Below are 55,342 nucleotides of genomic sequence, written 5' to 3'. Positions count from 1 at the left end.
GCCAACGTGCCCGCGCGCTTCTCCGTCATCGACGAGCGCGACCAGACCGACATGATGGAGCGCGCCAATCTGAAAGTGCTGCTGGAGGCCGCGCGCGATCCGGAGAGCGTCACCGGCCGCGCCTTGCTGACCGCGATGGCGAGCGCCGCCGATGTCACCTTCAAGGAGGTCGTGCGCGAGGCGTGTTTGAGCCGGGATCATTTCATGGCCTGGACGGATCAGGCCGGCAACGCGGAAGCGGCGGCTGCACAGATGGCGGCGGCACTGGGCGTCGATGCCAGCGACCGCATCGAGGACGTCGAGACGGAGATTCTCGATGGGCCCTATTTGCCGCGTTCGCGTTGGGACGACATCGCCATTGCGTTGGAGGACGGCAGCAAGTCCGACAACGACCAGGCCTCCCGCCTTCGTGAGGCCAAGGTGTTTTCCGGCAGCGCGCAGGTCGATGCTTATCTGTCCGTCTTCCTTACCGACGAAAAGCTGCCCCGCAAGGCGGTGCTGACCAAGAAGTTTGGCGAGCACAATCCGTCCGTCGCCCGCCTGTTCGAGAACGAGGCGCAGCGCATCGGTGGATTGGTCGAGAAGCGCCGCGCCGTGACCATGCGCGACCGCACGGCGGCCCTGCTGCACATCGCGACCGCCGCCGCGGCAAACTATCGCCGCGAAAAGCAGGAGCGCGGGCTGCTCGATTACGATGATCTCATCGACAAGACGCTGGCGATGCTTGACCGCGTCGCCTCGGGCTGGGTGCATTACAAGCTCGACCGCGGCGTCGATCACGTCCTGATCGACGAGGCCCAGGATACCAGCCCGCGGCAATGGGACATCGTCGCGCATATCATCTCGGAATTCACGGCCGGAGAAGGCGCGCGCGAGGGGCTGAACCGCACCGTCTTCGCCGTGGGCGACGAGAAGCAGTCGATCTTCTCGTTCCAAGGCGCAGCTCCGCACGAGTTCGACGCGCGGCGGCGCGAGCTGCACCGCAAGTTCACCGCCGCCGGGCTGAAGTTCGATCCCGTCGCTTTCACCTATTCGTTCCGCTCGGGCGCCACGATCCTTCACGCCGTCGACCACGTCTTCCGCGATCCCGCGATCTACAAGAGCATCCATTCGGTCGAGATCGGCCATCCCCTGCACAATGCACTCGCCGACGCCGGCCCCAGCGTGATCGAGCTGTGGGATCTCTGCGAGGCCGACGACCGGCAGGACATCGAGGGTTGGCGCGCGCCGTTCGACGGCGTCGCCGTCACCAGCCCCGAGGTCAAGCTTGCCCGCCGTATCCAGGCCGAGATCAAGCACCTGGTCGAGAGCGGCACGCTGACCGGACATGAAGGCGAGCGGCGTCCGTTGCGCTATGGCGACATGCTGATCCTGGTCCGCCGACGCGGCAATGCGTTCGACGCCGTGATCCAGGCGCTAAAGCATGCCGGTGTTCCGGTGGCCGGCGCCGACCGGCTCAAGCTCACCGAACATATCGGCATCATCGATCTGATGAACCTTGCGGATGCGCTGCTGCTGCCGCAGGACGATCTCGCGCTGGCGGTGGCGCTGAAGAGCCCGCTGTTCGGGCTCGACGACGACGACCTCTTCACCCTCGCCCATGACCGCAAGGGATCGCTGCGCCGCGCGCTCGGCGAGCACGCCGCTACAGCTGAGAAATTCGCGACTGTGCTGCGGCGCCTGGAAGCCTGCGAGAGCCGCGCGCGCGAGGAGACGCCGTTCGCCTTCTACGCCTGGCTGCTCGGCGGCGACGGCGGCCGTGCGCGCATCCTGCGCCGGCTCGGTCATGAGGCCAACGACGCACTCGACGAATTTCTGGAGCTGGCCCTGAATTACGAGCGCAAGGCGCCGGCCTCGCTGCAGGGCTTCATGGCCTGGCTGCGTTCGGCCGACACCGAAGTGAAGCGCGACATGGAGATCTCCCGCGACGAGGTGCGCGTGATGACCGTGCACGGCGCCAAGGGTCTCGAAGCCTCGGTCGTGTTCATGGTCGACACTACCTCGTCCCCTGCGGACTCACAGCGGGTGCGGCTGATCCACGTGCCGCGCGGCAATGGCGGCGAGGTCGTGGTCTGGGCCGGACGCAAGGCGGATGATCCCAAGCCCGTCGCGGACGCGCGCAAGGCGATGATCGAGGAGACCGAGGACGAATATCGCCGCCTGCTCTATGTCGCGATGACGCGCGCGGCCGACCGGTTGATCGTCGGCGGCTGCATGCCCGGCAACATGAGGACAGTGCGCAAGCTGAGCTGGTACGACCTGATCGACACCGGGCTCAAAGGCTCCGGCCTCGACAAGCAGGTGATCGAGACGCCGCTCGGCAAGGTCACCCGATTCGCCCGGCCGGAGGATGTCGCGACGCTGGGCACGCCGGCGACCGCGGTGGACCAGGCGGTCGAATTGCCGGACTGGCTGCGGACGCCCGCACCGCGCGAGATCGACGATGATCTGGTCCGTCCCTCCGGCCAGCCGCCCGAAGAGGGCCGCAGTGTCCGGTCCGGCGAATCGGTACAGTCCCGCGCGCTGGCGCTGCAGCGCGGCACGCTGGTGCACCGGCTGCTGCAATCCTTGCCCGACATTGCCATCGAGCGCCGCCGCGAGGCCGCGCTGGGCTTCATGGCCCGCAATGCCGCGGGCTGGGCGGAGGCCGATCTTACGGCGCTCGCCGACAAGGTGCTCGCTTTGATCGCCGAGCCGCGATTCGCCCCGGTGTTTGCCGCCGGCAGCCGGGCGGAGGTCGCCATTGTCGGCAAATTGGAGCGGCCGGGCCGCCCGCCGGCGCTGGTGTCGGGACAGATCGACCGGCTGGTCGTTCGCCCGGAGGAGGTCTTGATCGTCGATTTCAAGACCAACCAGGCCGCGCCGAAGAGCGCCACCGATGCGCCCGTCGCCTATGTCCGGCAGCTCGCGCTGTACCGGGCGGTGCTGGCGCGGCTTTATCCCCAAAAGCCCATCAGGGCCGTCCTGCTCTGGACCGAGGCCCTTGAATATATGGAGATTTCTGCCCCCGCGCTGGACGCGGCGCTGGCATCCCTTCATCTCGGCGTGAGCGTCCTTGACCCGGCAAGGGGCCGTTCATAGGTTGACGCCATGATCCCCGGCGCGATTCCAGGTCGCGCCGATTCTCTTTCAACCGAACGAGGTATTCCCATGGCCGTTGGCAAGGTTTCCGACACTGATTTCGAAGCCGAAGTGCTCAAGGCGAACGGCCCTGTCGTCGTCGATTTCTGGGCCGAGTGGTGCGGCCCCTGCCGCATGATCGCGCCCGCCCTCGACGAGATCGCCGGCGCGATGGGCGACAAGGTCAAGATCGTCAAGCTCAACGTCGACGAGAGCCCGAAGACCGCCTCGAAATACGGCGTGATGTCGATCCCGACTCTCATGATCTTCAAGGGCGGCGAGATGGCCTCCCGCCAGGTCGGCGCCGCGCCGAAGGCGAAGCTGCAGCAGTGGATCACCTCCGCAGTCTGATCTGTCTGCCATAAGATTCTTTTCGACAACGGCCGGCGAAATGCCGGCCGTTTGCGTTGGTGGGACGTGTTCAGCGTATGACGAGTCCCGCCCTTGCCAGTCCCTCCCCGAAAGCGCTCTCGAAAACCGACATCTCTCGTCGCAATGGAGGCGCGGTCGGTCGACGAGATCCCGCGCGGCAAGGAATGGCAGTACGAGCCGAAATGGGATGGCTTTCGCTGCCTGCTGTCGCGCGATGGCAGCGATGTCGACCTGCGCTCGAAATCGGGTGAAGACCTGGCGCGCTATTTTCCGGACGTGGTCGCCGCCGCACTGAAGCTGAAAGCGGACCGCTTCACGCTCGACGGCGAGCTCGTCGTGCCGCACAGCAAGGGCTTTTCTTTCGACGCGCTGCTGCAGCGGATTCATCCAGCCGCCAGCCGTGTGAGAAAGCTCTCGCAGGAAACGCCGGCGCTCTATCTCGTCTTCGATCTGCTCGCGACCGCCAGAGACAAGCAGCTTGCCGAAAAGCAGTTGAGCGAACGACGGCCAGCCCTGGAAGCATTTGCGAAGGCCAATCTAAGAGGCAGCCTGTTCTATCTCTCGCCCTCCGCGACGAGCTACGCCGCGGCCAAAAAGTGGCTGGCGCAATCCGGCGGCGGCTCGGACGGTGTCATCGCCAAGCGGATCGACCTGCCCTATCAAGCCGGAAACCGCGACGGCATGCAGAAGATCAAGAAATTCCGCAGCGCAGATTGCGTGGTCGGCGGCTTCCGCTATGCCACCAACAAGATCGCCGGCCGCAAGGTCGTGGGATCGCTGCTGCTAGGTCTCTATGACGCGAAGGGACTATTGCACCATGTCGGCTTCACCTCGGCGATCAAGGCGGACGAGAAGCCCGATCTGACCGACCGGCTCGAGGCGCTGATTGGCGAGCCCGGCTTTACCGGCAACGCGCCGGGCGGACCGAGCCGCTGGTCGACCGAGCGCTCGGCAAAGTGGTGCCCGCTCAAGCCAAAGCTGGTGATCGAAGTCTGCTACGACCATTTCAGCGGCGAGCGCTTCCGCCACGGCACCTCGATCCTGCGCTGGCGTCCCGACAAGGCGCCGCGGCAATGCGGCTTCGATCAGTTGAAGCAGAAGGCTGCGGATCCCATGAAGCTGTTGAAGCCGCTGTAGCCCCTACTCGATCCACCCTGTCGCCAGCGCATTCGCGAGCTCGGGCTGATTGTTTCGGCGGGCGAGCGCGGCCATTGCCTCATGGTCGTAGGCAACATTTCGAAACGTCACCTGCCACGCATCGCCAGCCAGTTCGAGGATCGCATAGCGCGCATGTGGCGTACCGGCTTCGACGACGTGCGGGAACGGATGCTTGTCGCGATAGCCCGGGCTGCCGACGCTGCCGGGATTGACGACCAGGCGGCCGTCGCGCAGAAGCACGGCGCGGGCGAGATGGGTGTGGGCACACAGGATCAGCGATTGCATGATGCCTTGCGCGTACTGCTCGATGCGGTCGAGCGGCGAGAGCGCGACCGTACCGTCGGGATGCACGGTGTCGAGCCAATAGACTTCATCATTGCTGGGCGTCGCGTGGCACAGGAACACCTCGTCACGGTACACGCGCGTCATCGGCTGCGCGCGCAGCCAATCGAGCTGCGCCGCATTGAGCGCTTCGTAGGCGGGACGGTCCCACGAGCCCATCTTCTCCGGCGGACGGTCGAGCAGATAGCGATCGTGATTGCCGAGCACATGCACGGCGTCGAGCGGCATCAGCATCTCGATGGTGCGGCGGGCATCGAGCGGGCCGCTCAGCATGTCGCCGAGATTGACAATGTCGGCGATGCCCTGCGCGCGAATGTCGGCGAGCACGGCTTCGAGCGCGAGGTAGTTTCCGTGCACGTCGGCAATCGCGGCAAAACGCATGGGGATTTCCCGTAGCCCGGATGGAGCGAAGCGTAATCCGGGATGTTCATTGCTTGTGGCACGAATCCCGGATTGCGCTTCGCTCCATCCGGGCTACGCAACATCTATGCAGGCGGCGTGCCGTTGATGGCCAGCACGTGGCCGGCGAGATAAAGCGAGCCGGTGATCAGGATGCGCGGCGGCACTTCATAAGCGAGCTTCGCCAGTGCCCGCAGTGCGGCTTCGACGCCGGAGACGGTCTCGACGCGCATGCCGAGGCCGCGCGCGGCGTCCGCGAGACGATCGACCGGCATCGCATTTTCGGTATCGGGGATCGGCACCGCGATGATGTGACGGGTGAGCCCGGCGAAGTTGGCCAGAAAGCCCTGCGCGTCCTTGTTGGCCATCATGCCCGCGATCACGACCAGCGGCCGCGACACCCGCTCCTCGAGGTCGCCGAGCGCGGCGGCGGCGACGCGGCCGCCCTCGGCATTGTGCCCGCCATCGAGCCAGATCTCCGAGCCCTGCGGACCCCAGGACAGCAGCTCGCCCGAATTGATGCGCTGCATCCGCGCCGGCCATTCGGCACCGACGATGCCGGCCTCGAAGGCGACATGGCTCACCTTGAAGTTCGGGAGCGCGCGCAGCGTCGCGATGGCAAGGCCGGCATTGGCGAATTGGTGGCGGCCGAACAGACGCGGCGCCGGCAGATCCATCAGACCGCGGTCATCGGAATAGACCAGGCGGCCACGCTCGACATTGACGTGCCAGCTCTCGTTCGCAGCGAACAGCGGCGCGCGCATGCGCTTGGCCTGCGCCTCGATCACGGCCATCGCTTCAGCCGACTGCTCGGCGCAGATCACGGGCACGCCGCGCTTGATGATCGCGGCCTTCTCGCTGGCGATCGAGGCCAAGGTATCGCCGAGGAAGTCCATGTGATCCATGCTGATCGGCGTGATCACGCAGGCCGCAGGCTGATCGATGACATTGGTCGAATCCAGCCGGCCGCCGAGGCCGACTTCGAGCAGCACCACGTCGGCCGGGTTCTGCGCGAACAGAAGGAACGCGGCGGCGGTCTTCAGCTCGAACAATGTCGCGGCGTCGCCGGCATTGACGCGCTCGACTTCTTCCAGAGCCGCCCGCAGCTCGTCGTCGCCGACCAGCACACCGCCACCGACGCGGCCGAGGCGAAAGCATTCGTTGATGCGGACCAGATAGGGTGAGGTGTAGGCGTGGACGCGCAGGCCTGCCGCCTCCAGCGTTGCGCGCAGATACGCGAGCGTCGAGCCCTTGCCATTGGTGCCGGCGATGTGGATCACCGGCGGCAGCTTGCGTTCAGGGTGGCCGAGCCGTTCGAGCAGACCGTCCATCCGCTCGAGGCCGAGATCGATGCGCTTCTGATGCAGGGCCGACAGCCGCCCGATCAATTCGCCGAGCGGCGTCTTGGTGCTGTCAGGGGACGCGTTCACGCGTGGGGCGCAGCCGGCGCCGTCTCGGCGGCCGAGACGATCTGCGCCGGGCTCACGACCGGCTGCACGGGCTTCGATGCGCCTTCCTGCGCCGGCGCCTTGGTCAAGAGGCGGCAAAGGCGGGCGAGCGTCGGACGCAGCTCGTGGCGATGCACGACCATGTCGACCATGCCGTGCTCCTTCAGGTACTCGGCGCGCTGGAACCCTTCAGGCAGCTTCTCGCGGATGGTCTGCTCGATCACGCGCGCGCCGGCAAAACCGATCAGCGCGCCGGGCTCGGCGATCTGCACGTCGCCGAGCATCGCGTAGGACGCGGTGACGCCGCCGGTGGTCGGATTGGTCAGCACGACGATGTAGGGCAGCTTTGCCTCGCGCAGCATCTGCACCGCAACGGTGGTGCGCGGCATCTGCATCAGCGACAGGATGCCTTCCTGCATGCGCGCGCCGCCGGAGGCGGCGAACACGATGAACGGCGACTTCTTCTCGACCGCAAGCTCGAGCCCGCGCACGATGGCTTCGCCTGCGGCCATGCCGAGCGAGCCGCCCATGAAGTCGAAATCCTGCACGGCGACGACAACGGCGGCGCCTTCGAGCTTGCCGTAGCCGACCTTGATCGCGTCATTGAGGTTGGTTCGCGCGCGGGCATCCTTGATGCGGTCAACGTATTTCTTCTCGTCGCGGAACTTGAGCGGATCGGGCGTCACGTCGGGCAGCGCCACGTCGAACCAGGTTTCGTTGTCGAAGATCGACTTCAGACGCGCCACCGCGCCCATGCGCATGTGGTAGTTCGAGCCGGGGATGACGAACTGGTTGGCCTCGACGTCCTTGTAGAACACGAGCTGTCCGGAATCCGGGCACTTGATCCACAGATTCTCCGGCGTCTCCCGCCGCAGCATGTTGCGGATTTTCGGCCGGACCACATTGGTAAGCCAGTTCATGGTTTGCTCCGATGTGCGATGCCGCCTGGCGGATCGCCTGAAGGGATATATGGCGGCCGGGTCTCCGCCCGGCAAGCCGTCGTCTCGGGCCTATTCGGCCGCCTGTTGCGCGCCCTTGACGCCCTGGGCCAGGGCTGCCGTCAACTCGGCGACGGCATTGACGGTCTTGGCCGTCGCGCGCCCTTCCGCATCGAGGCTGTTCTTGAGCGCATCGACCAGCGCGGTGCCGACCACCGAACCATCGGCCTTCTCGGCAATGGCGCGCGCCGCCTCGGGCGTGCGGATGCCAAAGCCGACGCAGATCGGCAGCTCGGTGTGCCGCTTGATGCGCGCGACGGCTTCACCGACGACATTCGCGTCCGCCGCCGCGGCACCGGTGATGCCGGCGATCGAGACGTAATAGACAAAGCCTGACGTGTTCGTGAGCACCGCCGGCAGGCGCTTGTCGTCAGTGGTCGGCGTCGCCAGGCGAATGAAGTTCAGGCCAGCCTTCAGCGCGGGAATGCAGAGCTCGTCGTCTTCCTCCGGCGGCAGATCGACGATGATCAGGCCGTCAACGCCGGCCGTCTTGGCATCAGCCAAGAACTTGTCGACGCCGTAGATGTAGATCGGATTGTAATAGCCCATCAGGACCAGCGGCGTGGCGTTGTCGTCCTTGCGGAAATCGCGCACCAGACCGAGCGTCTTCTTCAAGGTCATGCCGACCTTGAGCGCACGAAGGCCTGCCGCCTGAATCGAGGGACCATCCGCCATCGGATCGGTGAAGGGGATGCCGAGCTCGATGACGTCGGCACCCGATTTCGAGAGCGCCTTGACGATCTCGAGCGACGTCACGGGATCGGGATCGCCGGCCATCACATAGGTGACGAAAGCCGCGCGGCCCTGCTTCTTCAGCTCGGCAAAACGGGTGTCGATACGCGTGGTCACTTCTTGCCCCTCAGGATGTCGCCGACCTGCGGGACGTCCTTGTCGCCGCGGCCGGAGAGATTGACGACCATCAGGTGGTCTTTCGGCCGCTTCGGTGCCAGCTCCATCACCTTGGCGATGGCGTGCGCGGGCTCGAGCGCGGGGATGATGCCCTCGAGCTTCGACAGCAGCTGGAACGCGGCGAGCGCCTCGTCATCGGTCGCCGAGAGATAGTTGACGCGGCCGACCTCGTGCAGCCAGGAATGCTCGGGCCCGATGCCGGGATAGTCGAGGCCAGCCGAGATCGAATGGGCGTCCTGGATCTGCCCGTCGGCGTCCATCAGGAGATAAGTGCGGTTGCCGTGGAGCACGCCGGGGCGGCCGCCCGCGATCGAGGCCGCGTGCAGTTGCGTCAGGCCGTGGCCTGCGGCCTCGACGCCAAAGATTTCCACGGAGGGATCATCGAGGAAAGGATGGAACAGGCCCATCGCGTTCGAGCCGCCGCCGATGCAGGCGACCAGCGAATCCGGCAGGCGGCCCTCGACCTCCTGCATCTGCGCCTTGGTCTCGTTGCCGATGATCGACTGGAAGTCGCGCACCAGCATTGGATAGGGATGCGGGCCCGCCACCGTGCCGATGCAATAGAAGGTGTTGTGCACGTTGGTGACCCAATCGCGCAGCGCTTCGTTCATGGCATCCTTGAGCGTGCGCGTGCCCGATTGCACGGGCATCACCTTGGCGCCAAGCATCTCCATGCGGATCACGTTGGGCTGCTGCCGCTCGACGTCGACGGCGCCCATATAGACCACGCATTCCAGGCCAAAGCGCGCGCACAGCGTCGCGGTGGCGACGCCATGCTGGCCGGCGCCGGTCTCGGCGATGATGCGCTTCTTGCCCATGCGGCGCGCCAGCATGATCTGGCCGAGCACGTTGTTCACCTTGTGCGAGCCAGTGTGGTTCAGCTCTTCGCGCTTCAGGTAAATCTTGGCGCCGCCGAGATGCTCGGTGAGGCGTTCGGCGAAATAGAGCGGCGAGGGCCGGCCGACATAATTCTTGAGATAGCCGTTCATCTCGGCCTGGAACGCCGGGTCGGCCTTGGCCGCGGTATAGGCCTTCTCGAGATCGAGGATCAGCGGCATCAGCGTTTCGGCGACGAAGCGTCCGCCGAAAATGCCGAAATGGCCGCGATCGTCGGGACCGCTGCGGTAGGAGTTTGGTTTGGCGATGTTCATCGGACGCTCAACTCTTGAGTGGCGCGCGCGGCGCGAATGAAGGCCTTGATCATTTCCGGGTCTTTGACGCCGGGGGCGCTCTCGACACCAGAGGAGACGTCGACGCCACCCGCGCCGGTAACGCGGAGCGCCTCGGCGAGGTTGTCAGCGTGAAGTCCGCCTGAAACCATATACGGCAGCGCGAGCTCAAGGTTTTGCAGCAGGTGCCAATCGAACGGCTCCCCGAGGCCGCCGGGCCGCGTCGCATCCTTCGGCGCGCGCGCATCGAACAGGATGCGATCGGCGACCGCGGCATAGCCGGGCAGCACGGCAAGATCGGCTGAGGTGGCGACCGGGACCGCCTTCATCACGGGACGGCCGAACCGCTGCTTGATGTCGCGCAGCCTTGCGACGCTCTCCTTGCCGTGGAGCTGGAAGATGTCCGGCGACAGCGCATCCATGATGTTGTCGAACGTGGCGTCATCGGCATCGACGGTGAGCGCCACCTTGAGCGCGCGCCCCTTTACCTGGCGGCCGAGATCGCGGCCCGCTTCCAGCGACAGATGCCGCGGCGACGGCGGGAAGAACACGAACCCCACCATATCCGCACCCGCATCGAGCGCCGTTTGAAGCGTCTCGCGCGTGGACAGGCCGCAGATTTTGACGAGCAGGGACATGGTCTCAAAGCAGATGGAGGCCGCAAGCGACGGCCGGAAAACGGGCTTTTAGGTCGGGGCCGCTTCTACAACGTCGCGCGCTGCTTGTCTCGCTCGACGGGCCCGTAAAGCCCGACCCCGATCGGGGCGGGAAGGCGCCGGGACTCGGGCCTTGCCGCGGCCATTTGGGCTCGCAGATCGGTCAGTTCGGCCCTCACGGCCCGGGCCTCCGCCTCTTGCCGGCGCGCGGCGCGCCGCCAGTGCCGCTGGCCGACCCAGACGGCGGAGCCGCCAGCGAGAACCCCGAAGGCTGCCACCAGGATCAGGAGCAGGAACAGCGGCAGCGTGACCGACAAGGACGGGTCGTTCGCAACGAAGGGATCGAACGAGACTGTGATGAAATGCCGATTGGCAACGGCGAAGGTCACCAGGATCAGGCCCAGCGGAATCACGATCAGCGCGGTCAGGAACTTTCGCATCGCGATCGCTCGTCTTGAATCAAGTTTGCGGCCGCATCACGCGGCCGTTCGGTAAAACCCGGACGACAACTCAATCCGGCGCGCCGGGATCCGGATGGTCGCGGTTCAGCCGCTCGCGCATTTCCTTGCCGGTCTTGAAGAACGGAACGCTCTTCTGGTCGACGGGCACATGGGCGCCGGTGCGTGGATTGCGCCCGGCGCGTGCAGGGCGATGCTTGACCGAGAAGGCACCGAAGCCGCGCAACTCGACGCGATCACCGCGCGCGAGGGCCGCTACGATCTCTTCGAGAATCGCATTCACAATGTTCTCGACATCCCGCTGGTACAGATGCGGGTTGTGCTCGGCGATACGCTGAACAAGTTCGGATTTGATCATCGAGAGATAGGACCCGGGAGCGTGCGGATGACCATTTCCGTGAAAATACCTTGATCTGTCAAGACGCTAAATCAAGGCTGAGCGTCGTGAAAATGCGTGACAAATGCCGGAAAAGCAGGCTGACCCGACGCCCGTCAGACGGGAAAACCCTCAAATGCTCGCCCAGTCGCTTAATTTGAGGCGGCCGGCTGCCACAGGGCCAGCATTCCATCCATTCCGAACCGGTCGACCGCCTGCGCAACGCCGGTTTGTCCGATTTGATGCGCAATCGAGCCCAAACCGAGTGCTTCCAGCGTGACGGCGGCCGCCGTCTTGAGGAACGGCAGATCGCCAAAGCGCGGCTCGAGCTTGTAATCGCGCACGGAGAGCCCCTTCTTGACGCCCTTCTGCTCGACCAGCCAGGTCACCGCGGTCTTCTCGTCGCCGATCTGGTCGATCAGCTTGAGATCGATCGCCTGGCGTCCGGTGAAGACGCGGCCGTCGGCCACTTTCTCGAGCTGCGTGTCATCCATGCCACGCCGATCCTTCACCAATCCCCGGAACCAGGCATAGGAATCCTTCACCAGCGCATCGAGCGCGGCCCTTGCTTCGGGACTGGTCGGCTCGAAACCGTTGGGCGCGGCCTTCAGCGGCGAGGACTTCACTTCCTCGACCTTGACGCCGATGGTCTTCAGCAGCTCGGAGACGTTGGGATATTGGAACAGCACACCGATCGACCCGACCAGCGAGCTCTGCTGGGCAATGATGTGGTCGCTCGCAATCGCCGTGATGTAGCCTCCGGAGGCAGCGAGGCCCTCGACCACCACTACGAGCGGCTTCTTCGCCTTCAACCGGACGAGCGAATCGTAGAGCTGCTCGGAGCCGGCGGTGGTGCCCCCCGGCGAGTTGATGTGAACGATGACCGCGGCGGCCTGCGAATTCTCCAGCCGCTCCAGCGCCTGCGTGCGATCGGAATCGCTGCGGATCAGGCCTTCGATGTGGACCCGTGCGATCGAGCCGGCGGATGCGAAGCTGCCCCGCGCGCCCGGCGTTGCAATCAACGCGAAGCTCGCGATCGCCGCGATCGCGATCAGCGCAGCCATCACGCGCCAGAACGTCAGCTTGCGACGGATCCGGCGGCGATCGACGATGATGTCCGAATCGAGCGACATCGGAATATCTCCAAATGAAAGGTCAGCAGCGTTGTGCGGTCACGGCGTGACCATCGGCTTATCTGGATACATCAATTGCGGCGCAATTTGAAGAAAACAAGGCTGTGAGTGGTAGCTGCGTAGCCCGGATGGAGCGCAAGCGTAATCCGGGGCGGTCACCGCGCCGAAAGACCTTCCCGGATTACGCTTCGCTCCATCCGGGCTACGGGCAACAAGGCCAACAAAAAAGCCCCGGCTCGCGCCGGGGCTTTGATGCAGCAAAATGCTTTCGCTTACTTGCTGTCGCGGTTCTTGAGCGCGGTGCCCAGGATGTCGCCGAGCGTCGCGCCCGAATCGGAGGAGCCGTACTGCGCGATGGCTTCCTTCTCTTCGGCGACTTCGAGCGCCTTGATCGACACCTGGACCTTGCGGGCCTTCTTGTCGAACTGGATCACGCGGGCATCGACCTTCTCGCCGACGGCAAAGCGTTCGGCGCGCTGGTCGTTGCGGTCACGGGCGAGCTCCGAGCGCTTGATGAAGGTCGAGAAGTCGGTACCGGTGATCTTCACTTCGATACCGCTTTCCTTCACTTCGAGCACTTCGCAGGTCACGACCGCGCCCTTCTTGACATCGCCCGGCTCGGCGAAGGGGTCGCCTTCGAGCTGCTTGATGCCGAGCGAGATGCGCTCCTTCTCGACGTCCACATCGAGCACCACGGCCTTCACCATGTCGCCCTTCTTGTAGTTGTCGATCACCTGCTCGCCCGGAAGCTTCCAGTCGAGGTCGGAGAGGTGGACCATGCCGTCGACGTCGCCCTCGAGACCCAGGAACAGACCGAACTCGGTCTTGTTCTTGACCTCGCCCTCGACCACCGAACCGGTCGGGTGACCTTCGACGAAGACCTCCCAGGGGTTGCGCATGGTCTGCTTGAGGCCGAGCGAAATACGGCGCTTGACGGAATCGACTTCCAGCACCTGCACGTCGACTTCCTGCGAGGTCGACACGATCTTGCCGGGATGCATGTTCTTCTTGGTCCACGACATCTCGGAGACGTGGATCAGGCCTTCGATGCCCGGCTCGAGCTCGACGAACGCACCGTAGTCGGTGATGTTGGTGACGCGACCGGTGAAGCGGGCACCCAGCGGGTACTTGGCTTCGATGCCCTGCCACGGATCGTCCAGCAGCTGCTTCATGCCCAACGAGATGCGGTGCGTCTCGTGGTTGATCTTGATGATCTTGACCTTCACGGTCTGACCGATCGAGAGCACCTCGGTCGGGTGGTTGACGCGGCGCCACGCGATGTCGGTGACGTGCAGCAGGCCGTCGATGCCGCCAAGGTCGACGAACGCACCGTAATCGGTGATGTTCTTGACCACGCCGTCGATGACCTGACCCTCTTCGAGGTTCTGCACCAGCTCTTGGCGCTGCTCGGCGCGGGTCTCTTCGAGAACCGTGCGGCGGGACACCACGATGTTGCCGCGGCGGCGGTCCATCTTGAGGATCTGGAACGGCTGCGAGTTGTTCATCAGCGGCGCAACGTCGCGGATCGGACGGATGTCGACCTGCGAGCGCGGCAGGAAGGCCACGGCACCGTCGAGGTCGACGGTGAAGCCGCCCTTGACCTGGTTGAAGATGACGCCGTTGACCTTCTCGTTGTTCTGGAAGGCCTTCTCGAGCTTGCCCCAGCTCTCTTCGCGGCGCGCCTTGTCGCGCGACAACACGGCCTCGCCGAGGGCATTCTCGATACGATCGAGGAACACTTCCACCTCGTCGCCGACCTTGAGGTCGCTATCACGGCCGGGGCCGGAAAATTCGCGCAGGGCGACGCGGCCCTCAGTCTTCAGGCCGACGTCGATGACGGCCATGTCCTTTTCAATTGCAACAACCTTGCCCTTGATGACGGAGCTTTCCTGCAGGTTGCCGCCTGCGAAGGACTCGTCGAGCATCGCGGCGAAATCGTCGCGCGACGGGCTATAGGTATCAGCAGAAGTCGAAGCCATTTGTTCTCCAGTTGCGGATGTCTTGCCGGCCGTTGGGTTCATGGGCGCATCGCACACGCAGTGTCGGAAGGTCCGCAAAACCTTCGAGCGACCGCTCGCCGCTCCGGCTGGCACCGGAACGGCGCAAGCGGGCCGGCTGGGGCCCGCGCGTTCGATACGTGGAAATCTTTCGTCCGGATCCTGGATCGCACCGGTCCCGAAACGAAGGACCTGACGTATCGACCTCAACGAGCGGGAGCGGGCACTTCCTCCAATGACGGCGGCGGCTTAACCCCGCGACCGGCCCGCTCGGACAGCCTCGATAATGTCGATGGCGGCCCGGACGCCGCCTTCTATATCCAGTTGGGAGTTATCTAGCAAGTAAGCATCCGGGGCCGGCTTTAAAGGCGCAATCGGCCGGTTCTTGTCGCGTTCGTCGCGCTGGATGATATCGGCGAGCACGGCCGCCTCGTCCGCCTCCTCGCCCCTCGCCCGGGCCTCCATGGTCCGGCGACGGGCGCGGACCCTGGGGTCGGCGACCACGAAGATCTTCACGTCGGCATCGGGGCAGATCACGGTTCCAATGTCCCGGCCATCAAGCACGGCGCCGGGCGGATCGGCGGCGAATTGGCGCTGGAAATTGAGCAGGACCTCGCGGACGCGCGGGATCGCCGAGACGATGGAGGCGCCCTCGCCGGCCAACTGGGTCTTGAGGGCCGGGTTGCCGAACTTTTCGGGGTCGAGCTCCAGCGCGGCCTGCACCGCGGCCGCCTCATCGCGGAGATCATGACCTGATTGCATCAGGGCATAGGCCACCGCGCGATAGATCACGCCGGTATCGAGATGACGATAGCCGTAATGGTGCGCGAGACGCTTGCCGAGCGTCCCCTTGCCCGAGGCCGCGGGCCCGTCGATGGCGATGATCATATCACTCAAACCTTGGCTGTCAGCGGCCCGCGCGCACGTCGCAATGGCCGCTCTTCGGTAAAAATATTGCGAGACGCGAACTCCGCGGGACTCGCAAAAGTGAGATATTCGCGCATCGCGTCGGACGGCGACGATGTCGTGAACCAGGGCTCGGCGAGCCGCCGCGCGGGATCGCAGACCCAGGCCGGCACCCGGCCGAGACGACGTTGCTTGGCCAGATATTCGGCGATCGCACCGACCAGGGCGTCAAGCCGGTCGTCCTGCGTCAGCATCGGCTCGTCCTTGATCGTCTCGTATTGAGCCTCGCTCGACCCGGCCAGATCGAACGTGTCCACGAATTCGGCCAACGTCGTATCTTGCGGCGCGCCGGCATGGATACGCTCGACGGCTTCAGCGAGGGTATTTGGGCGCATCCGCTCCTCCCCCCTGGTCCATGTTCTTCAGCAAGAAGCGCTGCTTCTCGGAGGATGCCGCGCTTACTGGAAAATATCGACCAAGCAGCGCGATGGCTTCTTCGACGGTCGAGATTCCAACCACTTTCATCAAATTCAAGATGTCCAGCCGCTCCGTGTCCCCGCGAACAGGATCCGTGATGCGGAACGCCTTCAATTTCAACGCCAGAAGATATTCGGCAGAGGGCACCGAAACCTCAAGCCCTGGCGGCGTGCCGTCGCGCGGGAAAGTACCGAATTCGAGATGATCGGCGGCGCGGTCAGCGAGTGGACTGAGATGAAATACGACATGATCGTTGAACCAATCGGCACCCCATCCATTCCTTGTGGCAATGTCAGCGACCGTCTCCTGCAGCCAGCCCGGCAGCGGATGCTCGAGCTTCGAGACGTCGACGTCCTCCGTCGCCAAGCGGAAATTGCTGGCGAGCATGAGAGCGGAGCCGCCATAGACCGCGATCTGGAGCTTGGTTCCGGCTTGGGCCGCAGCCCGGCCTATCGAATCGAAAGCATCCAGCAAGGCGTCGCGGTCGAAGGCTGCGCTCATGGCCGCGGCCTCATGAAAACTCGGCCCCTAAGGAACGCATCATCGGAATGAAGTCCGGGAAACTCGTGGCGATGAAGGCTGTGTCGTCGACGGTCACGGGCTGATCGGAGGCGCAGCCCATCACCAGCGCCGACATCGCGATGCGATGGTCCATGTGGGTGGCGACGGTGCCGCCGCCGGGAACGTGGCCGCGCCCCTCGACGATGAGATCGTCGCCGGAAATGGTGGCCGTTACGCCGTTGACGCGCAGCATGGCGGCGGTGGCCTCCAGCCGGTCGGATTCCTTGACGCGCAGCTCCTGGAGGCCGCGCATGATCGTCGTGCCTTCGGCGAAGGACGCCGCCACGGCCAGCACCAGATATTCGTCGATCATCGATGGCGCGCGTTCGGGCGGCACCTCGACCCCGCGCAGTTTCGAGGCGCGCACGCGCAATTGCGCCATCGGCTCGCCGGCGTCACGTCGGACCTCTCTTTCCTCGATCGAGGCGCCCATTTCGCGCAGCGTCGTGAAAAGGCCGGTGCGCAGCGGGTTGGTCATGACATCGGACAAGACGACATCCGAGCCCTCGACGATCAGCGCTGCGACGACCGGGAAGGCCGCCGAGGACGGATCGGCGGGCACCACGACGGTGGCGCCATGCAGCTCGGGCTGGCCCTTGAGCGTGATGCGGCGGCCGTGCTGGCCTTCCTGCGCCGAGGTGATGTCGGCGCCAAAATGCTTGAGCATCAGCTCGGTGTGGTCGCGGCTGGCCTCGGTCTCGATCACGGTCGTGGTGCCGGGTGCAGCGAGGCCCGCCAGCAGCACCGCGGATTTGATCTGGGCCGAGGCGACCGGGGTCGTGTAGGTGATCGGAAGTGGATCGCGCGCGCCCTGCAGGGTCAGCGGCAGCCGGCCGCCCTCCCCACCGGAAACGACCTTCGCGCCCATCTTTTCCAGGGGATCGAGGATCCGGCGCATCGGCCGGCTACGCAGCGAGGCGTCGCCGTCGAACACCGCCGAGATCGGGCAGCCCGCGACGGCGCCCATCACCAGCCGGCAGCCGGTGCCGGAGTTGCCGAAATCCAGAGGCGCCTTGGGCGAGGCAAAGCCGGCGACGCCGACCCCATTCACCTTCCAGGCGAAATCACCGGTGCGTTCGACCTCGGCGCCCAGCGCCTGCATGGATTTGGCGGTGTTGAGGACGTCCTCGCCCTCGAGCAGGCCCGAAATCCTGGTCTCGCCGACCGCGAGCGCCCCCAGAATGAGGGCCCGGTGGGAGATCGACTTGTCCCCGGGCACCCGTACTTTCCCGGTCAGGGGCCCGCTGGCGCGAGACTGAAGCGGCCTCGGTGGGTCGGAATGAGTCAAGATTGTGTCCTTGGATGAGCCCTGAGGGACTGCGGCGCAGGTACCACATGGTCCGCGCCCCGTCACGGGCATGTCGTTCTCCCGTAATGCGCTATTGACAGCGGGCCGCCAACTAGCCAAGTGAAACACCGCTTTTCAAGACATTCCCAGGATTCCTGCCGTGGCCAAGTCCGAACTCGGAACTAAACGTATTTGCCCGACCACGGGCAAGAAGTTCTATGACCTCAACAAGAATCCGGTGATCTCGCCCTATACCGGCGAAGTCGTGCCGATCGCCCCGGTGGCGCCCGCGCGCGTGCCTCGCGGCGCCGAAGCTCGCCACGCAGCAGCCGCCGACACCACGCCGGAGCCGGCGGAGGTCGAGGAGGTCTCGCTGGAGGAGGCCGATGCCGAGGAGAACACCGGCAAGGTCAAGGCCGTGGTGCCCGAATCGGAGGACGATATCGAGGTCGACGAGACCCTCGATGACGACGATGACGATGATTCGACCTTCATTGCCGACGAAGAAGAAGGCGATGAGGACGTAACCGACATCATTGGTGATGTCGGAGGTGATGAAGAGACTTGAGATCATTCCTGATCTGTGAAAAAGGGTGCACCGCGCGAGTCGCCAGGACTCGCCGGTTGGGGTGATCCACCAGATTTCACCCCGTTAAGGACTAAGGGGCCATAGCTCAGCTGGGAGAGCGCTTGCATGGCATGCAAGAGGTCGGCGGTTCGATCCCGCCTGGCTCCACCACGCTTCGCCCTTCGGGCTACGCGTGGCGCAGCCGCGCGGAGCTCGAAGGGCGAAGCGTGGTGTCCGGCGTAGCCCGAAGGGCGAAGACGGACTGGTCGACGGTTCCTATCCTTGAGCTTCCGCCGTGCGAGCCAACGATGTGGTACGTCTACATCATCCGCAGCATCGAATTCCCCGACCAAGAATACATTGGCGCGACCGAGGATTTGAAGCGGCGCATTCCAGAGCACAATGCGGGTAAATCCGCTCACATTGCCAAGTTCAAGCCCTGGAAGCTGGTCTGGTACTGCGCTTTCCCCGACAAGCTGAAGGCCTTGGCATTCGAGAAATATCTCAAGTCACACTCGGGCCGAGCCTTCTCGAAAAAGCGGCTCTGCTGAACCCCTACTCCCCGATCACCGCATTCAGCCGATCCCTGAGCGCGACGATCTCGTCCTTCATCGCCACCAGCTCCGACACCGAGCAATCCGACGCCGCCAGGATCGACTGCGGCACGGCGCGCGCTTTCTCCTTCAGCGCATGGCCCTGCGCCGTCAGCGCGATCAGCACCTGGCGCTCGTCCTCGCTGGAGCGGGTGCGTCTGACGAGATGCGCCGCCTCCAGCCGCTTGAGCAGCGGCGTCAGCGTGCCCGAATCCAGGAACAGCCGTTCACCAATGTCCTTGACCGGCACGTCGTCGCGCTCCCACAGCACCAGCATGACAAGATATTGCGGGTAGGTCAGGCCGAGCCGGTCCAGCAGCGGCTTGTAGACGCGGTTGAAGGCATGCGCGGCCGAATAGACCGCAAAGCAGATCTGGTTGTCGAGCCGCAGCGGCGCGTCCACTGCCGAGGGTTTTCGGGGCATGGAGAATCTCTCGGAATCTGTCTCATTGTGGCGCCGCGGGCCGCGACATTCAATTGCGAACAATTAAATGTGAGACGTCGCAATTTCGATTGCGCACAATCTAATTGCCGGCGATATAGATCGCACCCCATCGAAACCCCAGGGAGACGACAATGTCCGTGAACGTGCTCTACAAGACCAGCGCCAAAGCCACCGGCGGCCGCGACGGCCATGCTGCAACCCTCGACGGCGCGCTCGACGTCAAGCTGACCACGCCGAAGGAGCTCGGCGGCGGAGGCGGCGCCGGCAACAATCCCGAGCAGCTGTTCGCGGCCGGCTATGCCGCCTGCTTCATCGGCGCGATGAAGTTCGTGGCCTCGCAGGGCGGCCCGAAGGTTCCCGCCGACGCCTCCGTCACCTCGACCGTCGGCATCGGCCCGCGCTCCGAGGGCGGCTTCGGCCTCGATATCGACCTCGCGGTCTCGCTGCCGGGCCTCGCCCGCTCGGAAGCCGAAGCGCTGGTCGAGAAGGCGCACCAGGTGTGCCCCTATTCCAACGCCACGCGCGGCAATGTCGACGTTCGCCTGACGGTCGTCTGATCGGAACGGCGGATTGGCCGGCCCGAGATCCCCCTCGGGCCGGCCACTTGCGTTGATTTGCCACGTCGCGGGACTGACACGCGGCGGCGCATACGGCCCTACGCGAGGGCCCATTGCTGGCGCAAACAAACCTCGCTAGGCCTGTGACCAAACGTCGACACAGGGGAAGCGAAGGCAATGAGTTCTGAAGCCGCCACAGGTGCCATGAGCGGACTGCGCGTCATCGATCTCACGCGCGTGCTCGGCGGTCCCTACTGCACCCAGATCCTCGCCGACCATGGCGCCGACGTGATCAAGGTCGAGCCGCCCGCCGGCGACGAGGTGCGCGACTGGGGCCCTCCCTTCCACGAGGAGGATGCGGCCTATTTCATCGGCATCAACCGCAACAAGCGCTCGATCGGCCTCGACCTCGCCTCCGAGGGCGGCCGCGCCGTGCTGCTCAAGATGCTGGAGAGCGCCGACGTCCTGATCGAGAATTTCAAGCCGGGCACGCTGGAGAAATGGGGCATCGGCAATGACGTGCTCAGCAAGAAATTCCCGCGCCTCGTGCATTGCCGGATCTGCGGCTTCGGCGCCGACGGCCCGCGCGGCGGCAATCCCGGCTACGACGCCATCATCCAGGCCATGACCGGCATGATCGCCGCGACCGGCTCGCCCGAGAGCGGGCCGATGCGGATCGGCGTGCCCCTGGTCGACATCGGCACCGGGCTTTATGCGGCGATCGGCATCCTGATGGCGCTGTCGGAGCGGCAGCGCTCGGGCAAGGGCCAGTTCCTCGAGACCACGCTGTACGAGACCGGCCTTGCCATCATGCATCCGCACACCGCGAATTACTTCATGCATGGCAAGCCGCCGTCGCTGACCGGCAACGAGCACCCGAACCTCGTGCCCTACGCGATCTTCCCGACCAAGACCGACAACATCTTCATCGGGGTCGGCAATGACGGCACCTTCCGCAAGCTCGCCAAGGAGATCGGCAAGCCCGAGCTCGGCACCGATCCACGCTTTGCCCGCAACAAGGACCGCATCGCCAATCGCGAGGCGCTGCGCGCCGAGCTCGCCGCGGTGTTCAGCCAGCACGAGGCCGAGCCGCTGTGCAATCGCCTGCTGGCCGCGGGCCTGCCCGCAGGGCCCGTGCAGAAGATCGACCAGGCGTTGACGAACCCGCACACGATCGCGCGCGGGGATATTATCGAGAAGGACTGGTACAAGGGCGTGGCGTCGCCGATCCGGCTCGACCGCAGCAAGCCGAGCCTGCGCCGGCTACCGCCGAAATTCAGCCAGCACTCGGCTGAAGTGCTGGGCGAGTTCGGATATTCCAAGGCCGAGATCGACGCGATGGTCGAGCAGGGCACGGTCTGCGGGCCGGAGCGCAAGCGCTAGGGGCTTGCGACGGTGCACTCCCTCTCCCGCCTGCGGGAGAGGGTTGGGGAGAGGGTTTCTCTACGGTGGGATTCCCCAAGAGGAGAGAACCCTCACCCGCGCTGCGCGCGACCTCTCCCGCAGGCGGGAGAGGTTTTCGAGCCTGCGGCCCAGTCATCGGCTCACATCACCAATGCCGCACTGCGGCGCGATCCACGCGGGTGCACCGCGAACGGAGGAGGCTGTTCGCATCGCCTTCGCCTATTTTCCGGCTTCCCTTTTCCAGCGCTTGCCGCTTTCGTTTCGGCCGCTTACACAGTCATGTGAACGTCATATGGCACTGCTAGCGCAAGCGCTTCATTAGTGACGGGCAAGGGAGGTTTTCTTGATGGCTCTTCGACAATTTGGCACGGCTGCTGCTGTTGCACTCGCGGTTGGTCTCGGCGCTTCGCCGGCTTTGGCCGTGACTGAGATCCAGTGGTGGCACGCGATGACCGGCGCGAACAACGACGTCATCGTCAAGCTTGCCAACGACTTCAACGCGGCGCAGAGCGACTACAAGGTCATCCCCACCTACAAGGGCAACTACGCCGACACGATGAATGCGGGCATCGCGGCCTTCCGCGCCGGCAACGCGCCGCACATCATGCAGGTGTTCGAGGTCGGCACCGCCACCATGATGGCCGCGACCGGCGCCGTGAAGCCCGTTTACAAGCTGATGGCCGACGCGGGCGAAAAGTTCGATCCCAAGATCTACCTGCCCGCCATCACCGGCTACTACTCGACCTCGAAGGGCGAGATGCTGTCCTTCCCCTTCAACTCGTCGTCCACGGTCATGTGGGTCAACCTCGACGAATTGAAGAAGAACAATATCGAGATCCCGAAGACCTGGCCCGAGACGTTCGAGGCCGCCAAGAAGCTTCATGACAACGGCCACCCGACCTGCGGCTTCTCCGGCTCCTGGGTCACCTGGGTCAATCTCGAGCAGCTCTCCGCCTGGCACAACGTGCCGCTCGCCAGCAAGGCCAACGGCCTCGACGGCTTCGACACCAAGCTCGAGTTCAACGGGCCGCTCCAGGTCAAGCATCTCGAGAAGCTGGTCGAGCTGCAGAAGGACAAGATCTACGACTACGCCGGCCGCACCAACACGGGCGAAGGCCGCTTCACCTCGGGCGAGTGCGCGATCTACCTGACCTCGTCGGCGTTCTTCGGCAACGTCAAGGCGCAGGCCAAGTTCGCCTTCAACGCCGTGCCGATGCCGTACTATCCGGACGTCAAGGGCGCGCCGCAGAACTCGATCATCGGCGGCGCTTCGCTCTGGGTCATGGGCGGCAAGCCGGCCGAGGAATACAAGGGCGTCGCGAAATTCCTGACCTTCCTCTCCGACACCGATCGCCAGGTCTACATCCACAAGGCCTCGGGCTATCTGCCGATCACCAAGGCTGCCTATGAGAAGGCCAAGGCGGAAGGTTTCTACAAGGACCAGCCCTATCTCGAGACCCCGCTGCTCGAGCTGACCAACAAGGAGCCGACCGAGAACTCCCGCGGCCTGCGCCTCGGCAACATGGTTCAGCTCCGTGACGTCTGGTCGGAAGAGATCGAGCAGGCGCTCGCCGGCAAGAAGACCGCCAAGCAGGCGCTGGATGCGGCCGTGGAGCGTGGCAACACGATGCTGCGGCAGTTCGAAAAGACCGCCATCAAGTAAGGCGATCAGCGTCAGGCCGGTGAACCCGGCCTGACGCTTCGGGGCATCATGCAAAAGCAAGCCATTTTCCAATCGAAGCTGTTGCCTTACGTGCTGGTTGCGCCGCAGCTCGCAATCGTGCTGATTTTCTTTTACTGGCCGGCCCTGCAGGCCGTGATCCAGTCTTTCCTGCTGCAGGACGCCTTCGGTCTCTCGACCACCTTCGTCTGGTTCGATAATTACATCGAGCTGTTCAAAGACCCGGCTTATTTCGAGTCGGTCGTCCGGACCTTCTTCTTCTCGTTCGCGATCGCGGTCTTGTCGTTGTCCTTTGCGCTGCTGCTCGCCGTGATGGCGGACAAGCCCCTGCGCGGCTCGATGCTCTACCGCACGCTGCTGATCTGGCCCTATGCCGTCGCTCCGCCCGTGGTCGGCGTGCTCTGGATCTTCATGCTGCATCCCTCGCTCGGCGTGCTCGCGCGTTATCTGCGCGCGCTCGGCATCGACTGGAATCCGCTGCTCGACGGCGACCAGGCGGCAACGTTGATCATTCTCGCCGCGGCCTGGAAGCAGATCTCCTACAATTTCCTGTTCTTCCTCGCCGGCCTGCAGGCGATCCCGAAAAGCGTGCTCGAAGCCGCCGCGATCGACGGCGCGCGCCCGATGCGCCGGTTCTGGACCGTGACCTTCCCGCTGCTGTCGCCGACCATCTTCTTCCTGCTGGTCGTCAACATCGTCTACGCCTTCTTCGACACCTTCGGCATCATCGACACCATGACCCGCGGCGGGCCCGGCACGTCGACGGTCACGCTGGTCTACAAGGTCTATTCCGACGGCCTGCTCGGCGGCAATCTCGGCAGCTCGGCGGCGCAATCGGTGATCCTGATGATCATGGTGATCGTGCTGACGGGAATCCAGTTCCGCTTCGTCGAACGCAAGGTGACCTACTGATGGTCGAGGAAGAAGGCTTCCGGCGCTACGTCGCCCACATCATCCTCTGGATCGGGATCGCGGTCGTCGCATTCCCGGTCTACATCGCGTTCGTTGCCTCGACCCAGGACAACGCGCTGATCGCGAACGGGCAGATGTCGCTGCTGCCCGGCGGCCATTTCTTCGAGACCTACTACCAGACCATCTTCGTCGGCACGAGCGGCTCGACCCGCGAGCCGGTCGGCAACATGATGCTGAACTCGCTGGTGATGGCGCTGCTGATCGCGGTCGGCAAGATCGCGATCTCGATCATCTCGGCCTATGCGATCGTGTATTTCCGCTTTCCGTTCCGGATGCCGATCTTCTGGATCATCTTCATCACCCTGATGCTGCCGGTCGAGGTCCGCATCTATCCGACCTACAAGATCGTCGCCGATCTGCACATGCTCGACAGCTATGCGGGCCTGGCGCTGCCGCTGATCGCGTCGGCCACGGCGACGCTGCTGTTCCGCCAGTTCTTCATGACGGTGCCGGACGAATTGCTCGAAGCCTCCCGCATCGACGGTGCCGGTCCCTTGCGGTTCTTCTGGGATACGCTGCTGCCACTGTCGCGCACCAACATGGCGGCGCTGTTCGTGATCCTGTTCATCCTCGGCTGGAATCAATATCTCTGGCCGCTGCTGATCACCACGCGCGACGACATGCAGACCATCCAGATCGGCATCCGCAAGATGATTACCACCACCGACGCGCTGACCGAGTGGCCGATCGTGATGGCGACCGCCGTGCTGGCGATGCTGCCGCCGGTCTTCGTCGTCGTCGTGATGCAGAAATTGTTCGTGCGCGGACTGGTCGAGACGGAGAAGTAAAGAGTTATGGCCAACGTCACCCTGCGCAACGTCCGCAAGACCTATCCCGGCGGCTTCGAGGCCATCAAGGGCGTCAACGTCGATGTCGGCGACGGACAGTTCTGCGTGCTGGTCGGCCCCTCCGGCTGCGGCAAGTCCACGCTGCTGCGGATGGTTGCCGGCCTCGAAACCGTCACCGGCGGCGAGATCGACATCGGCGGCAAGGTCGTCAACCAGGTCGAGCCCGCCGACCGCGATATCGCGATGGTGTTCCAGAACTACGCGCTCTATCCGCATATGAGCGTCTTCAACAACATGGCCTACGGCCTGCGCAACCGCGGCATGAAGGAGGCCGAGATCAAGTCGCGCGTTGACGAAGCCGCGCGCGTGCTCGAGCTTACGCCGATGCTGGAGCGCAAGCCGCGCCAGCTCTCCGGCGGCCAGCGCCAGCGCGTCGCCATGGGCCGCGCCATCGTGCGCCAGCCGAAAGTGTTCCTGTTCGACGAGCCGCTCTCGAACCTCGACGCCAAGCTACGCATCGCGATGCGGGTCGAGATCCGCAAATTGCAGCGCCGGCTCAACACCACGTCGATCTACGTCACCCACGACCAGCTCGAGGCGATGACGCTCGCCGACATCCTCGTCGTGATGAACGGCGGCCAGGTCGAGCAGGTCGGCAATCCCCTCGCGATCTACGAGAAGCCGGCGACCACCTTCGTCGCCTCCTTCATCGGCGCGCCGCCGATGAACTTGATGGCGACGCGGCCCGAGGAGATCAGGTCGCAGCTCGCCGGCAGCAGCGCCGCCGATGCCGGCATCCTCGGCATCCGCCCGGAAGATTTCGTCATCACCGACCAGACCCCGGACGGCGGCGTCGCCTTGCCGCTGACCGTGGAGGCGATCGAGCGCGTCGGCGCCGAGACCTTCGTCTACGGCTCGCGCGACCAGGAACAACAGCGCGTCGCCGCCACGCCCGGTGAGCTGCCGCCCGGCGAGATCATCGTCCGCATCCCCGGAACCGAGGCGCCTGCCATCGGCGCGAAGATCCGGGTCGCGGCGGTGCGCAGCAAGCTGCATTTGTTCAGCGCGGACGGGCGGACGCGGCTCGAAGCCTAGCGGGTTCCGAAGCCTCCCAACTCAAAAGTGCGAAAACAACCCCATGCACAGTAGAAGGGGCCTTGTTTTCGTTGAGAAAAATCCGCGACGAAAAACCGTCCCGGCCGCGCTTGTCGGCTCAGTCCCTGCGACATCGCTGACAGGCGTTCGGAGACATGGTTGACACATGAGCGACGGCAGAGTTGACGGGGCGGCCGGCATGAGCCCATCCACAGCACCCCGGCTACCTGCTTGAACCAACACGGGAACGTGCCCATATTGCTTCTCAAGGGGTGCCACTACGGGCCCCGACACACCAAAGTCGCTTCTGCGAGGACTTTGTAAACTATGTCTCGTGTTCCCACGTTATCCAGTCCGTTCCTTCTGGGCTTCGACGAGATTGAGCGCGTGCTCGATCGCGTCGTCAAAGGCGCCGACGGCTACCCTCCCTACAATATCGAGAGGTGCGGCGGCGCGGACGGTCAGCCCGAGCGGTTACGCATCACGCTGGCGGTCGCCGGATTCACCCGCGACCAACTCGATGTAACCATTGAGGAAAACCAGCTCGTGATCCGCGGGCGCCAGCAGGACGACAAGACCCGGCAATACATCCATCGCGGCATCGCCGCGCGCCACTTCCAGCGCACCTTCGTGCTGGCGGAGGGGATGCTGGTGCTGGGTGCGGATCTGAAGAACGGGCTGTTGTCGATCGATCTGGCCCGGCCTGAACCGGAGAGGATCGTTAAGACAATCGCTATCAATGAGCACGAATAATGGAACGAGTAGCGGACTCGACCGCTTAGTGTTCCAGAGGAGTCGAGACCATGAGTGAAGGTCACGTTGCGTTCGAATACGAAGCCAAGAACGTCTCGCCCGAGACGCTGGCAACCCTCGGCGAAGGCCATATCGCCTATGTGAAGCAGATCCGCTCGGAAGATGTGCCGGGCCTGTTTCCCGAAGCGCCGAAAATCGCGCCGGGCCTCAAGCTCTTCGCGCTCCACGCCGCCGACGGCACGCCGATCATGCTGACCGACAGCCGCGAAGCCGCGGTCGCGAATGCCTGGAGCAACGAGCTGCAAGCGGTGAGCGTGCACTGACCGCGCGAACGTCGCACGAGGAGAGTTTTGAGCGGGCATGCCTTTTTGCGAAGGCGTGCCCGTTTTCATTTTGAGCCATGAAGTTTTCCGCTCGTCATTGCGAAGAACACTTGCGACGAAGCAATCCAGAATCCTTCCGCGGAAAGACTCTGGATTGCTTCGCTGCGCCCCCAATGACTGCGTATAAGGCTATCGCACGCTCAGCTCTCGTGCCCCGGACGCAGCGCAGCGTCCCTTCAGCGGTGCGCTGCAGAGCCGGGGCCCATTCGGTTGACGGCAATCCGTGAGGCACTGGGTCCCGGCTCTGCGCAGCAACGCTTCCGCGTTGCGGCTTGTCCGGGACACGAGAGCGGAAATACACGCGCCACTCTCATTCATTTCAAGAAACCAAGCCCTTCGCGCGCGGTGTCTACCGCCCATCTATCGTCCGGCGGCAGCGCGAGCACGTTGTTGAAATCGGCGCGCGCGTGTTTTGGATCCGACATCATCATGTAGAGGAGGCCGCGATTGGCCAGGGCGGCCTGGTTCTTCGGATCGAGCCGGACTGTGTCGTTGTAGTCGGCGAGTGCACGCGCGTGCTCTCCCATGTCGCGAAACAAGGCGGCACGGTTGTTGTAGGCCGTCGAATTTGCCGGCTCCAATCGAACCGCTTCGTCGCAATCGGCGAGGGCACGTTTGTCGTCACCCTTCCTGTGCCAGGCGAGGGCACGAGCGAGATAAGCTCTCGCGAAAGCCGGGGTCATCCGCGTGACCTCGTCAAACTCCCGGATGGCCCCGTCGGCATCGTCCTTTTTCAGGAGGATGACCGCCCGGCAATAATGGCCGCCGGCCTTGCCCGGCTCGAGGCGAACGGCGCTGTTGCAATCGTCGAGCGCCGCGTCGATTTCGCCCTTCCCGACATGGATCGTGCTGCGCAGCTCGTAGGGCCACGCAGCGGCGGGATTACGCCGCATCGCCTCGTTGTAATCGGCGACGGCGTGGTCGGTGTCGCCCTTCGCGGCGTAGGCTTCACCTCTCATGACGGTGGCAAAATAGGCCTGCTTGGGATTGCGTTCGATCGCCTCGGTGAAGCCGACGATCGCGCCCTCGAAGTCGTGCTTGTTGAAATATTCCTGGGCACGCGAGGTGTAGGATGGCCCATAGCCAGGATCGAGACGAATGGCCTCGTTGTAATCGGCCAAGGCGTGATCGCGATCGCCTTTGGCGGAATAAGCGCGGCCGCGGCAATGATAGGCCCGGCCGAAATTCGGATCGATCCGGATCGCGGCGCTGCAATCCTCGAAGGCACGAGTCCAATCGTGCTTGATGTAGTAGGCTTCACCGCGCAGCTCGTAGGCTGTCGCATTGGTCGGGTCCGCCGCGATGATCTCGGACTTCTCCGCGATGACGCGCTCGTTCGATGCCTCGTCGGCATGGGCCGCGGCGGCAATGGCGATCGAGCAGAGCAAACCGAAAATCCGGCCAATCGAACCACAATTCATGTCCTGGGAATCCCTACGCCGAGTCCCCACCGGAGGCCCGCGGAATCCCGGCAAAAGCGTCCTGCTGCAGCTAGGTCGCAAACGGCGCGGCGCAGGTTCACCTTGCGAAAGCTTCCCGCTTCAGCGCCCCGTCGGAATCAGCGCCCGCAGGATGTCCGGCTTCCACGCTTGACGCGCACTGTCGAAGGCCGCGAAATCGTGGTCGAACTGCCAATAGGCCCACGCCCAGCCCAGCCGTTCCGCGCTCCGCGCCACGAACGATAGATACCGCGCGCGCGCCTGGGCTGGAGCGGCCTCGTACACGCCGAACTCGCCGAGGTAGATCGGGCGCTTTTCCCTTTCGGACCAGGCCCGAATTTTCTCGAAATCGGCCCGGGCCTTTTGCTCGTCCTCCTGGGTGCCCCAATCAAGCGGGCCGATGCGCGAGAATGTCGGAGACCATGGAGCTCCCTGATGGGTGAAGCGGATCGGTGCGTAATAGTGAAACGTGACGATCAGATTCCGGTCATCCGACGGCAGGACCAGATCGTCGACCGGCATCTCGTCGACGTTGAGGACCGACGCGATGACCGTCCGCCTTGGATTGGTGGCGCGGATGATGCCGAGACATTCGTTCAGCAGAGTGTTCCAGGCGGCGGACGTCATCTGCCCGCCCGGCTCGTTGAGCACCTCGAAAACGAGAGCCGGATATTTTCCGGCATAGCGCGCGGCGATTTGGGTCCAGAACGATTTCAGCTTGTCGGTGCACTCTGAGATGTCGCGCTGACAGACATGGGTGTCGTGCTCGTCCAGGACAGGGATGAGATTTCGGGCGAGCACTTCCTCGATGACGGCATCGAGCCGACTCAAGACGACGTCGTCCAGCACATTCTCCGCGTTCATGAACTTGAAGCCGAAGAAATTGATCCGAACGTGCGAGAACCCGGCGCGTCGGATCGCAGTGAGGTTGTCCAGGCGGAATGGCGCGTTTCGGCCTCCCTCCCAGATGCCGTCATAGCCGAGGACGTTGATGCCGCGTCCCAATTTTGGAGGAGCGAGCGCGTCGGGCCGCCCGGCCGCCTCAGCCGGGAAGCAAATCGCAAGCACGGTCAATGCCAGGGCGAGGCAGAAAGCTGCCGACCACCGAACACGGATAGCACTCATCCTGCTTGCCTCATCATGGTTGCGGGCCCTGTTGCGGCACCGGCCTGCACACTGCAAAGAAAAAGGCCACGAGCAGCACCGACGTGAACATCGTCGAGCGAAGGAACATCGTCTCCGTGAAATTCGATTGAAAGCTCAGGACGACGAAGCCGATGATCAGCGCGCAGTGATAACGATCGATCGACCGGGTGGCGATCAAATAGAGGACCTTTTCCGAGAACAAATAGACGCTGGTGGCGAACAGCACATATCCCAGAAATCCCGTTTCAATGGCCACCGCGATGTAGCCGCTATGGTAATTGTCGAGCACCCAGCCGTGATTCTGATTGAAATAGTCGTAGATCGCGGGGCGCGTCCAGAATCCGTTGATGCCGAAACCCAGCAGCGGCGCATCGTTGAAATGGCCGATGGCGTACTGCCAGATGAAGGTCCGCTCGGTGAAATCGACAGTCGATTCGCCGAGATGGATGGAATCATACCCCGTCACATAGAAATACAGCATCAGCAGAGCCGCCAGGATGCACATGACGAATGGCAACACTGCATAGATTTTCATGCACCGGACCGACCACATCGAAGTCACGAGCAGCCCACCCGCGGCGAATGCGACAGCGCCGGCACCACGGGATTCCGAGGCGATGACACATGTCGATGCCAGAATGAACGTCGCGAGGAAGGCGATCCATCCCTGTCCCGTGATCTTCTGATAACAGGCAAAGAACATCAGATACGCGCTGATGAAGCCGAGCGTCTGTTTCGATTCGTAGATTCCTTGCCACTGGCCATTGTGCATCCAGCTCTGGTCGACGCCGATCTCGGGCGCGAAGAGCGCGCACAACGCCGAGGCGGCAACCAGAACGAACAGCCCGAGCGCCGTCGATCCGACGATCTCGTCGATGTCGATGCGCGTGACGAGGCAGTACGCACCGAACGTCGTCACGACAAGTGCCGCGCTCTTCATGACCGCTGCGATGGAAAGCGTGGTCCAGAGCACGGAAACGGCCGCGAGGGCATAAAACGCGACCAACGCGATGAGATCTGGATTGGGCTGGATTCGAATACACGGCCGCACGAAGGCACTGGCATAGATCGAGACGATCCACATCGAAAGCGCGACCGCCTGCTGCACGTAGCTCCATTCAGAAGGCAGCAATGCCGGATGCAGGACACCCATTGACGCGATCACATTGACAATGATCGAGCTGCGCATCGCGTTTCTGGCAAGCCGCTCCACGCCGGCACTTGGCGGTTTCCAGAACGCGCTTTCGTATGCCTCGGGATGCGCTGCCGTGTGCACGTCGGTGCCGGGCTGACCGCCCTGAAGCACGGCCTCGGGCCGTTCTCCCGCCGCAGCACCAAGGTGCAACGGCGACCTTCCATTCCCAGTCACGTCCACTCAGTCCATAGCTTCGAACGGCCCTTAGCGGATTTAGAGGGCCGCCCAATGTGCCGTACGTCTCAAACGGGAAGATTGTCGTACCTTCTACCTTTGAGACCAAGATGTGTATGACGGGACGGCTGCGAACGCAACGCAATCCAGGTGCAAAAGTGGATCGGCCCTATTCGGCAGGAAAGAAGGAGAGGCTTACGCCGCGGTCGCCGGCGGCAGGGCCAGCACCGAATAGATCGCCTGCGCATCGCGCGAGGCGCGGAGCTTCTTGGCGATGTCCTGGTCGCGCAGCAGGCGGGCGATGCGGGCGAGCGCCTTGAGGTGATCGGCGCCGGCGCCTTCGGGGGCGAGCAGCAGGAAGACGAGGTCGACCGGCTGGCCGTCCATCGCCTCGAAATCGATCGGGCGGTCGAGCCGCGCGAACAGGCCGAAGATCTTTTCGAGCTTGGGCAGCTTGCCGTGCGGAATGGCGACGCCATAGCCGACCGCGGTGGTGCCGAGCTTCTCACGCTGCAGCAGCACCTCGAACACCGAGCGCTCGTTCTGCCCGGTCAGCTCGGCGGCCTTGGCCGCGAGCTCCTGCAAGGCCTGCTTCTTGCTGTTGACCTTCAATGCCGGGAGAATCGCCTCGGGTGCGACCAGATCGGTAATCGGCATGGAGGCTTTCCGAGGTGAATTAAACCGTCAGGTTCCGATTTGGCCCGCTTGATAGACCAAGCTGAGCCGGCGTCAATAACATGAAGCAGGAGGGGGACTTAGCCCAAGGTCCTGCCAAGTCCAGATGTGGGGGGCTTCTACTCCAACGCAATCCCGGTGCCAACTCCCGCGTGCGGCTTTGCCACGGTCATTGTTAAGGGCCGGGATCGTACGGGCCCCCGCCCCGGCCTAACCGCCCGCCTTGCCATCGACCTTGCCGTCGGCTTTGGCCCCCGGCGGATCGATCCAGCCCACATTGCCGTCCGCCCTGCGGTAAATGATGTTCACCCGGCCCGACGAACCATGCTGGAACACCAGGCAAGGGGCTCCGCTGAGGTCAAGTTCCATGACCGCCTCGCTGACCGAGAGCTGCTTCAACGACGTGGTTTGCTCGGCGATGATGACGGGGCTGTAGCCGGTGACTTCCTCTTCGCCCTCTCCGGGCGCCTCGAGCACGTAGGCTGTCGCGTCGAGCGCAGCCAGCGCTTCGGAGGCGACATGGGCCTTGCGGGCGGAGCGGTCCTTGAGCCGGTTCTTGTAGCGCCGGAGCCGCTTCTCGATCATCAGCAGCGCCTGGTCGGCGCTGGCATAGGCGTCCGGCGCGTTCGAATCGGCTTCCAGCGTGATCCCCGAATCGAGGTGCAGGGCGCAATCGGTGCGGAAGCCGAAGCCGTCCTTGCTGAGCGTGATGTGGCCGGAATAATTGCCGTCGAAATATTTGCGCAGCACCTCGTCGGTGCGGTCGGCGACGCGGCCGCGCAGGGCCTCACCGACGCTGATGCTCTTGCCCGAAATCCGAAGAGTCATGGATGCCTCGCTTGGTTTGCTCCTCAGCTGCGACGACGAATCATCGCAGCCGAAGTCGTTCCCTGCGCATGACCGCCCCACGAGCCCCTTCCACGTTCGTCGGGAGAGGAGACCGCTGTGCGCTTTTCCGGATCATGCGCGTGCCTGGATCGGTTGCAAAGGGGAGCTGACAGTAGCGCGATTTCGCGCCGGTGCAATCAGGCCGGTTCGGTGTTGCGGGAGCGATCGGACATTGCGGTGGAGAGGACGTTACCAAGAGCGCTCTGCTTGTCGCGGCGACGTTGCACCGAGGAGGGTATGCGCATGGCTTCGCGGTACTTCGCGACCGTGCGGCGGGCAATATCAATGCCCGAGGCGCGCAAGCGTTCCACGATGGTGTCGTCCGACAGGATCGCGCTGGGCTCTTCCGAATCGATCAGCTGCTTGATGTGGTGACGGACGGCCTCGGCGGAATGCGCCTCGCCGCCGTCGGCCGAGGCGATCGAGGCCGTGAAGAAATATTTCAACTCGAAAGTGCCGCGATTTGTTGCCATGTACTTGTTGGCGGTGACGCGCGACACCGTGGATTCATGCATCTGGATGGCGTCGGCGACGGCCTTCAGATTGAGCGGCCGCAGGTGCGCCACGCCGTGGGTGAAGAAGCCATCCTGCTGGCGCACGATCTCGGTCGCAACTTTCAGGATGGTGCGGGCGCGCTGGTCGAGCGCGCGCACCAGCCAGGTCGCATTCTGCAGCGCGTCGGTGAAATAGGATTTGTCGCCGTCCTTGCCGATCTTCTTCGACAGCTCGGAATAGTAGGTCTGGTTGACCAGCACGCGCGGCAAGGTGTCGCTGTTGAGCTCGACATGCCAGCCGCCGTCGGGACCCGGGCGGACATAGACGTCGGGCACCATGGTCTGCAGACGCGCCGAGCCGAACTTCATGCCGGGCTTGGGATTGAGGCGGCGAATCTCGCCGATCATGTCAGCGATGTCCTCGTCGTCGACGCCGCAGAGCTTGCGCAAGGCCACGATGTCGCGCTTGGCGAGGAGATCGAGATGCTCGACCAGGGCCTGCATCGCGGGGTCGTAGCGGTCGAGCTCGCGGAGCTGGATGGCCAGGCATTCGCTCAAGTTACGCGCGCAGACGCCGGGCGGATCGAATTTTTGCAGCACGGCAAGGACGCCCTCGACGTCGGCCTGCGATGCGCCCAGGCGCTCGGCGGCCTGGCCGAGATCGGGCGGCAGATAGCCGGCCTCGTCGACGAGGTCGATCAGGTACTGGCCGATCATGCGCTGTGCGGGTGCGGTGAAGGCGACCGAGAGCTGCTCGGCGAGGTGGTCACCGAGCGTTGTCTCGGCCGCGACAAAAGCTTCCAAATTGTAGTCTTCGTCACCAGAGGCGCCGCCGCCCCACTCGGTATAGGTGGTGGGTGCGACGTCCTGGGCGTTGCGCGCGGCAGCCTCGGCCGGCTCCTCGGAGAAGACGTTGTCGAGCCCGGTGTCCAGGGTCTGCTCGATCTCGGCGCGGGTGCCGAGATCCTTGCTCATCCATTCTTCCTGGCCCGGCTCAAAGGCCTCGCCCGGACCGCCGCCGGGCTCGTCGCTGCCCCCGCCGCCGAAATCATCGTTATCGCTGAACTGGCCGGCCTCGGCCGGAGCTTCGCCCGCGGGGGCCTCGTCGCTGGCCCGCTCCAGCAGCGGGTTCCGCTCGAGTTCCTCTTCCACGAAGGTCGTCAGATCGAGATTGGACAATTGCAGCAGCTTGATCGCCTGCATCAGCTGCGGCGTCATCACCAGCGACTGCGACTGCCGGAACTCTAATCTCTGCGTGAGCGCCATGAAGCAAGAACCGATCCAAAAGTTGGTCCGATTTTTGCTTATCCTAGTCCGAGCCCGATGTATACGCCTTGACGAAACGCAAAAACGGGCTAGAGGCGGAATTCCTCGCCAAGGTAAAGGCGGCGCACGTCCGGATCGGCAACGATCTCATCCGGGCTCCCCTCGGTCAAGATTTCACCGGCATAGACGATATAGGCGCGATCGGTGAGGCCGAGCGTCTCGCGGACATTGTGGTCGGTGATGAGCACGCCGATGCCGCGATTGGTGAGATGGCGGACGAGGTCCTGGATGTCGCCGACCGCAATCGGGTCGATGCCGGCGAAGGGCTCGTCGAGCAGCATGTAGTTCGGCCGCGTCGCCAGCGCACGCGCGATCTCGACGCGGCGCCGCTCGCCGCCGGACAGCGCGATCGACGGCGATTTGCGCAGCCGCGTGATGTTGAATTCGTCGAGCAGGGAATCGAGCTGCTGCTCGCGCTTCTTGCGCGAGGGCTCGACCACTTCGAGCACGGCCCTGATGTTCTGCTCGACGGTGAGGCCGCGGAAAATCGAGGCTTCCTGCGGCAGATAGCCGATGCCCAGCCGCGCGCGCTGATACATCGGCAGTTTCGTGACATCGTGGCCGTCGAGCTCGATCGCGCCGTGGTCGGCTTTGATCAGGCCGGTGATCATGTAGAACACGGTGGTCTTGCCGGCGCCGTTCGGGCCGAGCAGGCCGACGGCTTCGCCGCGCCGCACATAGATGCTGACGCCACGCACGACCTGACGGCTTCCGAACGACTTCTTCACGCTATGCACAGCCAGGAAGCCCGGTCGCTTCAGGAGCTGCGGGTCGCCCGCGCCATTGGACCTGCCGGCCGCCCTGACGGGGTGAACCGCCTGCGGACGCGGCTCGGCTTGATAATCGGCTTGGTAGTCGTCCTGGTAGTCACCCTGGAACTGGTCCGGCGCACGGATCGCCTGGTCACGAGCCATCGGCGGCGCGTCGCGGATCGGGCTGGCCACGAGCCCGCCGACGCTGTCACCGAGCGCGGTGATGTCCTGACGCGCAAATCCTGGCCGGCCGCTCTTGGCGGGGCGCCGACGGAACATGCTGAAGAGATCGACCATCCCCGCCTTCTAGCCTTTCGCGACGATCCCGCGCGAGTTCGCGCGATCTGCCGCACCGGCCTTTCGATTCGCCGACGCAGCATGAGTGAAGGGATGTCTCATGCCCAGTGAAACACGCCCGAAAAGCGGCGGACCCCGCTTCGAAAGCCCTGCGCGCTAGATACAGTCTCGCCGGCCAAGCTTCAACCTCGGTTCGGGCGCATCAGATCCAAGCCGTTGAATTTACTTTGGTTTACTTGCGCCAGGCAATTGCAAAGGGGGCGCCCCGCCGGGCTTGCTCCCCTGACCGCAATCGTTGTTGCCGCCCTGCGGTAGCAGGGCCTGCACCCGGCCATTGTCGGATTCCACCCGCGACACGCCCGTCGTCATGTCGACCATCAAGCGGTCGCCGCGCAGCACGTTCTTGCACTGCGTCAGGACGACCTGACCGCCGCCGCCGAGCATGGTGATGAGATTGGTCCTGGTGTCGAATACGGCGGTGTCGCCCGTGACCACCTGGTCTTTCTGGGTGACCACGACATTGCCGCGCGCTTCCAGCCGCTTGATCGAGGAGCTACCGCCCGGACCCGGCTGCGCGGACTGCATCGGCGCGCCGGTCCCACTGTTCTTGGTCGCCTTCGCCGCAGGTTGAGGCGTGGCCGGCTTGTCGCCCGAATCGTAAAACACCACCAGCGTCTTCGAAGTCATGGTGGTGTCGCCCTGGATGACCTTCACATTGCCGGCGAAGGTCGCCTCCTTCTTCTTGTCGCGCATCTCCAGCGAGGCGGCTTCGATCTGGATCGGCTGGTCGCGGTTCTGCGAAAAGCCCTGCATGGCGTTGGGCACACCCTGCATCGTGCTCTGCGCGATGGCCGCGCCGCCGGCGACCAGCGCGACGCCGACTGCAAGGGCAGCCGCGCTGATGATGCCGCTGCGCTTGTCGATGCTGCGCGAAAAAGTCTTGGTCATGAAAATCACTTTGAATTGGCAGACTTGTTCTGAGGCGTACGTGTCTTCACCGGCGGCGCGGGCTCGGGCGGCGCAGGCTGCGCGGCGGCGGGCTGGTCCAGTTTGTCCAGATGCATCACCACATTTCCTTCGAAGCGGATGACGTCGCCGCCTTCGGTGATGCGCAATTTGTCAGCGGTCAGCGTGCCGTTGGTCAGCTTGACATCGACGCGCTCGTCCGAGGAGACCGTGCCCTTGTTCATGTCGACGAAGGCGGAGTTCAGCCGCGCCTCATAGCCGGTGGAGGTGCGCAGGAAGATGTCCTTGTGCAGATCGAGCTGCTGCTGCTTGTTGTCGAAGCGGCCGGTGCGGGCATCGAGGAACAGGGTGGATTGATCCTCCATCAGCACCTTCGCGCGCAGATCCTTGAGATCGACATGATCGGGATCGGTGATGTCCTGGGTCGCGGTCTTGGCCCAGAGCTCGTAGGGCCGCTGGTCCGGCGTGAAACCGGACAGATGCGGCGATTCCATCGTGATCTTGGTGCCCGACACCACCATGTTCTCGACGGTGAGCGGCAGTTCCGGAATCCTGAACTTGTTGAAGAAGGCGATGTAGATGATCACGGCCATTGCCACGACCACCGTCGCCGGCACCGAGACGCGCAGAATCCGCACCAGGCGGCTGTGGCGCGCCGCGCTGGCGAACTTCGCCGCAAGCGCGGCGTCGTAGGTGGGATTGTGGGCCGAATTCACCTTGAGTTCCTGAGGTGTCGCTCGCCTGGTCCGTTTGACGGGCGCCCCATTGTAGCCGGAGGCGCCAAAATATGCAGCCTTCGGCATATCAGGCTTGGACAGGCCGTTACGAAAGTGTCCGAAACGGGGCGACAACTCCCTCCAAGCAGGCTCAGGAGTGCGCGAAAATGTCCTCTTCCGCCCAGCCCTGGAGGTCGAGCAGGGCACGGGTCGGCAGGAAATCGAAACAGGCCTTGGCCAGCTGCGTGCGACCTTCCCGCACCAGCATGGCATCCAGCCGCTCACGCAGGGCATGCAGATGCAGCACGTCCGAGGCGGCATAGGCGAGCTGCGGCTCGGTCAGGCTGTCGGATCCCCAGTCGCTGGACTGCTGCTGCTTGGAGAGATCGACATTGAGCACCTCGCGCACGAGGTCCTTGAGGCCATGACGGTCGGTGTAGGTGCGGATCAGGCGGGAGGCAATCTTGGTGCAATAAATCGGCCCGGTCATGACGCCGAAGGTCTGGTACAGCACCGCGACGTCGAACCGCGCGAAGTGGAAGATCTTGGTGACGGCAGGATTGGCCAGCAGCGCCTTCAGGTTCGGCGCGTCGGTGTGGCCCTTGGGGATCTGCACCACGTCGGCGCTGCCGTCGCCGGGCGAGAGCTGCACCACGCAGAGCCGGTCGCGGTGCGGGTTCAGCCCCATGGTCTCGGTGTCGATCGCCACCGCGCCGGTGTAGCGCGAGAGGTCCGGCAAGTCGCCGCGGTGCAGGCGTACGGTCATGGCGTTTCAAAACCTCGGGTCGAATCGGTGCGTCGGCACAATAGGCTCATTTCGAATTGCCCGCGATGTATCCACTCGGGACAGGCCACGCAAGCCCATGGCAGGCAAGCAGTTGTCAGGCAAGCACCTGTCAGGCAAGCACTTGGTGGCTCAGATCGCCGCCAGCATGATGCAGATCATCGCTGCGACCGCGATCCGGCTGGGACCGTCGCGGAAGGCGTACAGGATCGGATCATCCGGCATCTCGCGGCGATGCGCCATCATCAGGGCGCGGCCGAACCAGTAGAGCAGCAGCGGGTTGAGCAGCCACAGCATCCAGGGGCGGCTGTACAGCGGCGTCACCGCGGTCGAGGAGACGTAGAGCGAGAACACGGTCACCGCGTTCATCGCGCTCGCCGCCGCCATCGCGGCGATGATCTGCAAATCGGTGACGCGATAATCGCGGTTGGAGGGATCGGCGAGGCCGGCGCTTTCGCGCATGCTGAGCTCGCTGAAGCGCTTGATCAGCGCCAGCGAGGTGAACACGAACAGCGAGAAGATCAGCAGCCATTCCGACAGCACCACGCCGACGCCGACCGCGCCGGCGACGATGCGAAGCGTGTAGAGACCGGCGAGCGTGACGATGTCGACCAGCATCTTGCGCTTGAGCACCAGCGAATAGGCGATCGTGGTGACGAGATAGCCGCCGAGCACGGCGAGGAACAGCGGCGAGATGCAGAGCGAGGCCACGACCGCGAACAGCCACAGCGCGGGGATCGCCGCCAGCGCCGAGGAGATCGGCAAGTCGCCGGCCGCGAGCGCGCGATGGCGTTTGGTCGGATGCTGCCGGTCGGCCGAGAGATCGAGCAGATCGTTCATCAGGTAGGCGCCCGACGCACAGGCCGAGAACGCCAGGAACGCCAGCAGCGCGGAGCCGAAGCTGGCAAGGTTGAGCTGATGCGCGGTGATGACGGGCACGAACACCAGCGTGTTCTTGGCGTATTGATAGACACGCAGCGCCTTCATCCAGGTCTTGAGGCTGGCACGGCCGCTGCTGCTTACGCTGATGCGCTCGATGACGGCGTGATCGAACGGAAGATCGCCCGCGGCGAGATCGGCCGAGGTCACCACGCCGTCAAAACCGAGATGCGTCGCGATACCGGAGGCATGCGCGGCGAAACGATCCGCGACGAGGTAGATCTTGCCGCCCCGCGCCCGCGCCGCGAGCGCCCGGTTCAATACGTCGGAATCGTAGGGCAGATGGGCGTAGTCGATCTCGGCCCGCGCCAGGATATCGGTGAGCGCCGCCATGCCCGGCCGTCCGCCCGCACCGAAGCGCGCGAGCATGAGGGCGGGCCGGCTGAACAGCGCTTCCATCAGCAGTTCAGAGCGCAGCAGGGCGCCTTCGAGATCGATGACGAGCGTCCGCGCAGCCGCCGGGGCTGCCGACGGGACAGGTGCGCCAGACTCGTACTGCCGGGCAGGCTGCTCCATTCGAAAAGCTTCTCGTGACCGCGATGACCGGCATCAGCCGGGGAGCAGGAAAATGGACGACCGCGAGCCTAGGGGGCATTCGCTAAGGGCGGCTTAATCGGGGCCGCGGGAGCTGGAGAAACGGCCCGGTGAGCGTTTGCCGGCCTGTGCGATAAATACAACTTTTTCAATAAGATAGATGCCAGGAAAGGTTCATTGCATCTTCTTCTGCGCGGGCACGGCCGGCTTCACGGGCGTCACCTGGGCTTGCGGCTGTGGCGCTGCGGATTCCGGCGTGGCGATCGCGATCGCGAACAGACGCCATTGCCCGGCCACGACCTGGAAGGTGAGATCGAACTGGATCTGCTGCGGGCGGGTCGGAATGTAACCGGCAAGCCGCAGCATTCCGCGCTGATCGAGCGCGGGCGCATCGCTGAATTGCGGCGCCAGCAACGCCGCACCATAGAGATCGAAGTTGCGGCGCCGCAGGTCGAGAAAATTCAGCCCGAGATCGGCGGCGGTGTTGCGCGCCTGGAAGTCCGGCGCCGCGAGGTCGCGCAGCACCGTGTAATTGCCCGTGCGGTTGGCATCGTTGAGCGTGAGCAGCGTCGAGCGGATCAGATAGAGCGCCTTCTCCAGCGTCACCGGCAACGACGGCTGCGCCGGGACCGGCTCAGGCGTCTTCTGCTGAGCCATCGCCGCGTCGTTCGTGCAGGACAGCAGCAGCGCCAGTGCCATCATGGCCCGTGCAATCAATCGCATGGAACGCTCCTGCCAGCCTTCACCAGCCGACCCGCATGCCGACGCGACCGCCCAATCCGCCGCCGTTCGTGCCATAGGTCAGCCCGCCGCTGGCCTGCACGTGCTCGCTGACGCGCAGCGCCGCGCTCATCGAGAGCGCGTTGGTGTTCTGGAACGTTCCCCAGTTCATGCTCATCGCGATCTTCTCGGACGGCATCAACCAAGGCGAGCCGGACATCGCAAAGGCCATCGCGACACCGTTGACCGCCTTGCCGGTCCTGCCGTCGAGGTCGTTGAGGCGGGCATTGATGCTTGCGAGCTGGCTGTTGATGCCGGCGATATCCGCGGGGCTCGCAAAGCCGAGCGCACTGAGCGAGGTGGAGGCGAGATTGCCGGCAGCGTCCGTGGTGACGAGCTGCACGGGCCCGGACTGCGCGGCCGTGCTCGCGGCCGAGGTGACGCCTGTCATCGTGTAGGTATTGCTCGCGGTCCCCAGGACCTGCTGGTTCGCGCGGGTCGCGGTGGCGCCATTGCCGATCGCGGTGGAATTCGCGAAGGTTGCCGATGCACCATTGCCGAACGCCGAGGAATTTGCGCCGGTGGCGTTGGAGCCGTTGCCCACCGCGGTGTTCGCGACGCCATTTCCGCTCGCGTTGGCGCCGTTTCCGACCGCAATGTTGAAGCTGCCGGTGCCGCTGGCATTGGATTGTGCACCGTTCGCGATATTCCTCGAATTGGCGCCGTTGGCATTCGCCAGATAGCCGGTCGCCGCGTTGGAGCTGTTGGCGCCATACGCGTTGGCGGCGTTACCGGTGGCGACGTTGTTGCTTCCGGACCCGCTCGCGTTGGTATTCACGCCGGTCGCGATATTGAAGCTGTTGTCGCCGGTCGCGTTGGAGTTGGGGCCTGTCGCGATGTTGCCGCTGCCGTTGCCGTAGGCGTTGGCGTTGGTCCCCGTCGCGGTGTTGGCGCTGCCGTCCCCGTAAGCCCTGGCGACAAACCCGGTCGCAACATTTCTGCTGTTGTTGCCGGAGGCATTGGAACTGCGCCCGGTCGCAACGTTCCTGCTGTTGTCGCCGTTGGCCAGGGCGGTGAGCCCGGACGCGAGATTACCGCTGTTGTTGCCGCTGGCGTTGGCTCCGGCGCCGGCCGCGATATTGGCACTGTTGTCACCGCCGGCCTGCGCGTTGTTTCCGGAGGCCATGTTTTTGCTGCTGTCGCCGCTGGCGATGGCTCCCGCTCCGGTCGCGCTGTTGAAGCTGTTGTTGCCGCTGGCGTTGGCATTGTTTCCGGTCGCAATATTGGAGCTGGTGTGGCCGCTGGCATTGGCGGAACCGACGGCAATATTGCTGCTGGCATTTCCGTCAGCGTAAGCGCCGCTCCCGATCGCGGAGTTGTTGCTGCCCGCCCCCGGAGCGGAGGCGGAGGGCCCGCAGGCAAAATTGCCTCCAGAGCCGGCCGCACTGGCGCCTTGATCGGACAGGGTACCATCGACGCAGATGAACTGGGCCCGGGCTTGCGACGCGCCGGCACAGGCCGCGATCGCGGCAAGCAGCGCGGTTGCGAGACAAGCAGCGATTCGCGCGCGCGATGAAATCATCATGTTGGTCCCCACCCCGTCCTCCAACCTTGCGACCGGCAAGTGGCGCACGAAGAACGAAGACCGCCGTCACGTTCAGCCCCAGGCCGCCACCGCGTCAAACCGATTGACGTTTGCGCGGCACGGCGACACTCAAAGCATGCAGTCCATGGCTTTGGAAGACGCCGGATGCGCGAGGGACCGCGCGGCATTGCGTCCTCCCATATTCATGGGGTGCGGGGCCGGCGCCCGGCTTCTCAGCCCGCGCACGCCTTTCGCGAAGCCGCCGGACGGTTGGTCGGATCGCGAGCTGTTGCACGGATCCCACAACCCGGCGCGAGCTTCGGTTTCCCTCGGGAATGAGGGCCGTGCGCCCGTGAAAATCATGTGGGCCCACCCCATCTTCCGCTTTCTCTGCCCGCCCCCCGACGAAATCGAGATCCATGACCGAACAGACGCTCGCTGCGCCTATCGACGCCCCATCGGAACAGCCGCGCGGCTTCTCGCGCTACCAGGCGCTTCTCATCGCGCTGCTCGCGTTCACGCAATTCACCATCATCCTCGACTTCATCATCATGTCGCCGCTCGGCGCCATCCTGATGCCCGCGCTCGACATCACCGCCACCCAATTCGGCGTCGCGGTGTCGGCCTATGCGTTCAGTGCGGGGATTTCGGGCGTGCTGGCCGCCGGCTTCGCCGATCGCTTCGATCGCAAGCGCCTGCTGCTGTTCTTCTATGTCGGCTTCACCCTCGGCACCATGCTTTGCGCCGCCGCGCAGAATTACCACGTGCTGCTGCTCGGCCGGATCGTGACCGGACTGTTCGGCGGCGTGATCGGCTCGGTCGTGCTCGCCATCGTCACCGATTTATTTCCGCTGCATTTGCGCGGCCGCGTGATGGGCTTCATCCAGACCGCGTTCGCCGCAAGCCAAGTGCTCGGCATTCCCGCCGGGCTGTTCCTCGCCAATCACTGGAGCTGGCAGCTCTGCTTCGTCGCGATCGTCGGGTTGTCGATCATCACGATCGCCATCATCGCCTGCGCCATGGAGCCGGTCGACGCGCATCTCAAGCTGAAGCAGGACAGGAACCCGTTCCACCACCTGATCGCAACGGTCTTCGAGCCGCGTTACACGCTGGCCTTCGCCGTCACGACCTTGCTTGCGACCGGCGGTTACATGCTGATGCCGTTCTCCAGCGCCTTCACCGTGCATAATCTCGGCATCGACATGGCGCATCTGCCGACGATCTATCTGGTCTCCGGCCTGTTCAGCATCGTCACCGGGCCGCTGGTCGGCCGCGCCAGCGACGCCTTCGGCAAATATCCGACCTTCGTGTTCGGCTGCGCGATGACCGTCGTCATGGTGCTGATCTACACCCATCTCGGCCACGTCTCGCTCACGACCGCGATCATCGTCAACGTGCTGATGTTCATCGGCATCTTTTCACGGATGATCCCGTCACAGGCGCTGATGTCGGCGATCCCCGACCCCACCCAGCGCGGCTCGTTCAGCGCGGTCAGCGCCTCGCTACAGCAGCTCTCCGGCGGCCTCGGCTCGGTGCTCGCCGGCGCGATCATCGCGCAAGCCGCGGACGGCTCGCTGATCCATTTCGACCGGATCGGCTACGTCGTCGTCACGACGACGATCATTACGCTGGTGATGATGTATTTCGTGCAGAAGGCGGTGGCGGAGCGGACGGGGAAGCGGGTGGTGTGAGGGGGCGAGCTGAGGCTTGATGCAGCGATGGCCCAATAATAGTTATTGGAACGACGCGAGTGGAGCAAATCGACATGGCTGTCAGCGCAGATCTTGGCGAAACCCTTGAAGACTTTGTGAAAAAGCTGGTCGAATCGGGCCGGTACCACTCCAAGAGCGAGGTGTTGCGGGAGGGCGTACGGTTGATTCAGGAGCGCGAAGCCCGCTTGGCCGCTCTGGATGCCGCGATCTCACGCGGGATTGAGGACGCCGATGCCGGACGGGTCAAATCGAGCTCCGAAGTTTTTGACCGGCTGGAAGCGAGTTTGGCGGCCAAGGCCGACCGCACGTGATCGTCGTCCTCACCGGGGAGGCGGAGGCCGACCTTGAGGAAATCGCGTCATATGTCGCCGAGCAAAGTCCGCGCAGCGCGCTCACGCTCATCCGCGGGTTGCGCGAGAAGTGCGAATCCCTTGCTGAGGCGCCACGCGGCTATCCCTTGGTCCCGCGCTACGAAAACAAAGGCATTCGCCGGCGACCGTTCGGGAGCTATTTGATCTTCTATCGTGTCGGAATTGATGTGATCGAGGTGATCCACATCCTCCACGGCGCACGAGACTACGAGCCGTTACTCTTCCCAGAGGATTAGAGTCGATATCGATCGCCAAGTGCAGTTCGCACAAGCATAACATGGTGCCCAGGAAAGGACTCGAACCTTCACGGCCGTTAAGCCACTGGCACCTGAAGCCAGCGCGTCTACCAATTCCACCACCTGGGCATGCCGTTTGGGGCACGGAGGCGGTTACTACGGTTCGGTGACGCCGTTGTCAATTCATGCTTCAAGCCCGGTTCGGGATGCCGATTGCGCATTGCAAACCGGCCCGATACAAGCCTGACAAGACGCACTCTTTTCCGCAGGAACGGCTCTCATGGCATCGAATCTGGAAACTCTCGTCACGGTTTTCGGCGGATCGGGGTTTTTGGGCCGGAATGTCGTCCGGGCCCTGTGCAAGCGCGATTACCGGGTCCGGGTTGCGGTCCGGCGCCCGGAACTGGCCGGGTACCTCCAGCCCTCCGGCAGGGTCGGGCAGGTCCACACCGTGCAGGCGAACCTGCGCTATCCGGCCTCGGTCGAGGCGGCGCTGCGTGATTCGCATATCGTGATCAATCTGGTCGGCGTCCTCACGGAAGCCGGCGGGCAGACCTTCGACGCCGTCCAGGCCAAGGGCGCCGAAACGGTCGCCAAGGCAGCGGCCGCGGCGGGTGCCCGCCTGGTGCATGTCTCGGCGATCGGGGCCGACGCCGAATCGCCTTCCCGCTATGCCAGGGCCAAGGCGGCCGGCGAAGCCGCGGTCCTGGCGGCGGTGCCCTCGGCCACGATCTTCCGCCCCTCCGTGATGTTCGGCCCCGAGGACCAGTTCACCAACCGCTTCGCCGCGCTGGCCCGGATGTCGCCGGTGCTGCCGCTGATCGGCGGCGAGACCAAGATGCAGCCGGTCTATGTCGGCGACGTCGCCACCGCGATCGCGGATGCCGTCGACGGCAAGGCCAAGGCGGGCGCGACCTACGAGCTCGGCGGCGCGGAAGTGCTGACCATGCGCGAGATCATCGAGGCCATCCTCGCCATCACCGACCGCGAGCGGATGCTGGTGCCGCTGTCGTTCGGCCTCGCCCGCTTCAAGGCCGCCTTCCTGCAATTCGCGCCGGGCGCGTTCAAGCTGACGCCGGACCAGGTCACGCTGCTCGAGCGCGACAATGTCGTGTCTGACGCGGCGAAGGCCGCCGGCCTGACGCTGGAGGGGCTCGGCATCGCTGCCGATTCGCTGGAAGCGATCGCCCCGCAATATCTCTGGCGTTTTCGTGCGGCGGGGCAGTTTCAGCGCATGGGCGTGTGAGGCTCGTCTTCACCGCGCCCCTCAAAACTTCAGCTTCTTGAACACCGCTTCCGGCAGCGCCTTGATGATCAGCATCACGAGGCGCCACTTGCCGCTGACATAGACGACGTCGGTCTTGTTCTCGACGGCGGCAAGGATCGCATCGCCGACCACCGGCGCTTCGACGGTGAGCGGGCCGATCAGCTTCATGCCCTCGGTCATCCTGGTGCGGACGAAGCCGGGCTTGACGGTGACAACATGCACGCCGCCGCGGCTGGCGCGGGCGCGCAGACCGGACAGGAACGCGGAGAAGCCGGCCTTGGCCGAGCCATAGACGTAGTTCGAAGCGCGGCCGCGATCGCCGGCCACCGACGACACGCCGACCAGCGTGCCGCTGCCGCGGGCCAGAAACTTCTCCGCGAACAGGCCGAGGATCAGCGCGGGACCTTCGTAGTTCGAGCGCATGATCGCGCTGGCGTGGGCAAGGTCGCTCTCGGCATTTTCCTGCACGCCGAGCAGGCCGACGATCGAGATAACGACATCGGGCAACCCTGGAAGGCTCGCGACGAAACCGTCGAACGAGGCGGTGTCGAGCACATCGAATCTGTGCAGACCGACCTCGACATTGTAGCGCGCGCGCAGATCGGCGGCGTCAGGCTCCAGCGCGGCGACGTCGCGGCCTGCGAGGGCGACATCGTAGCCCGCCTTGGCGAAGGCGCGCGCTGCAGCGCGGCCGATATCGGAGGAGCCGCCGAGCACCAATACGGATTTGCGTGATGTCACGGGTTAGACCTCATCGAACAGACGCTGTGAAAGTTTCGATCTTATGTTGCCGGCGGGATCGAGCGATTTGCAGATCGCGTTGAAACGCTGCAAGGCAGGATAGCCCGCCGCGAAGGTCGCGCGCGACTGCCGCGCGTCTTTCGCCAGATACAGCCGTCCGCCGGCGGCGACGACCAGGCGATCGATCTCGTCGAGAAAATTCAGGATGTCGCCCTTCACCGGGAAATCCAGCGCCAGCGTGTAGCCGGGGAGCGGGAACGACAGGATGCCGTCGCCCTGGCCGAGCTTCTTGAGCACGGCAAGAAAGGAAGCATCGCCGCGCCGTGCGACGCGATCGAGGATCTCGCCGAGCACGGCGCGCGCTCCCGCTTCCGGAATCACGCATTGATGCTGGAGGAAGCCGCGCTTGCCATAGATGCGGTTCCACTCACCGATGCTGTCGAGTGGAAAGAAATAGGGATAGAGCGAGACCACTCGGCTGCTGCCGGCACGCCGCGCGCCCATGCGATAATACAGCTCGTTGAAGGCGCGGATGCTGGCGCGGTTCAGTGCCAGCGACGGCAGGTCGACCGGCACGCTGAGGCCGGGATCCTTGCCCACCGGAAAAACATCGGCGCCGTCTGCCAGTTCGTCCCTGCCCGCGTGCTCGCCGAGATAGATCAGCGAACGGCCGAGATCGCGTCCCCGTGCCACGCAGTCGATCCATGCCACCGAATAGGTCGCCTCATCGCTCGCCGCGAGCGCGCGCATCGCGGCATCGAGATCGGAGGCGGAGATCACGCGTTCGCGGATCCAACCGGTCTCGACCCGCCGCAGCCGCATCGTCGCTTCCAGGATGATGCCGGTCAGGCCCATGCCGCCGACGGTCGCGAAAAAGGCGTCGGCGTTCTGCTCGCGCGAGGCCTCGATGACCTCGCCCTGTCCGGTGCGCAGCAACAGGCTGTCGACGTAGCGGCCGAAGCCGCCTTCGCAATGATGGTTCTTGCCGTGCACGTCGGCCGCGATGGCGCCGCCGACCGAGACGAACCGTGTGCCCGGCACGACGAAGGGCAGGAAGCCGCGCGGGCCAAAGGTGTCGATCAGATCCGACAGGAGAACGCCGGCCTCCAGGCGGATGCGGCCCGTCACCGGGTCGAACGACCTGACCCGGTCGAAGCCGGTCATCGCGACGGTCCTGACGGCGCCGATCGCGGCATCGCCATAGGCGCGGCCGTTGCCGCGCGCGACGGTGCCGGACGAGACGGCCTCGCCCACCGCCGCGAACGAGCGCGGACGCAGCACGTCGCTATCGACGACCGGGAAACGCCCCCAGCCGCTGACAAGGGTCATGGTTTCGGGCTCCGCCTGCGGGCCACCCCGCTCCGGGAACTGCCTACCGGTCAAAAGCTGATATTGGGTTGAGAGCGTGGAGAAACGTAGCCCGGATGGAGCGCAAGCGTAATCCGGGTTGGTACTACGTACTACAACGGACGCCGGTCCCGGATTGCGCTACGCTCCATCCGGGCTACGGATCACGGGCTTATCGCCCCAACGCCAGCGCGATCAGGCCGAGTGTGCCGACGATGACGCGCCACCAGGCGAACACCACGAAGCCATGCCGGGTAACGTATTCCAGGAACGTCTTGACCACGATGATCGCGGTGATGAACGACACCACGAAGCCGATCGCGACGATGCCCATATGGTCCATCGTCATCTCGGAGCGGTTCTTGTAGAAATCGTAGGCGAACGCGCCGATCATGGTGGGGATGGCGAGGAAGAACGAGAACTCCGCCGCCGCGCGCTTGTCGGCGCCCAAAAACATCGCGGCGACGATGCTGGCGCCGGAACGCGACACGCCCGGGATCATCGCCACGCACTGCGCGATGCCGATATAGAGATACATCAGCAGCGGAAACCTTGTGGCGTCATGCTCGCGCGGCTTGAGATCGAGCTTGTCGACCCAGAGCAGGATGGCGCCGCCGACGATCAGCGTGAAGCACACCACCCACGGATTGAACAGCACACTCTTGATGTATTTGCCGGCAACGAGGCCGACGATAACAGCGGGCAGGAACGCCACCAGCACGCCGACCACGAAGCGACGCGAATAGGTGTCGCCCGTGAAGAAGCCGATCACGACATCCCAGAGCTTCTTGAAGTAAAGCCCGACGATCGCGAGGATCGCACCCAACTGGATCAGAACCGTAAACGAATCCCAGAAGGCGCCTTCACCGAGATGGAAGAAGCGTTCCGCGAGGAGCAAATGGCCGGTCGAGGACACGGGAAGGAACTCGGTCACACCCTCGATGATGCCGAGGATCACTGCCCGTATTGCATCTGACATATTTACGGTCCATTTCGGCTGGAAAAGCGGGGCTCTTCTCGCCTATTCGCCCCCATGCCGCAATCGCAAAATGCGAAATCACGCCCTTGCTTCGCGGTTTTGAAGGACTAGTGTGGCGCCGCACAAACATTGATGGATTCTTAAGCACCATCACATAGTCAAAGGCTTCATGTTTACGCTGTTTCATCATCCGTTCTGTCCGCATTCGCGCTTCATCCGCCTGATCGCGGGCGAATACGGGCTCGATCTCAAGCTGGTCGAAGAGCGCAGCTGGGAACGGCGCGAGGCGTTTCTGCTGCTCAATGCGGCCGGCACGACGCCTGTTCTGGTGGACGACGAGCAACCGCCGATCCCGGGCGCGGCGATCATCGCCGAATATGTCGACGAGGCCTATGGCGCCGAGATGGGACCCAAGCGCCTGATGCCGGAAACGATCTCCGAGCGCGTCGAAGTGCGCCGGCTAATGGCCTGGTTCAACGAAAAGTTCTTCGAGGAGGTCTCGCACCCTCTCGTCACCGAGCGCATCTACAAGCGCTTCATGAGCGAGGAGAACGGCGGGGGTGCGCCTTCCGCCGACGTGATGCGCGCCGCCAAGGCCAATGTGCGCTATCATCTGGCCTATATCGGCTGGCTGGCGCAGACGCGCAATTTCCTCGCCGGCGACCGGCTCACCTACGCGGACCTCGCCGCCGCGGCGCATCTCTCGGCGATCGACTATCTGGGCGACGTGCCATGGAGCGAGGACGATTCAGCAAAGGCGTGGTACGCGCGGGTGAAGTCCCGCCCGTCGTTCCGTCCGCTGCTGAGCGAATGGCTGGCCGGCGTGCCGGCGTCGCGGACCTACGTGGACCTGGATTTCTGAGCTCCGATCCGACTGAACTGAAAACCGCGCTTGAACGCGAGGCCCGTGCGCTCGGCTTCGACTGCGTCGGCATCACAGCTCCCGGCACGATCGACAAGGCAGGAGCGCATTTTCTCGAATTCATCGCCTCAGGCGGTCACGGTGACATGGACTGGCTCGCCGCGCAGCCGGAGCGCCGGGTTGATCCACGCGGACTGTGGGCCGACGTGCGCAGTGTGATCATGCTCGGCGTCAATTACGGCCCCGATTCCGATCCGCTCGCCATTCTCAAGCAGCGCACGCGCGCGGCGATCTCGGTCTATGCGCAAGGCGATGACTATCACGACCTCATCAAGAAGCGGCTGAAAGCGCTGGCGCGCTGGCTGGTCGCGACCGCGCCAAGCGAGGTGAAGGTGTTCGTCGACACCGCGGCCGTGATGGAGAAGCCCTTGGCGCAAACCGCGCATCTCGGCTGGCAGGGCAAGCACACCAATCTCGTCTCGCGCGGGTTCGGCTCGTGGCTGTTCCTCGGCGCGATCTACACCACGCTGGAGCTGCCGCGCGACGAGGCCGAGATTGATCATTGCGGCTCGTGCCAGGCCTGCCTCGACATCTGCCCCACCGCAGCGTTCCCCGCGCCCTACAAGCTCGACGCGCGGCGCTGCATCTCCTACCTCACCATCGAGAACAAGGGACCGATCCCGCGCGAGTTTCGCAAAGCCATCGGCAACCGCATCTATGGCTGCGACGACTGCCTCGCGGCGTGCCCCTGGAATAAGTTCGCGCAGGAGGGACGCGAGGCCAAGCTCGCCGCACGTGACGAATTGCGTGCGCCTCAACTTGCGGAGCTTGCACGGCTCGACGACGCCGCGTTTCGCGCGCTGTTCACAAAATCCCCGGTGAAACGCATCGGCCGCGACCGCTTCTTGCGCAACGTGCTGATCGCGATCGGCAACTCGCGCGATGCGACGCTGGCCGAGGAGGCACGACGATTGCTGGATGACGCAAGCCCGCTGGTGCGCGGGGCGGCGGTGTGGGCGCTGGGGCAGTTGGTGGAGCGGGATGAGTTTGCGGCGCTTCGCGCAAATGCCATTGCCAACGAGCACGACGATAGCGTGCGTGAGGAGTGGGAGCACGCTTCCTAACCCTCGGTGTCATTCCCCGCGAAGGCGGGGAATCCAGTACGCCGCGGCCTATCGACTCAATCACTGACGTCTCGGAGTACTGGATCGCCCGGTCAAGCCGGGCGATGACACCTGTTGTTGTGGCTGTCACGCGCGCCCACCACACTTGATTTCCCCACCCGTTCCCGCAATCTCGCGCGCATGACAAACATGCCTTTCTTCACCCGCGACGGCGACACATTCCATCCGACGGAAGTGGCCAACGGTCCGTGGGATCCAAAATCGCTGCACGGGCGCGTCATCATCGGCCTGCTCGGCTTCGCCATCGAGGAGCGCCATTCGGGCCCCGAATTCGTGCCGGCGCGGCTCACGGTCGACATGTACAAGCTGCCGACGATCGACAAGCCGATCGAGGTGACCACGCGTCTCGTGCGCGACGGCCTGCGCATTCGCGTGGTCGAAGCGGAGTTCGTCTCCGGCGGCGTCAGCATGGCGCGGGCCTCGTGCCAATTGTTGCGCAAGACGCAAAATCCGGACGGCAATGTCTGGTCGCCGCCGAACTGGGATGTGCCCAAGCCATCAGACATTCCCAAGCCCACCGATCCCAGGCTCGGCATGAACGGCAAATGGACGACGCGCCCCATCGTCGGCCACATGGGCTCGCTCGGACCGCGCCGGCTGTGGATGAGCGAGGTGCGCGAGCTCGTTGAGGGCGTGCCGATGACGCCGTTCGTCCACGTCGCCACCGGCGCCGATTTCGCCAGCCCGTTTGCGAACGCGGGCGACAACGGGCTCGGCTACATCAACAGCGACGTGACGATCTATCTGCACCGCCTGCCGGTGACGAACTGGATCGGCTTCGAGGTGGTGAACCATCACGGCACCGACGGCGTCGCGATCGGCGAATGCTGGCTCTATGACGAGCAGGGCCCGATCGGCACCGCGACGGTCGCAGCGCTGGCGCAGCGCAAGCCGATCGTGAACCCGTCGAAGCGGTAGCGAGCGCGTCTCTCTCCGCTCGTCATTCCGGGATGCGCCGTCAGGCGCAGACCCGGAATCCATTTGGCTACAGGCCCCGAGGAGAAATGGATTCCGGGTTCGCGCTTCGCGCGCCCCGGAATGACGGTCAGGTGAGATGCCGCTGCATCTCCGGCCGCTGCTTCAATTCCATGCCCTGCTTGGCGACGATCTTCGCGATTCTTTCAGGCGCGAACTTCAGATCGACAAACGCAGGCGCGGTGTTGGCGACTTCGTGATAGTCGGCAATCTTGCTGTCCTGCAGCGTCATGATTGCGACACCCTCGAACATCGCCCGCGCGCCATTCGCTTCCGGCAGCGTCGAGCGATAACTGAAGGTGTAGCGCGCATAGAGCGTGGTGCCGTCGGTGACGGGGTCATGCATGTCCCAGCGAAAATCGGTCGCCGTGCGATAGAACCAGTCGTCGATCATTTCGGCGATCTTGTCGCGGCCTGCGAAGGCGCCGTAGAAGACGTCGTGATAGACGCCGTCCTCGGTGAAGAGCTCGGCAAAGGCGCGGCCGTTGCGTTGCTCGACGGCGTCACAGAAGGCGCGCAGCATGGCGATGGTGGTCATCGTGTTTGCCTCCCGAAGTAAGAAGACACTTCACCCGATCTCCGCCACCGCGGCAAGAATGCGTGCGATGTCCTGCGGGCGGGAGAGGCGGTGATCGCCGTCCTGAATCATGGTCAGCACCACGTCGTCGGCCGGCAGGCGGTGCGTCAGCGCGAAGGCGTGCTGCCAAGGCACATCAGGATCCTGCGCACCTTGCAGGATGCGGACCGGGCAGCCGAGATCGATGGCGCTGCCGAGCACGAGATGATTGCGCCCCTCCTCGATCAGGTTCCGCGTGATCGGATAGGGCGAGCCGTCGCCATAGTCCGACGGCCTCATCCAGACGCCCTTGGTCTCGATCTCCTTCTTCACCGCAGGCGAAAAATTCTTCCACATCAGCTCTTCGGTAAAATCAGGCGCCGGCGCGATCAGCACGAGCCCGGCCAGCGAGGCCTTGCCGGCTCGCTTCCTGATCTCGCGCGCGAGCAGCAGCGCCATCCAGCCGCCCATGGACGAGCCGATCAGGACCTGCGGGCCCTCGCAGAAGCGCTCGAATACCGCCACGCTGTCCTCGAGCCAGCTGCCAATGGTTCCATCGGCGAAATTGCCGCCGGATTCGCCGTGGCCGGAATAGTCGAACCGGACCATTGCGCGGCCATGCTCCCTGGCCCAGGCATCCAGCGCCAGGGCCTTGCCGCCCTGCATGTCCGACTTGAACCCGCCGAGCCAGACCAATCCGGGCCCCTGCCCGCGCCGGCTGCGAACCGCGATCCTGCGTGCGGACTGACCCTCGCCCACATCGATGAAGTCAGGCACGGTATCGGGAATTGCTGAGATCATGGAACGTTTACTCTGGCTGTGCGGTTTGGGTTGTCCGGGGTGCCGCCTGCGACGCGACCGGATGCAGCATCGGCCCTTTGGGACGCTTGCGGAACGGACGCAAGGTGTCTATGTCGGTCACCGTGCCCTGGCGTGGCCAAAATACCTCGCATTTGAGGGTTTTCGCGCTCCGCACGAGCGAATTGCTTGCCGGCAAACCTATCTTCCTTCAAAATAGCCGCTTCTTTCACAACTTTGGAGAACCACCCATTCGCCGTCCTAATAAAGCTCCGCCCGCTGCCAGCAAAGACGGGCCGCGCATCAATGACGACATTCGCAATGCGCAGATCCAGCTGATCGACGCGGCCGGTGACAACAAAGGCACCGTCGAGACAGTTATGGCAATCCGCATGGCTCAGGAAGCCGGCATGGATCTGGTCGAGATCTCGCCGAACGTCAGCCCTCCCGTCTGCAAGATCATGGACTACGGGAAGTACAAGTATTCCGCGCAGAAGAAAGCCGCCGAAGCCCGCAAGCGGCAGAAGACCGTCGAGATCAAGGAGATCAAGCTCCGCCCGATGATCGACGATCACGATTACGACGTGAAGATGCGCGCGATGCAGCGGTTCTTCGAAGAGGGCGACAAGGTCAAGATCACGCTGCGCTATCGCGGTCGCGAAATGGCGCATCAGGAGATCGGCACCAAGCTGCTGGACAAGATCAAGACCGACGTCGCCGAGCTCGCCAAGGTCGAGCAGGACGCGCGCTTCGAAGGCCGCCAGGTCGTCATGGTGCTGGCGCCGCGCTGACGCCGGTTGGTTAGGACTGAGAGTTCAACGGCCCGTCCGGATTTCCGGCGGGCCGTTTTGTTTTTGGCAAGATGCAGCCGCGAGCACCGCTGCAACCTCCGCTGCTTGCGGTGGAGGGAGAGCACCGATCGCCTGGTGACAGCTATGTCCGTGTCGCCTGCCAGGTGCCGCTGCAGGCGTCGCCGGAAATGATGCCCTTCCACGAGCCGGCGCCGTTGACGCCGGCGAGCCGGCCGCCACCGTTGGCATGCGACGCGCCGACCGAGACCTGGACCGCGACCGCGCCGCCGCGCTTGACCGTGCCGGAGACCCGGCCGCCGCCGGCGGACGAGACCCGGCTACCCGTGACGGTGAAGGGCACGCTGTAGCCCGAGCTGCAATTGCCCCTTGTGGTGGCGAAGGTGACATTCCAGATCCCGTCATAGCTGCCGGCGCGGGCATCGGCGGTCGAGGGCAGCGCGGCCGTGGCGAGTACGGCGAACAGCGCCAGATGGCGCGGGCGGGCGAAATCGGTCAAAGACGACAGCGATAGGGAAAATGGGGCCATTTTGGTCCTGCTCCGGGCGACAGACTTGGACATGAGGGCAGCAATTCCGGATAGTCGCCGGGCATGTTCCGCCGGTTCATCGTTGCCAATTGGCTCGTCCTCTGCCATAAGCCCAGCCTTCATCGCCCGGCTGATTAAGGGCTGCCGTGGCGGTGTTTCGTGCGGGTTTCGCGCTTGTTCGTAAAACCTGAGCACAATCAACGCTCTAACGAGCATTTTTGACGGCCAGCCGCCTTCGCGGGCGGAATTCTGTGGCCTTTGAGGAGAGCCAAATGCCCAAGCTGAAGACCAAATCGGGCGCTAAAAAGCGCTTCAAGGTGACTGCCACAGGCAAAGTGATGTTCGCCCATCGCGGCAAGCGTCACGGCATGATCAAGCGGACGAAGAAGCAGATCCGTCAGCTGCGCGGCACCGCGGTGCTGTTCAAGACCGACGGCGACAACGTCAAGAAGTACTTCTTGCCGAACGCCTGATCGCGTCCACGATCATTGCCAGCTCCGCCGCGTCTTCGCGGCGATCCGAAACCAAGTCATCTCTGAAGGATATTCGTCATGTCTCGCGTCAAACGCGGTGTGACCGCCCACGCCAAGCACAAGAAAGTCTACAAGGCCGCCAAGGGCTTCTACGGCCGCCGCAAGAACACCATCCGCGCCGCCAAGCCGGCCGTGGAGAAGGCCCAGCAGTACGCGTTCCGTGATCGCAAGCGCAAGAAGCGGACGTTCCGCGCGCTCTGGATCCAGCGCATCAATGCTGCCGTCCGTCCGTTCGGCCTGACCTACAGCCGATTTATCGACGGCATGGCCAAGTCGGGGATCACCGTGGATCGCAAGGTGCTGTCGGATCTCGCGGTCCACGAGCCCGCCGCGTTCCAGGCGATCGCCGAGAAGGCCAAGGCCGCGCTCGCGGCGTAAGCCGTCCTCCGCTGTGTTCTGCGCAGCGTTTCGCTTGTGATGGCCCGGACAGAGGCGCGCCTTGCGCCTTGGTGCCCCGGCCGTCATCTCTCGCGCCAATACATCTCTCCGACGTGGAAGCCCGGCGCATCTGACGCGAAGACGCGCTTCGCGCTTTTGAGCCGGGCGTAACGGGCTAGGATCATCGGCTCAGCATCCTGGCCAAAAGGGATTGCCATGACCGATCTTGCCCAGCTCCAAGCCCAGATCACCGCCGACATCGCCGCGGCCGCAGATGAGGCGGCGTTGGAAGCCGTGCGCGTCGCGGCCCTCGGCAAGAAGGGCTCAATCTCCGCGCTGCTCGCGACGCTCGGCAAGATGTCGCCCGACGAGCGCAAAACGCAGGGCGCGGCGATCAATCAGGCCAAGGATGAGGTCACCCAGGCGCTC

The 55,342-nt window shown here is 64.3% G+C and carries 58 protein-coding genes, 2 tRNA genes and 1 pseudogene (1 of these 61 cut by a window edge); 26 read left to right on the top strand and 35 right to left on the bottom strand.

The annotated features are described in order from the left end of the window. The 3 genes from addA to SE92_RS24085 form a co-directional block, all read left to right on the top strand. Positions 1–3,081 carry the 3' portion of a double-strand break repair helicase AddA gene (gene addA, locus SE92_RS24095; RefSeq protein ID WP_063198910.1) on the top strand. It extends 426 nt beyond the left edge of the window, so 3,081 of the gene's 3,507 nt are visible here — the last part of the coding sequence; its start codon lies off the left edge, out of view; it ends in the stop codon at positions 3,079–3,081. Between the two features lie 69 nt (positions 3,082–3,150). After that, positions 3,151–3,471, top strand: coding sequence for a thioredoxin (gene trxA / locus SE92_RS24090; protein ID WP_007598398.1), 321 nt, complete (start codon positions 3,151–3,153; stop codon positions 3,469–3,471). A 144-nt stretch (positions 3,472–3,615) separates the two neighbouring features. Further along, positions 3,616–4,629 (top strand): ATP-dependent DNA ligase, encoded by a 1,014-nt coding sequence (locus tag SE92_RS24085; protein ID WP_063198908.1) that lies wholly within the window; start codon positions 3,616–3,618, stop codon positions 4,627–4,629. Positions 4,630–4,632: 3 nt separating this feature from the next. Here the strand turns inward: SE92_RS24085 and SE92_RS24080 are convergent, their stop codons facing one another. From SE92_RS24080 to aroA, 14 genes are all read right to left on the bottom strand, one after another. Then, entirely contained in the window at positions 4,633–5,373 is a 741-nt protein-coding gene (locus tag SE92_RS24080; protein ID WP_063198906.1) for a metallophosphoesterase family protein, read from the bottom strand. A gap of 104 nt (positions 5,374–5,477) precedes the next feature. Next, positions 5,478–6,821 (bottom strand): bifunctional folylpolyglutamate synthase/dihydrofolate synthase, encoded by a 1,344-nt coding sequence (locus tag SE92_RS24075; RefSeq protein WP_063198904.1) that lies wholly within the window; start codon positions 6,819–6,821, stop codon positions 5,478–5,480. After that, on the bottom strand, positions 6,818–7,759 hold the full coding sequence (gene accD / locus SE92_RS24070) for an acetyl-CoA carboxylase, carboxyltransferase subunit beta (protein ID WP_063198902.1): 942 nt from the start codon (positions 7,757–7,759) through the stop codon (positions 6,818–6,820). Before accD ends, SE92_RS24075 begins: the two co-directional genes overlap by 4 nt. Before the next feature lie 90 nt (positions 7,760–7,849). Then, positions 7,850–8,686, bottom strand: coding sequence for a tryptophan synthase subunit alpha (gene trpA, locus SE92_RS24065; RefSeq protein ID WP_063198900.1), 837 nt, complete (start codon positions 8,684–8,686; stop codon positions 7,850–7,852). Continuing rightward, the gene (gene trpB, locus SE92_RS24060) at positions 8,683–9,897 is read right to left on the bottom strand and encodes a tryptophan synthase subunit beta (RefSeq protein WP_063198898.1); all 1,215 of its coding nucleotides are present in this window, start codon (positions 9,895–9,897) and stop codon (positions 8,683–8,685) included. The genes trpA and trpB overlap by 4 nt, the downstream gene beginning before the upstream one ends. After that, the gene (locus SE92_RS24055) at positions 9,894–10,553 is read right to left on the bottom strand and encodes a phosphoribosylanthranilate isomerase (RefSeq protein WP_063198896.1); all 660 of its coding nucleotides are present in this window, start codon (positions 10,551–10,553) and stop codon (positions 9,894–9,896) included. The genes trpB and SE92_RS24055 overlap by 4 nt, the downstream gene beginning before the upstream one ends. Positions 10,554–10,618: 65 nt before the next feature. Continuing rightward, positions 10,619–11,011, bottom strand: coding sequence for a lipopolysaccharide assembly protein LapA domain-containing protein (locus tag SE92_RS24050; protein WP_063198894.1), 393 nt, complete (start codon positions 11,009–11,011; stop codon positions 10,619–10,621). Between the two features lie 70 nt (positions 11,012–11,081). Next, complete coding sequence (locus tag SE92_RS24045; RefSeq protein WP_007598410.1) at positions 11,082–11,387, bottom strand: integration host factor subunit beta; 306 nt, start codon at positions 11,385–11,387, stop codon at positions 11,082–11,084. Between the two features lie 170 nt (positions 11,388–11,557). After that, positions 11,558–12,538 carry a signal peptide peptidase SppA gene (sppA, locus tag SE92_RS24040; protein WP_063198893.1) on the bottom strand — a complete coding sequence of 327 codons (981 nt, stop codon included), beginning with the start codon at positions 12,536–12,538 and terminating at the stop codon, positions 11,558–11,560. 272 nt (positions 12,539–12,810) lie between these two features. Then, complete coding sequence (rpsA, locus tag SE92_RS24035) at positions 12,811–14,517, bottom strand: 30S ribosomal protein S1 (RefSeq protein WP_063198891.1); 1,707 nt, start codon at positions 14,515–14,517, stop codon at positions 12,811–12,813. Between the two features lie 267 nt (positions 14,518–14,784). Next, positions 14,785–15,423 (bottom strand): (d)CMP kinase, encoded by a 639-nt coding sequence (gene cmk, locus SE92_RS24030; RefSeq protein WP_063198889.1) that lies wholly within the window; start codon positions 15,421–15,423, stop codon positions 14,785–14,787. Between the two features lie 5 nt (positions 15,424–15,428). After that, positions 15,429–15,836: a hypothetical protein gene (locus SE92_RS24025; protein ID WP_063198887.1), complete on the bottom strand. Its 408-nt coding sequence runs from the start codon at positions 15,834–15,836 to the stop codon at positions 15,429–15,431. Further along, on the bottom strand, positions 15,814–16,419 hold the full coding sequence (locus SE92_RS24020) for a hypothetical protein (RefSeq protein WP_063198885.1): 606 nt from the start codon (positions 16,417–16,419) through the stop codon (positions 15,814–15,816). Before SE92_RS24020 ends, SE92_RS24025 begins: the two co-directional genes overlap by 23 nt. A gap of 10 nt (positions 16,420–16,429) precedes the next feature. Next, positions 16,430–17,767, bottom strand: coding sequence for a 3-phosphoshikimate 1-carboxyvinyltransferase (aroA, locus tag SE92_RS24015; protein WP_063198884.1), 1,338 nt, complete (start codon positions 17,765–17,767; stop codon positions 16,430–16,432). Between the two features lie 160 nt (positions 17,768–17,927). Between aroA and SE92_RS24010 the strand changes: the two genes are divergently transcribed. The 3 genes from SE92_RS24010 (at position 17,928) to SE92_RS36795 (ending at position 18,886) form a co-directional block, all read left to right on the top strand. Beyond that, on the top strand, positions 17,928–18,335 hold the full coding sequence (locus tag SE92_RS24010) for a TIGR02300 family protein (protein WP_008141220.1): 408 nt from the start codon (positions 17,928–17,930) through the stop codon (positions 18,333–18,335). Positions 18,336–18,430: 95 nt separating this feature from the next. After that, a tRNA-Ala gene (locus SE92_RS24005) sits at positions 18,431–18,506 on the top strand. Between the two features lie 137 nt (positions 18,507–18,643). Continuing rightward, positions 18,644–18,886 carry a GIY-YIG nuclease family protein gene (locus SE92_RS36795; RefSeq protein ID WP_063198882.1) on the top strand — a complete coding sequence of 81 codons (243 nt, stop codon included), beginning with the start codon at positions 18,644–18,646 and terminating at the stop codon, positions 18,884–18,886. Between the two features lie 4 nt (positions 18,887–18,890). Here the strand turns inward: SE92_RS36795 and SE92_RS23995 are convergent, their stop codons facing one another. Next, the gene (locus tag SE92_RS23995) at positions 18,891–19,352 is read right to left on the bottom strand and encodes a MarR family winged helix-turn-helix transcriptional regulator (RefSeq protein WP_063198880.1); all 462 of its coding nucleotides are present in this window, start codon (positions 19,350–19,352) and stop codon (positions 18,891–18,893) included. A 152-nt stretch (positions 19,353–19,504) separates the two neighbouring features. Between SE92_RS23995 and SE92_RS23990 the strand changes: the two genes are divergently transcribed. From SE92_RS23990 to SE92_RS23955, 8 genes are all read left to right on the top strand, one after another. Beyond that, the gene (locus SE92_RS23990) at positions 19,505–19,930 is read left to right on the top strand and encodes an organic hydroperoxide resistance protein (RefSeq protein ID WP_063198878.1); all 426 of its coding nucleotides are present in this window, start codon (positions 19,505–19,507) and stop codon (positions 19,928–19,930) included. A 177-nt stretch (positions 19,931–20,107) separates the two neighbouring features. Continuing rightward, positions 20,108–21,313, top strand: a complete 1,206-nt coding sequence (locus tag SE92_RS23985; protein ID WP_063198877.1) for a CaiB/BaiF CoA transferase family protein — start codon at positions 20,108–20,110, stop codon at positions 21,311–21,313. 367 nt (positions 21,314–21,680) lie between these two features. Next, a complete protein-coding gene (ugpB, locus tag SE92_RS23980; protein WP_063198875.1) occupies positions 21,681–22,997 on the top strand; it encodes a sn-glycerol-3-phosphate ABC transporter substrate-binding protein UgpB in 1,317 nt (438 codons plus the stop codon). 48 nt (positions 22,998–23,045) lie between these two features. Next, positions 23,046–23,927 (top strand): sn-glycerol-3-phosphate ABC transporter permease UgpA, encoded by an 882-nt coding sequence (gene ugpA, locus SE92_RS23975; protein WP_063198873.1) that lies wholly within the window; start codon positions 23,046–23,048, stop codon positions 23,925–23,927. Then, positions 23,927–24,775 carry a sn-glycerol-3-phosphate ABC transporter permease UgpE gene (gene ugpE, locus SE92_RS23970; RefSeq protein WP_063198871.1) on the top strand — a complete coding sequence of 283 codons (849 nt, stop codon included), beginning with the start codon at positions 23,927–23,929 and terminating at the stop codon, positions 24,773–24,775. Before ugpA ends, ugpE begins: the two co-directional genes overlap by 1 nt. Before the next feature lie 6 nt (positions 24,776–24,781). Next, complete coding sequence (locus SE92_RS23965) at positions 24,782–25,870, top strand: sn-glycerol-3-phosphate import ATP-binding protein UgpC (RefSeq protein WP_063198869.1); 1,089 nt, start codon at positions 24,782–24,784, stop codon at positions 25,868–25,870. Between the two features lie 327 nt (positions 25,871–26,197). Next, complete coding sequence (locus SE92_RS23960; RefSeq protein WP_028139463.1) at positions 26,198–26,623, top strand: Hsp20 family protein; 426 nt, start codon at positions 26,198–26,200, stop codon at positions 26,621–26,623. A 50-nt stretch (positions 26,624–26,673) separates the two neighbouring features. Next, positions 26,674–26,946 carry a BQ00720 family protein gene (locus SE92_RS23955; protein ID WP_011083553.1) on the top strand — a complete coding sequence of 91 codons (273 nt, stop codon included), beginning with the start codon at positions 26,674–26,676 and terminating at the stop codon, positions 26,944–26,946. Between the two features lie 374 nt (positions 26,947–27,320). Here SE92_RS23955 and SE92_RS23950 read toward each other — a convergent pair whose 3' ends face one another. The 13 genes from SE92_RS23950 to SE92_RS23890 all read right to left on the bottom strand — a co-directional run bounded on the left by SE92_RS23950 (position 27,321) and on the right by SE92_RS23890 (position 41,237). Beyond that, complete coding sequence (locus SE92_RS23950; protein ID WP_063198867.1) at positions 27,321–28,427, bottom strand: tetratricopeptide repeat protein; 1,107 nt, start codon at positions 28,425–28,427, stop codon at positions 27,321–27,323. A gap of 120 nt (positions 28,428–28,547) precedes the next feature. Further along, positions 28,548–29,570, bottom strand: a complete 1,023-nt coding sequence (locus tag SE92_RS23945; protein WP_063198866.1) for a glycoside hydrolase family 5 protein — start codon at positions 29,568–29,570, stop codon at positions 28,548–28,550. Positions 29,571–29,583: 13 nt separating this feature from the next. Beyond that, a complete protein-coding gene (locus SE92_RS23940) occupies positions 29,584–30,966 on the bottom strand; it encodes an O-antigen ligase family protein (protein ID WP_502686779.1) in 1,383 nt (460 codons plus the stop codon). A gap of 189 nt (positions 30,967–31,155) precedes the next feature. Then, positions 31,156–31,617, bottom strand: a complete 462-nt coding sequence (gene ptsN / locus SE92_RS23935) for a PTS IIA-like nitrogen regulatory protein PtsN (protein WP_008141251.1) — start codon at positions 31,615–31,617, stop codon at positions 31,156–31,158. Positions 31,618–31,845: 228 nt separating this feature from the next. Then, on the bottom strand, positions 31,846–32,463 hold the full coding sequence (hpf, locus tag SE92_RS23930; RefSeq protein ID WP_063198864.1) for a ribosome hibernation-promoting factor, HPF/YfiA family: 618 nt from the start codon (positions 32,461–32,463) through the stop codon (positions 31,846–31,848). A 197-nt stretch (positions 32,464–32,660) separates the two neighbouring features. After that, a complete protein-coding gene (gene rpoN, locus SE92_RS23925; RefSeq protein WP_063198863.1) occupies positions 32,661–34,283 on the bottom strand; it encodes an RNA polymerase factor sigma-54 in 1,623 nt (540 codons plus the stop codon). A gap of 89 nt (positions 34,284–34,372) precedes the next feature. Continuing rightward, a complete protein-coding gene (gene lptB / locus SE92_RS23920) occupies positions 34,373–35,392 on the bottom strand; it encodes an LPS export ABC transporter ATP-binding protein (RefSeq protein WP_063198861.1) in 1,020 nt (339 codons plus the stop codon). A gap of 222 nt (positions 35,393–35,614) precedes the next feature. After that, positions 35,615–36,340, bottom strand: a complete 726-nt coding sequence (locus SE92_RS23915; RefSeq protein ID WP_063203726.1) for an LptA/OstA family protein — start codon at positions 36,338–36,340, stop codon at positions 35,615–35,617. Between the two features lie 5 nt (positions 36,341–36,345). Then, entirely contained in the window at positions 36,346–37,074 is a 729-nt protein-coding gene (lptC, locus tag SE92_RS23910; protein ID WP_063203725.1) for an LPS export ABC transporter periplasmic protein LptC, read from the bottom strand. A gap of 151 nt (positions 37,075–37,225) precedes the next feature. Next, on the bottom strand, positions 37,226–37,840 hold the full coding sequence (locus SE92_RS23905) for a ribonuclease D (protein ID WP_063198859.1): 615 nt from the start codon (positions 37,838–37,840) through the stop codon (positions 37,226–37,228). Positions 37,841–37,990: 150 nt separating this feature from the next. Further along, positions 37,991–39,313 (bottom strand): UbiA family prenyltransferase, encoded by a 1,323-nt coding sequence (locus SE92_RS23900; RefSeq protein ID WP_063198857.1) that lies wholly within the window; start codon positions 39,311–39,313, stop codon positions 37,991–37,993. Positions 39,314–39,505: 192 nt separating this feature from the next. Further along, positions 39,506–40,054 carry a hypothetical protein gene (locus SE92_RS23895; protein WP_063198855.1) on the bottom strand — a complete coding sequence of 183 codons (549 nt, stop codon included), beginning with the start codon at positions 40,052–40,054 and terminating at the stop codon, positions 39,506–39,508. Between the two features lie 19 nt (positions 40,055–40,073). After that, complete coding sequence (locus SE92_RS23890) at positions 40,074–41,237, bottom strand: hypothetical protein (protein WP_063203724.1); 1,164 nt, start codon at positions 41,235–41,237, stop codon at positions 40,074–40,076. On the opposite strand from SE92_RS23890, the gene SE92_RS36790 reads away from it, so the two are divergent. The 4 genes from SE92_RS36790 (at position 41,236) to SE92_RS23875 (ending at position 43,955) form a co-directional block, all read left to right on the top strand. After that, positions 41,236–41,406: a hypothetical protein gene (locus SE92_RS36790; RefSeq protein WP_198172771.1), complete on the top strand. Its 171-nt coding sequence runs from the start codon at positions 41,236–41,238 to the stop codon at positions 41,404–41,406. The genes SE92_RS23890 and SE92_RS36790 overlap by 2 nt on opposite strands. Positions 41,407–42,055: 649 nt before the next feature. Next, positions 42,056–43,327, top strand: coding sequence for an MFS transporter (locus SE92_RS23885; RefSeq protein WP_063198854.1), 1,272 nt, complete (start codon positions 42,056–42,058; stop codon positions 43,325–43,327). Between the two features lie 74 nt (positions 43,328–43,401). Next, positions 43,402–43,659 carry a type II toxin-antitoxin system ParD family antitoxin gene (locus SE92_RS23880; RefSeq protein WP_063203723.1) on the top strand — a complete coding sequence of 86 codons (258 nt, stop codon included), beginning with the start codon at positions 43,402–43,404 and terminating at the stop codon, positions 43,657–43,659. Further along, entirely contained in the window at positions 43,656–43,955 is a 300-nt protein-coding gene (locus tag SE92_RS23875) for a type II toxin-antitoxin system RelE/ParE family toxin (RefSeq protein ID WP_063198852.1), read from the top strand. The genes SE92_RS23880 and SE92_RS23875 overlap by 4 nt, the downstream gene beginning before the upstream one ends. A gap of 42 nt (positions 43,956–43,997) precedes the next feature. On the opposite strand, the gene SE92_RS23870 is transcribed toward SE92_RS23875, so the two are convergent. Further along, a tRNA-Leu gene (locus tag SE92_RS23870) sits at positions 43,998–44,084 on the bottom strand. A gap of 151 nt (positions 44,085–44,235) precedes the next feature. Between SE92_RS23870 and SE92_RS23865 the strand changes: the two genes are divergently transcribed. Continuing rightward, the gene (locus SE92_RS23865) at positions 44,236–45,201 is read left to right on the top strand and encodes a complex I NDUFA9 subunit family protein (protein WP_063198850.1); all 966 of its coding nucleotides are present in this window, start codon (positions 44,236–44,238) and stop codon (positions 45,199–45,201) included. 21 nt (positions 45,202–45,222) lie between these two features. Here SE92_RS23865 and SE92_RS23860 read toward each other — a convergent pair whose 3' ends face one another. The 3 genes from SE92_RS23860 to SE92_RS23850 form a co-directional block, all read right to left on the bottom strand. Beyond that, a complete protein-coding gene (locus SE92_RS23860) occupies positions 45,223–45,963 on the bottom strand; it encodes an SDR family oxidoreductase (RefSeq protein WP_063198848.1) in 741 nt (246 codons plus the stop codon). 3 nt (positions 45,964–45,966) lie between these two features. Continuing rightward, complete coding sequence (locus SE92_RS23855; protein WP_063203722.1) at positions 45,967–47,292, bottom strand: FAD-binding oxidoreductase; 1,326 nt, start codon at positions 47,290–47,292, stop codon at positions 45,967–45,969. 190 nt (positions 47,293–47,482) lie between these two features. Continuing rightward, positions 47,483–48,289, bottom strand: a complete 807-nt coding sequence (locus SE92_RS23850; RefSeq protein ID WP_063198846.1) for an undecaprenyl-diphosphate phosphatase — start codon at positions 48,287–48,289, stop codon at positions 47,483–47,485. Between the two features lie 169 nt (positions 48,290–48,458). On the opposite strand from SE92_RS23850, the gene SE92_RS23845 reads away from it, so the two are divergent. The 3 genes from SE92_RS23845 (at position 48,459) to SE92_RS23835 (ending at position 51,253) form a co-directional block, all read left to right on the top strand. Continuing rightward, the gene (locus SE92_RS23845; protein ID WP_063198845.1) at positions 48,459–49,151 is read left to right on the top strand and encodes a glutathione S-transferase family protein; all 693 of its coding nucleotides are present in this window, start codon (positions 48,459–48,461) and stop codon (positions 49,149–49,151) included. Then, positions 49,100–50,275: a tRNA epoxyqueuosine(34) reductase QueG gene (gene queG / locus SE92_RS23840; RefSeq protein ID WP_063198843.1), complete on the top strand. Its 1,176-nt coding sequence runs from the start codon at positions 49,100–49,102 to the stop codon at positions 50,273–50,275. The genes SE92_RS23845 and queG overlap by 52 nt, the downstream gene beginning before the upstream one ends. Before the next feature lie 180 nt (positions 50,276–50,455). Then, positions 50,456–51,253, top strand: a complete 798-nt coding sequence (locus SE92_RS23835) for an acyl-CoA thioesterase domain-containing protein (protein ID WP_063198841.1) — start codon at positions 50,456–50,458, stop codon at positions 51,251–51,253. A 127-nt stretch (positions 51,254–51,380) separates the two neighbouring features. Here SE92_RS23835 and SE92_RS23830 read toward each other — a convergent pair whose 3' ends face one another. Beyond that, positions 51,381–51,848 (bottom strand): nuclear transport factor 2 family protein, encoded by a 468-nt coding sequence (locus tag SE92_RS23830; protein WP_063198839.1) that lies wholly within the window; start codon positions 51,846–51,848, stop codon positions 51,381–51,383. A gap of 30 nt (positions 51,849–51,878) precedes the next feature. Then, complete coding sequence (locus SE92_RS23825) at positions 51,879–52,667, bottom strand: alpha/beta hydrolase (RefSeq protein WP_063198838.1); 789 nt, start codon at positions 52,665–52,667, stop codon at positions 51,879–51,881. A 248-nt stretch (positions 52,668–52,915) separates the two neighbouring features. On the opposite strand from SE92_RS23825, the gene infC reads away from it, so the two are divergent. Beyond that, positions 52,916–53,455 (top strand): translation initiation factor IF-3, encoded by a 540-nt coding sequence (gene infC / locus SE92_RS23820; protein ID WP_080672213.1) that lies wholly within the window; start codon positions 52,916–52,918, stop codon positions 53,453–53,455. A gap of 142 nt (positions 53,456–53,597) precedes the next feature. Here the strand turns inward: infC and SE92_RS23815 are convergent, their stop codons facing one another. After that, complete coding sequence (locus SE92_RS23815) at positions 53,598–54,002, bottom strand: hypothetical protein (RefSeq protein WP_063203720.1); 405 nt, start codon at positions 54,000–54,002, stop codon at positions 53,598–53,600. Positions 54,003–54,274: 272 nt separating this feature from the next. On the opposite strand from SE92_RS23815, the gene rpmI reads away from it, so the two are divergent. The 3 genes and pseudogenes from rpmI to SE92_RS23800 all read left to right on the top strand — a co-directional run. Continuing rightward, entirely contained in the window at positions 54,275–54,475 is a 201-nt protein-coding gene (gene rpmI / locus SE92_RS23810) for a 50S ribosomal protein L35 (protein WP_008143958.1), read from the top strand. A gap of 78 nt (positions 54,476–54,553) precedes the next feature. After that, on the top strand, positions 54,554–54,913 hold the full coding sequence (gene rplT / locus SE92_RS23805) for a 50S ribosomal protein L20 (RefSeq protein ID WP_063198836.1): 360 nt from the start codon (positions 54,554–54,556) through the stop codon (positions 54,911–54,913). Between the two features lie 216 nt (positions 54,914–55,129). Further along, positions 55,130–55,342, top strand: a pseudogene (locus SE92_RS23800) (phenylalanine--tRNA ligase subunit alpha); the annotation flags it as partial.

This window comes from Bradyrhizobium sp. AT1 (assembly GCF_001590795.1).
Classification (GTDB): domain Bacteria; phylum Pseudomonadota; class Alphaproteobacteria; order Rhizobiales; family Xanthobacteraceae; genus Bradyrhizobium.
The sequence above is the reverse complement of the archived record's forward strand: the minus strand, read 5'-3'. Positions and strand labels throughout refer to the sequence as shown.

Excerpts from the sequence above, each read along its gene's own strand:
- trxA (WP_007598398.1), top strand. The coding sequence starts at position 3,151 with ATGGCCGTTGGCAAGGTTTCCGACACTGATTTCGAAGCCGAAGTGCTC.
- SE92_RS24085 (WP_063198908.1), top strand. The coding sequence starts at position 3,616 with ATGGAGGCGCGGTCGGTCGACGAGATCCCGCGCGGCAAGGAATGGCAG.
- SE92_RS24080 (WP_063198906.1), bottom strand. The coding sequence starts at position 5,373 with ATGCGTTTTGCCGCGATTGCCGACGTGCACGGAAACTACCTCGCGCTC.
- accD (WP_063198902.1), bottom strand. The coding sequence starts at position 7,759 with ATGAACTGGCTTACCAATGTGGTCCGGCCGAAAATCCGCAACATGCTG.
- trpB (WP_063198898.1), bottom strand. The coding sequence starts at position 9,897 with ATGAACATCGCCAAACCAAACTCCTACCGCAGCGGTCCCGACGATCGC.
- SE92_RS24055 (WP_063198896.1), bottom strand. The coding sequence starts at position 10,553 with ATGTCCCTGCTCGTCAAAATCTGCGGCCTGTCCACGCGCGAGACGCTT.
- SE92_RS24050 (WP_063198894.1), bottom strand. The coding sequence starts at position 11,011 with ATGCGAAAGTTCCTGACCGCGCTGATCGTGATTCCGCTGGGCCTGATC.
- SE92_RS24045 (WP_007598410.1), bottom strand. The coding sequence starts at position 11,387 with ATGATCAAATCCGAACTTGTTCAGCGTATCGCCGAGCACAACCCGCAT.
- sppA (WP_063198893.1), bottom strand. The coding sequence starts at position 12,538 with ATGTCGCTCGATTCGGACATCATCGTCGATCGCCGCCGGATCCGTCGC.
- rpsA (WP_063198891.1), bottom strand. The coding sequence starts at position 14,517 with ATGGCTTCGACTTCTGCTGATACCTATAGCCCGTCGCGCGACGATTTC.
- cmk (WP_063198889.1), bottom strand. The coding sequence starts at position 15,423 with ATGATCATCGCCATCGACGGGCCCGCGGCCTCGGGCAAGGGGACGCTC.
- SE92_RS24025 (WP_063198887.1), bottom strand. The coding sequence starts at position 15,836 with ATGCGCCCAAATACCCTCGCTGAAGCCGTCGAGCGTATCCATGCCGGC.
- SE92_RS24020 (WP_063198885.1), bottom strand. The coding sequence starts at position 16,419 with ATGAGCGCAGCCTTCGACCGCGACGCCTTGCTGGATGCTTTCGATTCG.
- SE92_RS36795 (WP_063198882.1), top strand. The coding sequence starts at position 18,644 with ATGTGGTACGTCTACATCATCCGCAGCATCGAATTCCCCGACCAAGAA.
- SE92_RS23995 (WP_063198880.1), bottom strand. The coding sequence starts at position 19,352 with ATGCCCCGAAAACCCTCGGCAGTGGACGCGCCGCTGCGGCTCGACAAC.
- SE92_RS23990 (WP_063198878.1), top strand. The coding sequence starts at position 19,505 with ATGTCCGTGAACGTGCTCTACAAGACCAGCGCCAAAGCCACCGGCGGC.
- SE92_RS23985 (WP_063198877.1), top strand. The coding sequence starts at position 20,108 with ATGAGTTCTGAAGCCGCCACAGGTGCCATGAGCGGACTGCGCGTCATC.
- ugpB (WP_063198875.1), top strand. The coding sequence starts at position 21,681 with ATGGCTCTTCGACAATTTGGCACGGCTGCTGCTGTTGCACTCGCGGTT.
- ugpA (WP_063198873.1), top strand. The coding sequence starts at position 23,046 with ATGCAAAAGCAAGCCATTTTCCAATCGAAGCTGTTGCCTTACGTGCTG.
- ugpE (WP_063198871.1), top strand. The coding sequence starts at position 23,927 with ATGGTCGAGGAAGAAGGCTTCCGGCGCTACGTCGCCCACATCATCCTC.
- SE92_RS23965 (WP_063198869.1), top strand. The coding sequence starts at position 24,782 with ATGGCCAACGTCACCCTGCGCAACGTCCGCAAGACCTATCCCGGCGGC.
- SE92_RS23960 (WP_028139463.1), top strand. The coding sequence starts at position 26,198 with ATGTCTCGTGTTCCCACGTTATCCAGTCCGTTCCTTCTGGGCTTCGAC.
- SE92_RS23955 (WP_011083553.1), top strand. The coding sequence starts at position 26,674 with ATGAGTGAAGGTCACGTTGCGTTCGAATACGAAGCCAAGAACGTCTCG.
- SE92_RS23950 (WP_063198867.1), bottom strand. The coding sequence starts at position 28,427 with ATGAATTGTGGTTCGATTGGCCGGATTTTCGGTTTGCTCTGCTCGATC.
- SE92_RS23945 (WP_063198866.1), bottom strand. The coding sequence starts at position 29,570 with ATGAGTGCTATCCGTGTTCGGTGGTCGGCAGCTTTCTGCCTCGCCCTG.
- ptsN (WP_008141251.1), bottom strand. The coding sequence starts at position 31,617 with ATGCCGATTACCGATCTGGTCGCACCCGAGGCGATTCTCCCGGCATTG.
- hpf (WP_063198864.1), bottom strand. The coding sequence starts at position 32,463 with ATGACTCTTCGGATTTCGGGCAAGAGCATCAGCGTCGGTGAGGCCCTG.
- rpoN (WP_063198863.1), bottom strand. The coding sequence starts at position 34,283 with ATGGCGCTCACGCAGAGATTAGAGTTCCGGCAGTCGCAGTCGCTGGTG.
- lptB (WP_063198861.1), bottom strand. The coding sequence starts at position 35,392 with ATGGTCGATCTCTTCAGCATGTTCCGTCGGCGCCCCGCCAAGAGCGGC.
- SE92_RS23915 (WP_063203726.1), bottom strand. The coding sequence starts at position 36,340 with ATGACCAAGACTTTTTCGCGCAGCATCGACAAGCGCAGCGGCATCATC.
- SE92_RS23905 (WP_063198859.1), bottom strand. The coding sequence starts at position 37,840 with ATGACCGTACGCCTGCACCGCGGCGACTTGCCGGACCTCTCGCGCTAC.
- SE92_RS23900 (WP_063198857.1), bottom strand. The coding sequence starts at position 39,313 with ATGGAGCAGCCTGCCCGGCAGTACGAGTCTGGCGCACCTGTCCCGTCG.
- SE92_RS23895 (WP_063198855.1), bottom strand. The coding sequence starts at position 40,054 with ATGCGATTGATTGCACGGGCCATGATGGCACTGGCGCTGCTGCTGTCC.
- SE92_RS36790 (WP_198172771.1), top strand. The coding sequence starts at position 41,236 with ATGTTTTTGCTGCTGTCGCCGCTGGCGATGGCTCCCGCTCCGGTCGCG.
- SE92_RS23890 (WP_063203724.1), bottom strand. The coding sequence starts at position 41,237 with ATGGCCTCCGGAAACAACGCGCAGGCCGGCGGTGACAACAGTGCCAAT.
- SE92_RS23885 (WP_063198854.1), top strand. The coding sequence starts at position 42,056 with ATGACCGAACAGACGCTCGCTGCGCCTATCGACGCCCCATCGGAACAG.
- SE92_RS23880 (WP_063203723.1), top strand. The coding sequence starts at position 43,402 with ATGGCTGTCAGCGCAGATCTTGGCGAAACCCTTGAAGACTTTGTGAAA.
- SE92_RS23865 (WP_063198850.1), top strand. The coding sequence starts at position 44,236 with ATGGCATCGAATCTGGAAACTCTCGTCACGGTTTTCGGCGGATCGGGG.
- SE92_RS23855 (WP_063203722.1), bottom strand. The coding sequence starts at position 47,292 with ATGACCCTTGTCAGCGGCTGGGGGCGTTTCCCGGTCGTCGATAGCGAC.
- SE92_RS23850 (WP_063198846.1), bottom strand. The coding sequence starts at position 48,289 with ATGTCAGATGCAATACGGGCAGTGATCCTCGGCATCATCGAGGGTGTG.
- SE92_RS23845 (WP_063198845.1), top strand. The coding sequence starts at position 48,459 with ATGTTTACGCTGTTTCATCATCCGTTCTGTCCGCATTCGCGCTTCATC.
- queG (WP_063198843.1), top strand. The coding sequence starts at position 49,100 with ATGGCTGGCCGGCGTGCCGGCGTCGCGGACCTACGTGGACCTGGATTT.
- SE92_RS23835 (WP_063198841.1), top strand. The coding sequence starts at position 50,456 with ATGACAAACATGCCTTTCTTCACCCGCGACGGCGACACATTCCATCCG.
- SE92_RS23830 (WP_063198839.1), bottom strand. The coding sequence starts at position 51,848 with ATGACCACCATCGCCATGCTGCGCGCCTTCTGTGACGCCGTCGAGCAA.
- SE92_RS23825 (WP_063198838.1), bottom strand. The coding sequence starts at position 52,667 with ATGATCTCAGCAATTCCCGATACCGTGCCTGACTTCATCGATGTGGGC.
- SE92_RS23815 (WP_063203720.1), bottom strand. The coding sequence starts at position 54,002 with ATGGCCCCATTTTCCCTATCGCTGTCGTCTTTGACCGATTTCGCCCGC.
- rpmI (WP_008143958.1), top strand. The coding sequence starts at position 54,275 with ATGCCCAAGCTGAAGACCAAATCGGGCGCTAAAAAGCGCTTCAAGGTG.
- rplT (WP_063198836.1), top strand. The coding sequence starts at position 54,554 with ATGTCTCGCGTCAAACGCGGTGTGACCGCCCACGCCAAGCACAAGAAA.